We start from the raw sequence: 56,977 nt of genomic DNA, 5'->3' as shown, positions 1-56,977 counted from the left end.
CGTTCGCTGAACGGCCCTTCCGGCAATGGTCCGCGCAATGCGCTGGACACGAGGAACATCAACCCCAGCGCGCCACCCAGCGCGCCCCACGACAAATCCCGGTCGACGAAAAACTTCACGGCCCACATCCACGTATGGCGAAAAACCGCAGTATAGGTCCCCGCGCATATCGACACGCGGACCGCTCCAAGGCAAAAAAAATGCCGCCCACATCGGGCGGCATTTTTTTCAGCGGGCAGTCTGTCAGACGGCGGCAGGCGCCGAAGCGGCGGCTTGCGGTTCGACAGCGGCGGGCGCGGCAGCCGGAGCGGCGGCCTTCTTGGCCACGCGCTTGGCGGCAGGCTTCTTCGCAGCGGGCTTGACGGCCGGCTTCGCAGCGGGCTTCACCGGCTTGGCAGCCTTGGCGGCGGGCTTGGCAGCCGCCTTCTTGGCCGGAGCGGCAGCCTTCGTGGCGGCCTTGGCTTTCTTGGCAGCAGGCTGCTTGTCGCCTGCGGCCACGACAGCCTTGGCTTCCTTCACGGCGGCCTTGACGGCCTTCTCGTAAAGGCTCACGCGCTGAGCGGCATCCTTGCGGGCCTTCTCCGAACGATCCAGCGCCTTCTTGGCGGCCTCGCCCAGACGCACGGCGGCGGCTTCGAGCTTCGCCAGCACGTTCGATCCAGCGGACTTGGCCGGAGCAGCTTTCTTGGCGACCTTGGCGGCCGGCTTCTTGGCTGCCGGTTTGGCAGCAGCCTTAACGGATTGCGTTTTCTTAACCATATCAATCTCTAAAAGTCGAGGCCCAAAGTGTTAATTGCGCCCATGACAAAGTCAACCCTTTGACTGCAAAAAAGCGCCAACGATGGAATTTTCCACTTCGGCACCACGCTGCGTGCCATGACGAAGCGGCCGAAAAAATCATCGGCCGCCTCGAAGCCTTCGTCATCCCGCCGATCCATGCCTGAATGCCGCCCGCGCAACCGCCCACATCGCCACGCCGCACAACGCGGCAAGTCCGCCCACCGCGACGACCGGCTCGATCGGCAGCATCCCGACCGCCGTGCTGCCCAACGCGCCTCCGAGCATCTGCGACGCGCCGAGCATCGCCGCGCCCACGCCCGCCATCGCGCCGGCGTCCTGCAGGCCCAGCGTATAGATGGTCGGCATGATGAAGCCGCCGAAGAAAAGACTCGCGCCCATCGCCGCCACGAACAAGGCCACTTCCCATCCCTGTCCCTGCGCGCCGCGCAGCGCGAAGCCGACCGCCAGCGCAGCCAGCCCGGCGCAGGCCGCGCCGCGCGCGCCCGCCATCAGCACCCGCCGGGGCGGCACGCCGCGATGCGACAGCCGCGCGGTCGACAGCGACCCTGCGAGCACCGCCACCGACGCCAGCGCGAAGGCGATCGCATAGCCGCCGCGGGACACGCCCATGCCGTCGATCAGCACGAAAGGCGAACCGCTGATGAATACGAACATGCCGCAGAACACCAGGCCCAGCGCGCACAACAACGCGAGTGCGCGAGGCAGGGCAAGAAAGCCGCGATAGCCGGGTGTCCCGGCCGCGGCGCCGGACTCGTGTTCCCGCGCCGCCGGCGCGGCAGGCTGCCTGCTCCGCAGCGCCCGCAGCTCGCCGGCCCGCAGCCGTATCGACACGGTGACGGCCAGCAGCACCGCCACACCGGCCAGTACCGCGAACAGGCCTCGCCATCCCGCTGCATGGATGACGAAGGCGCCGATCAGCGGCGCCACGATGGGCGCGACACTCAGCACCGCGGTAATGAAAGATTGGATCGTGGCCCGCTGCTGCGGCTGGGGAAAGACGTCGCGGACCAGCGCGATGCCCGCCACCGAGGCCGCCGACGCGCCGAAACCCTGCACCGCGCGCCAGCCGATCAGCGCCGCCCCGCTCTGCGCGAGCATGCATGCGATGGCCGCCGCCACGTACACCGCCAGCCCCAGCAGGATGACGCCCAGGCGTCCATGGCGGTCGGACAAGGGGCCCCAGATCAACTGGCCGAAACCGAACGTCAGCATGAACGCGCCCAGCGTCGCCTGCATCTGTACCGCGGAAGCGCCCAGCTCCGCGCCGATGGCGGGAAGGCCGGGCAGGCTGATGTCTATGGTCAGGGGCGGCAGGCCGGCCAGCAGCCCGAGCACGACGATGAAACCGACGGGCAGCGCCACCCTGCCCTGCGGGGAAAGCCTTGCACTCTCATTCACGGCGTGGTCTCCGATCCTAACCGCCCAGATAGGCTTCGACCAGGCGGCGGTCGCCCAGCAGTTCCCGGCCGGAACCGGCCAGCGCGATGCCTCCCGTTTCGATGACGTAGCCGCGATGCGCGATCTTGAGGGCCTGCCTCACGTTCTGCTCCACCAGGAAGATGGTCAGACCCTGGCGGTTGATCTCGCGCAGGATGCGGAAGATCTCCTGCACGATGATGGGGGCCAGGCCCATGGACGGTTCGTCCAGCAGCAGCAGCCGCGGCCTGGCCATCAGCGCGCGGCCGATCGCCAGCATCTGCTGCTCGCCGCCCGACAGATTGCCGGCCATGCCGTCCAGGCGTTCCTTCAAACGCGGGAACAGTTCGAAGACGCGGTCCAGGTCGGCGGCCACCCCGCCTTTGTCGCGGCGGGTGTAGGCGCCCAGCTCGAGGTTCTCGCGCACCGTCATCGTCGTCAGGATCGCACGGCCCTCGGCCACCTGCACGATGCCTTTGGAAACGATCTTGTGCGGCGCCAGCCGCGATACGTCCTCGCCGTCGAACACCACCGTGCCGGCGGCCTTGGGCACCAGGCCCGACAAAGCCAGCAGCGTGGTGGATTTGCCCGCGCCGTTGGCGCCGACCAGCGTGGTGATCTGGCCTTCGTGCAGTTCGAGGTCTATGCCCTTGACGGCGGCGATGTGCCCGTAGGAAACCTGCAGGCCCGAGACTTTCAATAGCGGGTTCATGCCTGGACCTCCTCCACGTCGTCCTCGCGGCCCAGATAGGCCTCGATCACCATGGGATTGGTGCGGATCTCCTCGGGCCTGCCCTCGGCGATGATGCGGCCGAAGTTCAGCACCGCGATGCGCTCGCACAGACCCATCACGAAACGCATGTCGTGCTCGATCATGAAAATGGTGTAGCCGCGCGCCTTGATGTTCTCGATCTCGGACATCAGGTCGACTTTCTCGCCGGTGTTCATGCCCGCCACCGGCTCGTCCAGCAGCAGCAGCTTGGGCTCGGTCGCCAGCGCGCGCGCGAGCTCCAGCTTGCGCTGGTCGCCGTACGAAAGATTGTCGGCCGTCTCGTGCGCCTTGTGTTCCAGTTTGACCCACGACAGCAGTTCCAGCGCCCGTTCGCGCGCGCGCCGCTCGGCGGCGCGGTAGCCCGGCGAGGCCAGCAGCAGGCCCACCGCGCCGTAGCCGAGATGGCGGTGCATGCCGACCACGACGTTCTCCAGCAGCGACATCTCCTTGAAGATGCGGATGTTCTGGAACGTGCGCGAAATGCCGCGCCGGGTGATCTGGTGCGGCTTGGCGCCCACCAGGCTGCGGCCGTCGAAGCTCAGCGTGCCGCCGCTCGGCTCGAGCAGGCCGGTGATCAGGTTGAAGACCGTGGTCTTGCCCGCGCCGTTGGGGCCGATCAGGCCGAAGATGGTCCCCTGCGGGACTTCGATGTTGACGTCCTGCAGCACGTGCAGGCCGCCAAAGCTCTTGGAGATGGATTGGAGTTTCAGCATCAGGATCCCCGGCGGGCCGTTTGTCGATTGCCGAGCCAACTGCGCAGCAGGGACGGATCCCAGATTCCCTTGGGCAGGAACAGCACGATCAGCACCAGGATCGCGCCGTTGACGACCGTCCGGAAATCGTTGAAGGAACGCAATGCCTCGGGCAGCAACGTAAGGATCACGGCGCCGGCCACCGGGCCGGCCAGGCTGCCGATGCCGCCCAGGATGGTCATGGTGAGGATTTCCACGCCGCGGTCGAAACCGTATTCGTTGGGCCCGATGAAGAAGGTCAGGTGGGCATTGAGCGCGCCCGCCAGGCCGGCCAGCAGCGCGCCGAGCACGAAGGCCAGCATCTTGGTGTTGTTGACGTCTATGCCCATCAGGCCGGCGGCGGTCTCGTCCTCCTTGATCGCCTCGAAGGCGCGGCCGACCTTGGAGCGGCGCAGCCGGTACAGCACCGCCAGCGCCAGCGCCACCGCCAGCGCGATGTGCCACCACTCGGTAAGCTGGGGAATGCCGTTCAGGCCCAGCGCGCCGCCGGTCCAGGATTCGGTGTTCAGGATGACGACCCGGACCACCTCGCCGAAACCCAGTGTCGCCATGGCCAGATAGACCCCGGACAGCCGCAGCGTGGGCTTGCCGATGATGAAGGCCACCGCCATCGGCGCCGCCATGCCGCCCAGCAGCGCAACCGGGAACGGCAGCTCGAAGGTCATGGTGAGGATGGACGCCGTATAGGCGCCTATGCCCATGAACGCGGCATTGGCCATGGCCAGCATGCCGCACGACAGGGTGAGATAGATCGACAGCGCCAGCAGCGCATTGGTGCCCAGCGTCAGCACCAGGTTGCTGTAGATCGACCAGAAATTATCGAACCATTCCATTTTCGTTCTTCGCCTTTTATGCCTTGCGTTCCAGCACTTTGCCGAACAGACCCTGCGGACGCACCAGCAGAATCAGGAACAGCAGGCCGAAGGCCACTGCATCGCGCATGGTGGAGCCTATGTAGGCCACCGACAGCACTTCGGCGAATCCGAGGAACAGGCCCCCTATCATCGCGCCGCGGATGTCGCCCATGCCGCCCAGGATGATGACCGCGATGCCCTTGTGCAGCATGGGCTGGCCCATGAGCGGAAACACCGCATTGGAATACAGCCCGATCAGCACCCCGGCCACGCCGCCCAGCGCCGCGGCCGCGAACGAGGTCAGCAGGAACAGCCCTTCGACGTTGATGCCCAGCAGCGAGGCCGCCTTGGGCGACTCGGCGATGGCGCGCAGGCCGCGCCCGAGCTGGGTCCGTTTCATGATCAGCATCAGCGCGGCCATCAGCGCGAACGACAGGAAGATGATGACCAGTTCGATCACGGTCATGTGCAGGCCGGCGACCTGGATCGCGTCGTCCGGCACCAGGCCCGCGGGGAAACGCATATTGGCGGCGCCGTAGATGCCCTGGATCGCGCTGTTCAGCGAAATCGCCAGGCCGATGGTGGCGATCATGGGTATCAGATGAGGCGCATTGCGCTTGCGCAGGCGCTTGAGCACGAGCACGTCGATCAGGACGCCGACGATGCCGCTGACGACGGCGGCTGCCGCCAGGCCTGCCCAGAGCGGCAGATCCAGGTGGGTCACCAGTTGCAGCGCCGCGTACGCGCCGACGGTGAATACCGCGCCGTGAGAAAGATTGATGACGCCCAGCACGCCGAAGACCAGCGTGAAGCCGAGCGCGAACAGTGCGTAAACGCAGCCCAGCGAGAGCGCGTTGACGAGTTGTTGTTGGAGCATGGTCCCCCCCTACGCGCTTCGCGCGCCCCCCAGGGGGCGGCGCTGGTGGACCGGCAGAGCCGGATCCACGGCGCCCTGGGTCGGTGCCGCGCAATCGCAGCGCAACCGCTCCAGGCGTGAAGCCATCAGGTTCGTAGATGAAAAACAGGCGTAGGCCCTTTTATTGCAAAGGGCGCGGAATGCTCCGCGCCCCTGCTGTCCGCCGGCTCGGCCGGCGGATCCGGCATCATGCCATCGATTACTTCTCGATGACGTATTTGCCGCCGCGCGTCACCATGACGATGGGGGTCTGCACGGCGTCGTAGCCACCGGGCTTGCCGCCCGCGCCCTTGGCCTGGCGGAATTGGAAGGCCCCGGTGGCGCCGGTGACCTTGATCGCGGGCAGCGCCGCCTGCAGCGCCTTGCGGTCGGCCTGCAGATTGCCGGAGATCTTGATCGTCTTCAGGGCGCCGGCCACGATGTGCATGGCGTCGTAGGCCTGGGCGGCAAACTGGTCGGGCGCGACGTTGTACTTGGCCTTGTAGGCGGCGATGAACTTGCTGTTCTCGGCCGTGTTGTTCTCGATCGACCAGGGGCTGCCGACCCACAGGCCGTCTGCCTTGTCCTTGGCCAGTTCGAAGATCTTGACCGAATTCATGCCGTTGCCGCCGATGAACGGCACGTTCAGGCCGAGCTGGCGGGCCTGGACCATGATGGGGCCGCCTTCGGCGATCAGCGCCGACAGCACCACGGCGTCGGGGTTGCTGGCCTTGATCTTGGTCAACTGGGCCTTGAAGTCGACGTCGCCCTTGGCGAAGGTCTCGGTAGTGGTGACCGGGATCTTGAGGTCTTCCAGGGCCTTCTTGAAGTTGTCGTAGCCGCTCTTGGTGAAGACGTCGTCGTTGCCGTAGAGCACCGCGACCTTCTTGACGCCGTTGTGCTTGGCGGCCACGCGGATGGTCTCGGGCAGCACGTCGGCTTCGGTCACGGAATTGCGGAACACGAAGTTGCCGATGGAGGTGATGCCGTCGGCGGTATTGGACGTGCCGAACACCGGGGTCTGGGCGGCCTGGGCGATCGGATCGGCAGCCTGGGCGGAGTTGGACAGCGTCGGGCCGAAGACCAGCACGACCTTGTCCTGGAAGATCAGTTTCTTGAAGACGTTGATGGCTTCTTCTTTCTTGCCCTGTTCGTCTTCGATGACCAGCTTGATGGTGTTGCCGTTGACGCCGCCGGCGGCGTTCAGTTCTTCGGCCGCCAGTTGGAAACCGTTGCGGATGGCGGCGCCGTATTGGCCCGCACCGCCGGACAGCGCCGCGGCCAGGCCGATCTTGACGTCGGCGGCCTGCGCGAACGCGGTCACGCCCAAGGCGGCCGCAGCCACCAGCGTTTGACTGAAAATGCGGTTCATAATGTGTCCCTGTAGAGGTCGGCTCTGCGCAGCGGCGGCCCTGGCGCGGGACGGCGCCCCGCCGCGTACGCGCGCGACATGGGGCAGTATTCTACCGCTTCGTCCATGCTCCCGCCGATCGTCCAGCAATAGATCGCCCTGCAACAGCTTGCCTGAACGTTTCATCATGAACTCACCCTATCACGCCTCGCCCGACGTCTCCCCCGAATGGAACCTGGCCGACATCGTCGACCAGCTGCGCCAGTCGCGCGAGATCGAGCACAAGATCCGCTATCTCGACCGCGTGCGCGAACTGCCCTCGCGCGAAACCCTGGTCACCGTGCTCGACGGGCTGGCCGCCACGCTGTTCCCGACCCATTACGGCCGCTGCCGGCTGACCAACGACAGCATCGACTATTTCGTCGGCAACACGCTGAACGCCACGCTCAACCTGCTGTTCGAACAAGTGCGCCGCGCGCTGTATTTTTCCGAGGCGCCCGAGACCCACGACAAGCAGAACCTGCAGGCCAAGGCCATCGAGATCACGCGCCGCTTCGCCGCCCGGCTCCCGGCCATCCGCTCCGTGCTGGTCAGCGACCTGCACGCCGCCTACCAGGGCGACCCGGCCGCCACCAGCATCTCTGAGGTGCTGCTGTCCTATCCCGGCATCAAGGCGGTGATCCACTACCGGCTGGCGCACGCCATCCACCAGCTCGGCGCACCGGTATTGGCGCGCCTGATCTCGGACATCGCCCATTCCAGCACCGGCATCGACATCCATCCGGCCGCCCGGATCGGCGCGAGCTTCTTCATCGACCACGGCACCGGCGTGGTGATCGGCGAGACCACCATCATCGGCGAGCGCGTGCGCCTCTACCAGGCGGTGACTCTCGGCGCCAAGAGCTTCCCGGCCGACCCCGACGGCAAGCTGACCAAAGGCATCGCGCGCCACCCCATCGTCGAGGACGACGTGGTGATCTATGCCGGCGCCACCATCCTGGGGCGCATCACGATCGGCCGCGGATCGACGGTGGGCGGCAATGTCTGGCTGACGCAGAGCGTGCCGCCGGACACCAATGTGACCCAGGCCAAGACGCAGGAAGACTGATCTACAGCGTCTCGGGCGCTTCTACCCTGGCGTGGCCGAAGAAGCGTCCGAGTTCTCGCGCCAGGTCGTTCAGCGCGGCCATTTCCTCGGGCAGGATCTTGCGCGCCAGCCCGGCGCTGTTCCAGTCGCCGTAGATCAGCGCCACGGTATCCTTGTCGGTGCGCACCGGCAGCAGCACGAAGGCATGCGCATCGGGCACGGCGTCGCGGAACCAGCGCGGAATGTGCACGCTGAACTTGGGGTCGGCGGCATTCTCGATGAAGATCCCGACCGAGTTCGTGATGGCCAGGTGAAACACGTCCACCGAGAAGATCTCGTTGAAGCGCAACTGCGGCAGCAGTTGCTCGATGCCCCGGCCGAACCCCAGGCGGGCCTCGAAGGTATGGCGGCGCGGATCGCGCACGAACACGATGGTGCGCGAGAACTGCATGCCCGCCAGCATGGCTTCGGAAGCCATGGCCAGCACCGGGCCGAGATGATGCTCGGACGGCAGCGAGCGCAGGTCGCGCATGCCCTCGCGCAGCGTGCGTTCGGCATTGTGCGCCCCGCCCTGCGCCGATTCGGCGTGCAGGTCGTCGATTTCCTGGATGAAGCGCTGGCTGGCCCGCTCGCGCGTGAGGTCTTCCATGATCTGGTACAGCAGCCCCGGACCGATCGCCACCGCGCGCGCATACCGCTGTACGGTCTCGCGCATGCGGGATTCGCGCAGCTCGACGTCGCCGCCGGCGATGGTCATGCTGCGCGACATCTGCACGGAAAAGCTCGCCACCGCCTGCAGCCAGTGCTCGTCCTTGGCGCTGGGCTCCTGCTCGGCCGCCACGCTGGCCGGATCGAAAGGCTCCATCCCGCGGCAGATCACCGCTGGCAGGCCCCAGCGCTCGGCCGCGTCCTCGCCCAATTGCTCGAAGGTGACGCCCAGGACCTCGAAGGCGACCTCCTCCTCGGTGCGGCGGCATTCCAGCGCGCGTTCGCGGATGCGGGTCCACTCCTGCTCGAGATAGAAAATGCACAGCAGCTTGCCGAGCTGGCGCATCAGCGTGCACACCACGGCTTCCTCGCTGACCAGCACCTGGTGCGCCTCGCACACTTTGCGCGCGACACAGCCCGCCAGCATGGCGCGATTGAGCTCCAGCTTGGCGTCCAGGCGCTGCAACTGCAGGTGCGACTGCTGGAAATGGTCCACCAGCTTGAGGCCCAGCACGAGATGGCCCACGGCCTCGATGCCCAGCACCACCAGGGCGCGGGAGACCGTGGTGATATTGCCGCCGAACGCCATGTACATGGCCGAGTTGGCCAGCCGGATGACCCGCTGGGTCAGCGTGAAGTCGGACAGGACGATCTGCACCAGCGCGGTGAAGTCGTAGTCGTCGCCTTTCATTGCCGAGATGGTCACGCGCAGCGACTCCGACAACAGCGGGAAATCGCCGCGTTCGTTGATGCGCGACCAGAGCTTGCGGGTCAGTGCTTGACGTTGTTGGAGTTCCGGCATGGAGTTCTGGTCACGTTTCCGGTTTTCAGCTGGCGGGCTGAAGTTCGCCCGTTTCGAACTTGCGGGCCAGCTCGCTGATGGGCAGAGCCTTGCAGACCAGCCATCCCTGGATGAGCCCGCAACCGCTCGCCCGCAGGCGCTCGAGCTGGGCTTCGGTTTCCACCCCCTCGGCCACGAGTTCGAGGCCTAGTGTACGCGCCAGACCGATCACCGCATCAACGATTGCCTGGTCATTGCGGGAAACCGTTAGGTTGTTGACGAAACGCCGGTCGATCTTCAAGGCGGCCAACGGGAAGCTCTGCAAATAGGCCAGGCTCGAATACCCTGTTCCGAAGTCGTCGACCGCAAAGCGCACCCCCAGCCCGGTCAGCTCTTCCAGCAGCAGCTTGGCGTGGTCCGGATCCTCCATCAGCACGCTTTCGGTGATTTCCAGCACGATGCGCTGCGGCGCCACGCCGGTCAGCTTGAAAGCATCCCGCACCGAGGAGGCGAACCGCGCATCGCGGAACTGCTGGGCCGACACGTTGACCGTGGCGTATTGCAGGTGGATGCCCATGGCGTCCCACTGCATCAACTGCATGCAGGCATTCTTGAGCGCCCAGCCGCCCAGGAAGTTGATCAGCCCGGCCGATTCGGCCAGCGAAATGAAGATTTCCGGCGACACCGGCCCCAGCACGGGATGGTTCCAGCGCATCAGGGCTTCCATGCCCACCACCTTGCGGCTGGTGGCATCGGAGATGGGCTGGTAGTGCAGCGAGAACTCGCCGTTGCGGATGCCATTGTGCAGGTCGGACTCGAGCTTGAGGGAGTCGGACATGCCGCCCGACATCCGGCGCTCGTAGAACACCAGGTTGTAGCCGGGGCTGCGGCCGGCGCAAGCCAGCGCTTCGTCCACGTGGTAGAGCAGCTGGTCCGCGCCGTTGGCCTCGTCGGGAAACAGGACCGCGCCGATGCGCACCGACAGCTGCAGCGTCTGCCCCTCGTGGGAATAAGGCAGCTGGATGGCATCGGAAATGCGCCGCGCGAATTCCTCGACGTAGGCGCGGTCAGGCACCTCGCGCACCAGGATCAGGAAGGCATCGCTATAGCAGCGCGCCACGAACTCCCGGCCGTGGCAGGCGTTCTTCAGGCGCAGCGCGGTTTCGTGCAGGATGCGGTCGCCCGCCTCGTAGCCGAACGCCCGGTTGACCCGGTGGAACTCGTCGATGTCTATCTGCAGCAGGGCCACGCGAAACCCTTCGTCCAGGGCCTCCTGCTTGGCGCGCTCGATCTCGTGGCGCGCCGACGCGAGGTTGGCCAGCCCGGTCAGGACGTCGTGGTACATCGCGTAGGTCAGGCATTGCTCGTTGTCGGCCCAGGCCGACACGTCGTGGCCCACCACCAGCAACTGCCCGGAATCGGCCGGGTGCGGCGCGATGCGCAGCTCGACCAGCCGGGGATAGGTCAGGGTCTTGATCAGGTGCAAGGTGCATTTCTGCACGTCGCCGCTGGTCTGCGCCTGCCTCAGGCAGGCCTCGAGCAAGGGGGCTTCTTCCTGCGGCACCAGGTCGCGCAGCGTGACGATGCGCAGGTATTCCCGGTGGTAGCCGATGAAAGCCAGCCCGGGCGCGGAGATGTGCAGGAACCGCCCCTGCAGGTCGATGCGGGCGAAGAAATCGACGGCGCTTTCGAATGACGAAACGAACTCGGCGGATCTGCGGTCTAGGGTATCAAGTCGCATGGGGGACGGTTCAGAAAGATCCAGCGCCACGCTCGCAGTGCGGCAAAAAACAGCGGGCCCCTTCTCCGGTAATGGTAGCAAGCGGATTAACGGCGCCGCCGCGCCGAAGTTGAGCCGTTGCTTACGCGAAACAGAGGGGGTTTCAGCCCTCTCTTCCGGCGTCCACCGCCTTGGCCAGGGCCTTGACCAGATCCGTCTGGGTGATGATGCCCACCAGCCTGCGGCCCCCGTCGACGATGGGAATGTGGTGGTGGCCGCCGTGGGCGAACAGCGGGATCAGCTCGATCACGTAGCGGTCGGCGCTAGCCACGGTCACCCGGCGGGTCATGATCTGGCCGATCGTGCCCTGCCGGCCGGCCTGCGGGCCGCCCAGCCCGGCCAGGGCCTTGAGCCGGCTCGTCAGTCCCTGCGGCCGGGCCTGGTCGAGCTGGCGCATGAAATCGGCCACGGTGGCGATCCCCGCGAGGTCGCCGTGCCGGTCCACCACCGGCAATGCCTTGATGCGGCGCGCCTGCATGCGCTGCCATGCGTCCTTGAGCGAGGTATCGTGCGACGCCGTCAGCGGCTGGGGCGTCATGATGTCCTGGCAGCGCAGCTCGCCCAGGGTGCGGCGGTAGGCCGACATCTCGGCGAAATGCAGCAGTTCCTGGAGATCGTCGCGGCTGACGTCCAGCACCTGGTTGTAGTGCGCCAGCGCCGCGTCGAGGTCGGCTGCGGTGAAACGCGAATGGGGGACCGCCGGCGCGGCCGCCTGGGTATGGGGATAGCGGCGGCCGGTCAAGGTGTTGTAGACCAGGCCCGCCGTCACCAGCAGCAGCGAATTGACCAGGACCGGAAAGAACGCGAAGTGGAAGCTCGTCGCATGGACCAGCACCGCCGTCAGCGCGGCCGCCCCGCCCGGTGGATGCAGGCAGCGCAGCGCCAGCATCAGGGCGATGGCGCAGGCCACGGCCGCGGCGCCCGCCAGAGCGGGATCGCCTATCCAGCTCGCACAGGCCACGCCGACCAGCGCCGACACGGTGTTGCCGCCTATCACCGGCCAGGGCTGCGCCAGCGGACTCGCCGGCACGGCGAACACCAGCACCGCGCTCGCTCCCAGCGGCGCGACCATCCAGGCCGACGCCAGTCCTCCCCCGGCCGCCCATCGGCTGGACAACGCGGCGAGCACCACGCCCACGGCGGCCCCCGCGATGATGCGGCAACGCTCCTTGCCGTTGATGCGCACCCGGCTCGGGCGGAACGAAAGCAACCACGCGCGGAAGGCGGCCCAGGCGGGGTGGGGATGACGGGGCAAGGGAGAAATGCTGCGGTAGGACATCGGGAATGCGGGGAATTCGGATCTGAACGGCTTGCGATAGTAACGGACCCTCGATGCCCGGACCGCATAACCCCGGCAGCCGAGCGGGCATATGCTTATATCGTTATAGGCCGATATATGATTCCGCCACCGATTCCAAGGACGCATCCATGCCCAGCCTGTTCGACCCCCTTACCGTCGGCGACATCGCCCTGGCCAACCGCATCGTCATGGCGCCGCTGACCCGCAACCGTTCGCCGCGCGCCGTGCCCCTGCCCATCACCGCCACCTATTACGCGCAGCGCGCCAGCGCCGGCCTGCTGATCACCGAAGCCACCGCGATCAGCCAGCAGGGCCAGGGCTACGCCGACGTCCCCGGCCTCTACGAAGAAGAACAACTGGCCGGCTGGCGCCGCGTCACCGACGCCGTCCATGCGGCGGGCGGCCGCATCGTCGTGCAGCTCTGGCACGTCGGCCGCATCTCCCACACTTCTTTGCAGCCGGGAGGCGGCGCGCCGGTCGCCCCCTCGGCCATCCGCGCCCAGGCCAAGACCTACCTGGTCGGCCCGGACGGCGGCGGCTTCGCGCCCACTTCCGAGCCCCGCGCGCTGCGGACCGATGAATTGCCCGGCATCATCGAAGACTATCGCCGCGCTGCGCGCGCGGCCATCGACGCGGGCTTCGACGGCGTCGAGATCCACGCCGCCAACGGCTACCTGATCGACCAGTTCCTGCGTGCGGGCAGCAACCGGCGCGACGACGCCTACGGCGGTTCCATCGAAAACCGCGCGCGGCTGCTCGGGGAAGTGCTCGATGCGGTCACTCGCGAAATCGGCGCCGGCCGCACCGGCATCCGCATTTCCCCGGTCACGCCGGCCAACGACGCTTCCGATCCGCAGCCCCAGCCGCTGTTCGACCATGTGGCGCGCAAGCTGGCCGGCTACGGACTGGCCTATGTGCACGTGATCGAAGGCGCCACCGGCGGCGATCGCGACTTCCGCCAGGGCGATGCGGCGTTCGACTACGCGGCGCTCAAGGCCGCCTATGCTGATGCCGGCGGCAAGGGCGCCTGGATGGTCAACAACGGCTACGACCGTGCCTCGGCCATCGCAGCGGTGGAAAGCGGCGCGGCCGACCTGGTCGCCTTCGGCAAACCGTTCATCGCCAACCCCGACCTGGTGCGCCGCCTGCGCGACGACTCCCCGCTCAACGTGCCCGACAACACCACGTTCTACGGCGGCACCGAAAAGGGCTATACCGACTACCCCGCGCTGGCCTGATCCGCCGCAGGAGCCGGGCCGCCCTCCCTGCCGGCGCGCGCTTCCTTGAGCGCGATGGTCAGGTGGGCGACGCGGCGCTTCAGTTCCGCGTTTTCTTGCCGCAGCGCGCGCACGGTATGGGTCAGTTCGTCCACGTCCGTGCTCTCGGGCGGCAGATCCGCCTGCTCCGGCGCGGCATCGCCGGCCGGCGCAGGCCTGGGCCGCGCCTTGCTCTCGCGCACCTGGCGGGCTGCGCGGCGCAGTTCTTCCTTGCCGCCGGCCACCGCCTGCGATTGCCGCTCGGCGGGCAGCGAAGCCACGGCCGCCGCCGCGCTGATGGAAATGGCGCCGGACTTCACCGCCGCCACTAATTCCGGTGCGGCGGTTTTCTGGATGCGCTCGATCTGCCCGACCGTCGACGCGCTCAGGCGGGCCGCCCGCGCCACGGCCTGGCGCGTGGCAAACGCCGGCTTGCCGGCCGGCTCCTGGCCGGCGGCTTCCCGGACAGCCGGAACGGCATCCGCGACGGCCGCCGGCGCGGCGTTTCCGCCAGCCTGCTTCACCCTGGCCTCCAGGATTTCCTTTTTGCGCAGCGCCAGCACCCCGCGCTGGAAATCCGAGATGCTGCGGCGTCCCAGGTGGTTGTCTATCATCCACAGCCGCACGTCGTCCATCGACTGGAAGACGGTGTTCTGCACCGTGCGGAACGCAATGCCGTGCTTTTTGCAGATGCCGTAGCGGTTGTGCCCGTCCACCAGCACCGCGCCCCACAGCACCAGCGCATCGCGGCAGCCCTCGGCCAGCAGGCTGTGCTCCAGCGCCGCGTATTCGTCTTCGGTCAGCGGGTCGATATAGGCCCGCAGCTCTTCGTTGATTTCTATGTCCATCGGCGTACAGCCCTTGCGATTCGGCGGGCAGTGTAATCGACGCCTGCCCTGGGAAAGGCGCCCGGGCCCGGGCTCGACCGTATACTTGGTTACATTCGATCCATTACCGGAGCGTCCGCCGCGCGGGACGCCTCTCTCCACAGAAGGAAGTATCCGTGTCCCCCGACGCCTCCCGCAGCGGGCAGCCGCGAAGCTCGCCCCAGGCGCGCCACGCCCCCGGCCCCGGACGCATCGCCACTCACTTCATCGTGCTGGCCGCGGGTCTGGGGCGCCGCTTCGGCGGCCCGCGGCACAAGGCGCTGGCGCCGCTGCAACTGGGGCTGGGCACGCTGCCGCGCCTGCTGCGGCAACTGCGAGAGCTGCCGTTCAACGGCCGGATCTGCGTCGTGACCGGCCACCAGGCCGACGCGGTGCAGGCCGCGGTCGCGGCCCACGCGCCGGCTGCGCTGTGCATCCACAATCCCGGCTATGCCTCCAACGGCGTCCTGCAGAGCCTGGCCGTGGCCATGGCGCAGCCTGCCCTGCGCGGCGGCGACGCCTGGGTGCTGTTTGCCGACACCGTCTACGACCCCGCCGTGCTCGCTCGCCTGGCCGAGGTGCCCGACCACGTGGCGGCGCTGGCCGCTTCGCCCATGCGGCCCGATGCGGACCGCCCCGTCGGCGTGCGGCTCGCGCCCGGCCACGGCGGCCCCTGGCCCAGGGTGCTCGACCTGGAGCCGCCCCCCTCGCCCGGCGACTCCACTCCGCCTGCCGGCGGCTCCGCGGCGACGCTGATGATGGCGCCCGCCGTGCGCTGGCCGGCGCGCCTGTGGCCGCTCGTGCAGCGGCACGCCAGTGCGGGCAGGCATGCGCAATGGCAAGTGCTGCGCGCGGCTTTGCATCAGCCGGACGGATTGGAATTGCTGGCATTGCCGATATCGCCGGCCGGCGCGGCCGACGTGGATACGCTGCACGATCTGCACGCAGCCCGGGCCAGCCTGGCGGGCGCGGCGCCGCTGGCCTATTTCCGCGGCAATCTCGACAAGGACGCGCGCACGCTGAGCCAGCCCGACCATGCCCGCGACGGCCGTTTCCTCAAACAATGCGCGACGGCCGAAGCGGCGCGCCACGAATACGACGTGCTGCGGTGGCTGGGCCGGCAGCCGGGCGAACCGCTGGTCCCCGTGCCGCACGCCGTGCATGACAGGCAACTGGTCCTGCAGCATGCGCGCGGCATCCGGCTGTACGACCTGCTGCGGCTGCTGCGGCGTATCGAAGGCCGGCATGCCGGCCAGGCCGCGCTCACGCTGCTGGACCGCGCACGCGGCCGGCTGCGGCGCATCCAGCAGGCGCTGGGCCAATGGCCGGGCGCGGCGGGCCTGCCCGCCTATCCGCTCGATACCCACGTGCGGGAACTGCTGCACGTGCTGTCGCATCTGCTGCAACTGCCGCCGCTGCCCGGCACCGTCCTGGACGAACTGGGGGCGCTGGCGCGGATCTGGGGCGCATTCGACGCGGTGCTGCCGTTCCGCGACGCCACGCCCAAGAACATCCTGGTCGGCATTCCCGAACTGGCTCCGGTGGCAGGCCAGCCCGCGGCCCTCAGGCTGGGGCTGGCCGAACGCTGGCTCGATACTGGCGCCGCGGCCACGGTGCCCATGCTGGACTACGACTTCACCTCCACCTGCCACGCCACGGCGCCGGAAGATGACTGGATCAGCCTGTTGGGCCATGCCGGCAGCGCCGACTTCGCCTCCCAATTGGCCGCCGCGCGCGCGCCTGCGCGCGGCCGGTCCGGCCGGGCGCCGCACTGGCTGGACTGGCTGCGCGGTCCGGAGGCGGCCGGCATGCAGCCTGCCGATCCGGCACGGGCCGCCCGCGCGCTGCTGGTGCGCTACCTGCGCTTCGGCGGGCGCAAGCTCGCCTACCGTTTCCTGAATCCGGCCGGCTACGCCGTGCGCTTCCGCTACGACGATCCCGCGCCGTACTTCGAGGCCCTGCCAGGCCTGCTGCGCGAACTCGACCCGGATTTCGGCCTGCAGTGGCCGGCGCTGGCCGCGACCCTGGAGAACATGGCCCGGGCAGTCGGCCGGCTGCCCGCCTGGCAGGCCGAGGAGACCGCCCATGACAGCCATCTGGCCACGGTCGGACGGGACATCCGGTACTGGCAGGAAAGTCCGCTCGAACATGCCGGGGCCTTGCCGTGAACGGGCCGGTCCGGATCGCCGACACGCCCGCGCTGGACCCGGTCCAGCGCCAGGCGCTGGCCGCCACGCTGCAGCGGCTGTCCGGCGCGCCGGACGACCCTGCTCCGCCCGCCCTCGGCGCGCCGGCGGAGGCCTTGCTGCAGGCGGTGCTGGCCCGCCCCTGGCGGCGCAGCGCGGCCTGCTCGGCCACCGTGGACGATCTGCGGCGCAAACTGGCCGCCGCCTGTGCCGACGGTCAGCCGCTGGTATTCACGCTGCCGTTCGGAGGCTACAAGAGCTGGCGCCTGGCCGGCGCGCCCGACATGGACTGGGCCGAGCTCTTCTGGATCGACTACCTGCGCCATTACGCGGCAAGGCTGGCGGCCCTGCACCCGCCCGGGGTCGAGCTGCATTTCACCTATCTGCATGGCGTGCTGGGATGGGTCAACCAGCTCGAGCTCCGCGATCAGGACCGCTACATCGCCCAGCTTCGCGCCCTGCTGGCGGCACAAAGCAGCCCCCGCGTCCGGCTGCAATGCATAGACCTGGCCGCGCCGGCGGGCGGCCCGCAAGCGGTGCTGGCCGAACTGCGCCGGCGCGAGGCGAGCGCCGCCGAACCCACGGCGCCGCAACTGGCCAGCGCCGCCCGCAACCTGGTGCACCCGGGCGCAGCCCAAGGCCAGCCGCCCTCCGGACCGGCGTGGCAGGCGGCCGTTCGGCAGGCCGCGCGCCGCTGCGCCGCCATGGAGAGCCTGGAATTCCGCCGCCGGTACAACAAATTCGGCCCGCGCATCCAACTGACCCACATCCGTGGGGCAAGCCTGGCCGTGCACCTGGGCAGCTGCCGCAGCGCCATCGTCCAGCCGTGGGTGGCATCGGGCTATCTGACCTGGCGCGGCGGGCAATGGCTCGAATGCCTGGACAGCGGTGCCGGGACACATCCGGCGTGCGCCGACGTCGCGGTCGACCACCGGCTGGCGGCGCTGGCGCCCGGCCTGGGCACGCTGCGCCTGGCGCTGCCCTCGTCCCGGGCGGCGTAGCCATGAATCCGCCGCCATTGCGCGCCATGACGCTCTCCCCGTCCGAGATCGAAGCGCTCCATGCCGTGCAAAAAGAACTGCTGCGAGAACTGGCCCGCGTATGCGGGGCGCTGGGCCTGCGCTACCAGATCGCCGCCGGCACGCTGCTGGGCGCGGTGCGCCACCAGGGCTTCATCCCATGGGATTGCGACATCGACGTCGCCCTGCCGCGCCCCGATTTCGAGCGCCTGCTGCGCGAGGCGCCTGCCCTGCTGGATGCGCGCTGCTTCCTGCAGCACCGCGGCAGCGATCCGGCCTTCCGCAAGCGCATTGCCACGCTGCGCCGCCACGGCAGCGAATTCCGGCAGATCGGGGTCGCCCACCTGCCCATGCACCACGGCATCCACATCGACATTTTTCCGTTCGACGCGGTGCGGGGCGCGGGCTGGCTCGGCCACCTGCACCTGTGGGGAGCCTGGCTGCTGCGGCTGGGCCATCGCGTCGCCAACGACCCCGCGCAAGGCCGGATCGGCCCAGGCCACCCGCGCTGGCGACGCGTGGGCGCCCGCGCCGGCTACCTGCTGGCGCGGCTGACGCCCGCCGGCGCCCGCGGCCGCCTGTACGACGCCTGGCTGGGCACCTGGGGAGCGGCGCCGCCCAGCCACGTCGCCTGCCTGGTATCGCTGCCGCTGCAATGGCGCCGCGCCCGCAGGCTGGCGCGTCCGCTGGAAGAATTCCTGCCCACGCGCCCGCTGCTTTTCGAAGGCCATGCATTCCCGGCGCCGGCCGCCTACGACGCCGTGCTCACGCGCCTCTATGGCGACTACCGCGAGCTGCCGCCTCCCGCCCTGCGGGTGCCGAGGCACATCGTGACGCGCTTCCGGCCTCCCGCCGACACCGCCTCCTGAAGACCGCGGCGACGGCTGCGAACCGGATCAGGCCGAAGCGCCCGATGCCCGGATCACCTCGCTCCACTTGCCGCTCTCCTGCTGTATCTTGCGCGCGTACGCGGCGGCATCGCCCAGCAGCGGCTCGGCGCCTTCGATCCCCAGCTTGGACTGGAACTCCGGCGTCGAAGCGGCCTTCAGTATCTCGGCGCCCAGCTGCGACACCACCGCCTGCGGCACGCCCTTGGGCGCCAGAATGCCGTAGGTCAGCGTGCTCTCGAAACCGGCCAGCGCCGGAACGCCGGATTCGGCCACCGAGGGCACGTCGGGCAGCTGCGCCATGCGCTTGGCGCTGGTGACCGCCAGCGCGCGCAGCTTGCCCGCCTTGACCAGCGCCATCGCCGCCGGGATCACGCTGAAGCTGAACTGCACCTGTCCGCCCGCGACGTCCGCCAGCGCCGGCGCGGTGCCCTTGTAGGGGGCGTGGACGGCGCGCGCGCCCAGCGCATGCAGGAACATCTCGCCGGTCAGGTGGCCGCCGGTGCCCGAACCGCTGGAGGCATAGCTCAGGTCGGAATCCTTGCGCTGCAAGACCTCGACCAATTGCGCCACGTTCTGGATCGGCGACGAGGCCGGCACCACCAGCAGCAGCGCCGACGAGGCGAACATGGCCACCGGCTGCAGGTCGGTGGAAGCGTTGAACTTCAGGTTCTTGTAGAGCGAGGGGTTGATGGCGATGGTGCCGGTGTGGCCCAGCAGGAAAATATTGCTGTCGGCCGCGGCGCGCACCACCTGCTCCGTGCCCACGTTGCCGCCCGCGCCCGGCTTGTTCTCGACGATCACGTCCTTCTTGAACATCTCGTTCAGGCCATGCGCCAGTTGGCGCGCGAACACGTCGTTGCCGCCGCCGGGGGCGAAGGGCACGATGATGCGGGTCACGGCCTTGCGGCCTTGGGCCTGCGCCGGCACGGCCGTCAAGGCCGCCACGCCGGCGGCCGATGCGGCGGCCAGCAGGCTGCGGCGCGTCAGGGAAGGAAAGTCGCGGTTCATGGAGGTGGCTCCCTAATGGTTCGATGTTCGGTTCGACGGTTGTCGCAGAATCGGAGGCCGCAGGCCGCCGCATGGCGTCCGAGTGTAGCGTCCCTGCGCGGAAAGCGACGCCGTGCGGCCGCGCGGGGCTGTCAGAAACCCAGGATGCGCAGAAACCCCAAGGGATCGTGCGTACGGGCGATGGCCAGCATGCAGGCGAAACACAGCAAAGCCATGGCGAACGCAATGGCCCTGCCCCTGCGCGTCGACGCCCGCCGCAGCGCCCACGTGCCGAACCCGACGTAGGCTGCCAGCAGCACGAGCTTGACCTGCAGCCACGTCTGGGCAAAGGGAGCCAGTTGCAAAGCCGCCGCCAACAGCAAGGCGCTCACCAGCAGGGCCGTGTCCACCACCTGGCTGAACCGGCGCACCGGCAAAGCCATGGGCTTGGCGCTGCCCAGCAGCACGCCTAAGCCGCGCGCGGCGAACAGGCTCCCGCTGAGCAACACGAATCCGACGTGGCTCGCCTTGATCGCGGCATAGAAATCGGCCAGCGCCATCGCGCTACCACGACAGGTAGAACATGGCCTTGGCCAACACGACGATGGCCAGCACATGGCAGAACACGCTCAAGTGAAGGCGGTGCGACCGCCGCCCGCCGAGCACGCCGCGCCGGCGCCACCGCATGGCGGTCAGGAAATGGCCGAACACGCTCAGCGCCAGTGCGATCTTGAGCGCCAGCAACAGCCCGAAACTGCTGGCCAGCGGCTGTGCCAGCGCCCCCCGATGCTGCCAGGCCAGCCCGATTCCCGCGCCATAGAGCGCGAGCAGCACCCACGGCATCACGGCGGTGGTGCGGTTGCCGATGGCGCGCTCCACGGCGCGCATGGTTTCGTGCGGCAAATGCCGGCGCACGCCCTCGAGCATGATCACCTCGAAGAACACCGTGCCGACGAAGGCGATGGCCGCCAGCAGGTGGAGGACGAGCAGGAGGCCGTAGTTCATGCGTACTTCCTCGACTTATCCAAGCCGAGCCCCAAAAAGATATATTCTTTATATATCTTACAGGCTAGTTGGGGACAGCGCCCTAGACGCTTGTGCTGTCCAGGTCCATGCCGGTCACACGCTGATATTTGTGGGAAATCTCGGCGAGCTCGCTTTGCGAGACAACATCATCGATCGCTGAAAAAGTACGGCCTCCGGTGAGCTGCTCCACTCGCTCGATAATGTGGTCGGGAGGTTCGCTGCGATTGGTCAGAACGATACGTGTCGTGACCATGCGCCGCTCGTTCTCGTAGCGCTGCAAAGCCTGCTCGACCCCTGCCTCCTTCGCGAGGCAAAGCGCCACCGCTTCCGCATCCACGATAGCCTGGGCCGCGCCATTCCCTCCGCGCGGGTACATGGGATGCGCCGCATCCCCGAGCAGCGTCACCCTTCCGAAGGTCCAGCGCGGCAAAGGGTCGCGGTCGACCATGGGATATTCGAGAATCATCTCCGCGCGCCGCATCATCTCGGGGATATCAAGCCAGTCGAAGCGCCGGTCAGCGTAGTAGTCGATGAAATCCTCCAGCCGCCCTGGCCGACTCCAGTCGGTATGCGTGAGCGCGCCTTTGCGTACTTCCGCCACCCAGTTGATGAGCTGCCGACCATCCGGCAGTTGCTGGATGGGATAGACCGTGAGTTTTCCATGTGCGAGCGAACCGCAGCGCGCCACGGTGGCGCCCGTCAGGAACGGCTCGCCGTAAGTCACTCCGCGCCACATGTGGATGCCGTCGAAAGCCGGCGCTCCCTCCGACGGAAACAGCTGTTTGCGAATCTGGGAATGGATGCCATCGCAAGCGATGACGGCATCCGCATGCTCAACGAAGGTCGCGCCGTCCGCGCTGACGAAGTGCAGCGCGACCGATTGCGGATTCTGCTCGAAATGCGCGAGACGCCGGTCCGTAACCACGTTCTCCTCGCCGAGACGCGACCTCGCGGCGTCGAACAAGACTTCATGGAGCGCGCCGCGATGGATGGAGAAGTGCGGCCACGAGTGGCCGGCATGCCGCCCGCACGGCTCCGAGTAAATGGCCTGGCCATGCCGTGTAAAAAAGGCAAACTCTAGCGGTTCGACCCCGCGCGCCTTCAGTTCGGAAGCCAAGCCCAGCTCTGACAGCCGGCGAATGGCGTGCGGCATCAGATTGATTCCGACGCCGAGCGCCTTGAACAGCGGTGCCGCTTCAAAGACACGCACATGGATACCCATGCGGTGCAGGTACAGCGCGGCCGTCAACCCTCCGATGCCGCCCCCTACGATCGCAACCCTCATTTCTGAACCTCGATGATTGAACTGCATATGAACAACGAAGAGAGACCCACGCGGCGTTATTCGTTTTGGTACAGGTTGCGGGCCTTGACCAGTTCTCTCCAATTAGCGGTATCGGCAGCGATGAGCTCGCCGAACTTCTGTGGCGTGCTCGTCGCGGGGATGACGCCCAGCGTCTCCAGACGGCTGCGCGCCTCCCCCGCGGCCATGACCGCGCGCACATCGGCCGCGATTTTCTCGACCACAGCCGGCGGCGTTCCTGCCGGCGCGAACAAGCCGCTCCACGAGGTCACCGAATAGCCGGGGACGATTTCCGATATCAAGGGAACATCGGGCATCTGCTTGACCCGTTCGGGAGCCGCTACAGCGATCGGCCGAATTTTTCCCGTCTGCATCATCGACGCCGCGCTTCCGGTGTCCGCGAAGGACAACTGCACCTCGCCTGCAGCGAGTGCGACAAGGCCGGGGCCTGCGCCCTTATATGAAATGTTCTCGTAGTCGACCTTGGCAAGCGACTTGAACAACTCCGAGGTCAACTGCGAACTAGTGCCTCCCACGGCCAGGGAAAGCTTGCCGGGCTGTGCGCGCAAGGCCCTCATCAATTGATCGAAGTTGCGCGCCGGATACTCCGAATTCACATACAGCACCATCGGCAGAACAGCGACCTGCGCCACGGGGAGAAAGTCGTTCTGTCCGTACTGCAATTTCCGGTAAATCACTGGATTGATTGCCATGGCGCCATCATGCGCGAACAGCAAGGTATACCCGTCGGCCGGAGCTTTCGCGGCATACGAGGTCCCAATGATAAGGTTGGCCCCGGCCTTGTTCTCGATATAGACGCTCGTTTTCCAGTATTCGGCGAGTTGCTGCCCGATAATGCGCGCGACGGCGTCCAAGCTGCCGCCCGGCGAGGACGGCACGACGATCCGCACAGGCCGCTCGGGATAGTTCGATTGCGCCAGGACCGGCATCGGCCCACAAGCCGCGGCCAAGGCCGACGCCGCGGAGATCTTCAACCATGTGCGCCGCGACGAACCCGCGAACGCCATATTCTCTTTATTCTTCATCACCTGTCTCCATTTTGATTTCTATTACAAACGCACCGCCGTTCAAGGCTCTTCCGAGATCCGGGAGCTAACCCGCTTTTGTTCCTCCTCGATCAAGGCATTGAGAATCCGCTGGCAACGAACAGGCGCCGCGTCAATCTCGAACAACACAGGCCTGACACCGGGATGCAGGCGGATGTTGATCTGTTGCGCCCGGATCATGGGATCATCCTGGTCCTTGAATGCAGTGCGCCGCAACTCGGCGATGCGCGCCTTGAAATCGACCTCGCCGTCTGCGGATCTGGAGGCAAGCGGCCCCTGCTTGGCGGCCGCAGTAAAGTAGAGGGTCGTATCGGCCGTCTGCGGAGTGAGAATGTGGCACCCCAGCTGGCCGGCGAACTGGGCCGGATCCGCCTCTGGCGCGTAAGTTCCGACGTCGTTCAGCAACGCGGACGGTGCGTCCCAGCGAATGCTGTTCCACATATTCACGCGCGCGCCGTCCTGTTTGAAGAGCAGGTCCCGCAACAAAGGGGGCCGGACATCGTTCATGTCGCGGCGCACCTGGACGCTGTTCCCTTCCTGTTTGATATCGATGCGGGCCTGAATCGTTTCCTCGTTGCCCAGCAGGTCTGGATGGAGGAACGACGCATGGCTCAGGTCCATCAAGTTGTCGATGATGTTTCGGTAGTTCGAATCCATGCGAATGGTGTCGCGCGGCCCGACGTCATAGCCGGAGTCTTCATCGAGAAAGGAGAAGTCGGGTATCGCCCCCGGATCCGGCGTCTCGTCGCCCGGCCAGATCCAGAGCAACCGATGCCTCTCCACCAAGGTGTAGCGATGCACCGCGCATGCCCGAGGAATTCGTCCGCTGCCGTGCGGATTCCGGACGCATTGTCCCGACGAATCGAACTCAAGGCCGTGATACCCGCACTGGAGGTTGCCATTCGGCAAAAGTCTGCCCAGACTCAAGGGCGCAAGACGATGGGGACACATATCGTCAAGCGCGGCCGCAACTCCGTACTGGTCCCGATAGAACAACAGCGGCTGCTCCAGAATCATGAGCGGGACCAGCAAGTCCGGCTTCAGCGACTCCGCCCACATAGCTGCGTACCAGCAATTTTTTAAATATGGCATCTCTCGAACAATGATCTTTCTGCTTAGACAAGACCATGTTAACGAGCCCGTTTTCAGAGTGGTTTGAAATGAATTCCAGATCAGTTAACAAAAAGGTAATGCCGAAGCAGGGGCCGCGCTCCGAAGCCTTGCTGATCGAGCGCTTTTTCTCCAGACGGCTCCGGCTCTCGCAGGTGCGCGTGCTCGTCGCGATCGCGAGCGCAGGCCAGTTGAAGCTCGTGGCCGAAGAGATGAACGTCACGCCAGCAGCCGTATCGAAGCAGATCAGCGAAATGGAAGATGCGTTGAAGCATCCCATCCTGCAACGCTCAGGTAACGGCGTCGTGCTGACGGAACTGGGGCACCTGCTTGCCAGGCGCGGCCGCGAACTCCTGGACCAACTCGATCGAACGCGCGTCGAAGTCGAGGCTATGTGCACCGGCCAGGCCGGCCGCATCGGCATCGGCGCAGGCTATTCGCTATCGGCGCTGATCTTTCCGGCGCTCGCCTTCACGCTCAAGCGACAAACCCCCAACGTCACACTCTCGCTCAAGGAAGGAACTTTCTCCTATCTCGCGCCCATGCTTGCCGACTCGACGATCGATCTCGTCGTGGCCCGCTATACGACCCATCGCCTGATTTCGAGCTTTCGCCAGCAGACCATTTTCCAAGACCCGATGGTGGTCGTCTGCAGCGCCCACCATCCGCTCGCGGCAAAATCCGACGTGGGCTGGGCAGACTTGGAAGGGCTACCGTGGATACTTCCAGAAGCAGGTTCGCCGAACCGCGAATACCTGGAGCGCGACCTGGCTCAGCACGGCCTGACCGTGCCGCCTGGCTGCGTCGAATCGCAGACCTGGACGATGAACCTTGAACTTCTCACCATCTACCCGTTCCTAGCCATGCTGCCGCTCACGCTCACCCGAAAATACCGCTTCGTGACCCCCATGCGCGTGCTCCCGGTATCCATGGAAGCAGGCCTGGGGGCGGTCAAGGCCGTATGGCGCGAGGACAGCGACGATGTCCTGGTCGATCTCGCCCTGCAAACGCTGCACCGGAATGCGAGAGATGCCTGGAACGATGTAGGAATCGTCCAGCAAAGCCAGCCAGGCCGCTAGGACCCCGCGGCAGCGGCCAGAATGCCGGTCATGTATTGACCCAGCGGAACCTGCACAGCTTAAGCGGCTGAAGCGAACATCTCGGCCGGGGTTTTCATCTCCAGTGCCTGGTGGCCGCCGGCGGTCATAAAACCGTATCAGTCGCCAATCATGCGGCTGGCATGCTGGATGGTCTCTAAGCGATGGCGATGCACGCATTGATTAATGCCATCGGCTTGCAGTCCCTGGCGGATCGTCTCGATCACTTCCCGTCCTCGCCCCGCAGGGACTGCCGGACACTGCGCTGTATCGCCTGCTGCGGCGGAGCCAGCGGTGGAGCGTCGTCGACGGTATCGGCGACATTCTGCGGGCCGCCCAGCTGGACGCTGCTAGCGACGCCGCCCACAGCGCCCCTGCAATCGAGAAGGAGGCGCAGCCATGATGATGGCGTCAGCCGAAAAAGCCCTGCGCAGGTTCTCGTCGAAGCGAGTTGCCCAACTGACGTCGCCGTGCCCACTCGGATAAGCCTTGATCACCTCGCACCACGACACCGTCACCTGACCGATCGCCCGCAGTTGGTGTGCAGAGCCAGCATGGACTTCCCGCAGTACGCTCGCCAGTTCTCCCGCCCCAAGGGTGGGATGGCCGACCTGGTCGAGCTGTACCTCACAGGCCGGCGCGTGGGCGACGTCCGGGTATTAAAGCGCTCTGACATCTCGGAACAAGGCATTTCCTTCAGGCAACCCAAGACAGGGGCTAAACTGCTGGTCCAAAGCGCTCCCGACTTCAAGGCAGCGCTTGAACGCGCCAGGGCGCTCAATGACAACCTCGTGGGCATGTACCTATTGCGCACCCGACTGGACCCCGCGGCGGCACCCTCCTGCGGAACCGTTCGGGACACGTAGCGCGGCCTGCATCGCGACTGGCGTGGAGGATGCAATGCTGCACGATCTCCGCGCCAAGGCGCTGACGGACGCGCAGCGCGAAGGTAAATACCTCAGGTGCTCGGTGGGCACGCGGACCGCGCGATGACCGAGCGCTACATCCGGCTTCGAGATACCCCTGTCGTACAGGGGCCGGGATCTGGCATTAAACCCCGCAAGGCGGGCTGAGTTTTAGACTGTCTAATATGAGCACCACGGAAACCCGCGCCGATCAACACACCCCCATGATGCAGCAATATCTCAGGCTCAAGGCCGAAGCCGGCCCCATGCTGCTGTTCTATCGCATGGGCGACTTCTACGAGATGTTCTACGACGACGCCGAGAAAGCGTCGCGGCTGCTGAATCTGACCCTGACCACCCGCGGCGCCTCGGGCGGCGTCCCCATTCGCATGGCCGGCGTGCCTCACCATTCCGTCGAGCAATATCTCGGACGGCTGGTCAAGCTGGGCGAATCGGTTGCCATCTGCGAGCAGGTGGGTGATCCGGCGGCCTCCAAAGGGCCGGTCGAGCGCCGCATCGTCCGGATCGTCACCCCAGGCACGCTGACCGACGAAGCACTGCTTCCGGCCAAGGCCGACCGCGCCGTCGCCGCGGTACATCCCGGCAGCGGCAAGTCGCGCGGCAGCGCGGGGCGCATCGGCATTGCCTGGCTCAACCTCGCCAGCGGCGAATTCCGGCTCACCGAATGCGCGCCGGCCCTGTTGGGCAGCGAGCTGCATCGCATCGCGCCTGCCGAAGTAATCCTGGCCGAAGGCCAGCCCTTGCCGGTCGATTTCACCGCGTCGATCAGCCCGGTGCCGATCTGGCATTTCGAATCCAGCGGCGCGCGCCAGCAATTGCTGGGGCACTTCGGCACCGATTCGCTGGCGGGCTTCGACATCGAAGACATGCCCGAGGCGATCTGCGCCGCCGGCGCGCTGCTGCGCTATGTCTCGCACACGCAGTCGCAGGCGCTGGCGCACGTGCAGCAGCTGAGCGCCGACCGCGCCAGCCAGTACGTGCTGCTCGACCCGGTCACGCGCCGCAATCTGGAACTGACCGAGACGCTGCGCGGCGAGGAATCGCCCACCCTGTTCTCGGTGCTGGATCATTGCCAGACCCCGATGGGCAGCCGCCTGCTGCGCCGCTGGCTGCATCATCCGCTGCGCGACAATGCGCCGGCCGCCGCGCGCCTGCGGGCCATCGAGACGCTGCTGGACGGCGGCGATCCGCGCGTGCTGCAAGAGGCGCTGTCGCCGCTGCCCGACGTGGAGCGCATCGCCGCGCGCGTGGCGCTGCGCTCGGTGCGGCCGCGCGAACTGGCCAGCCTGCGCGACGCGCTGGCGCTGCTGCCCGGCCTGCACGGCATGGTGCTCCAGCTCGCAGGCAAAGGCAGCATGCTGCCCGCCGACACGCAGGCACGGCTGCCCGAACTGGCGGCGCACCTGGCGCCCGATCCCGCCGTAGGCGAACTGCTGGCACGCGCGATCGCCGCCGAACCCGCCGTCAATGTGCGCGATGGCGGCGTGCTGGCCGCCGGCTTCGACGCGGAGCTGGACGAACTGCGCATGCTGGAAACCCACAGCGGCGATTTCCTGGTGCAGCTGGAAAAACGCGAACGCGAGCGCACCGGCATCGCCAACCTGCGGGTGGAGTTCAACCGCGTCCATGGCTTTTTCATCGAAGTCACGCGCGGCCAGACCGACAAGGTCCCGGACGACTACCGCCGGCGCCAGACGCTCAAGAACGCCGAGCGCTACATCACGCCGGAACTCAAGACCTGGGAAGACAAGATCCTGTCGGCCCAGGACCGCGCGCTGGCGCGCGAAAAATGGCTGTACGAACAGGTGCTCGACGCCCTCGCCCCGCACGTGCGCGCGCTGACCCGCACCGCCGCCGCGCTGGCCGAGATCGACGTGCTGGCCTCGCTGGCGGTCCATGCCCGCACCAACGACTGGGTCGCGCCCGAACTGGTCGACCATGCCGACCTCCAGATCGAACAAGGCCGCCACCCCGTGGTCGAACGCGTGATCGAACGATTCACGCCCAACGACTGCCGGCTGTCGCAGACGCGGCGCATGCTGCTGATCACCGGTCCCAACATGGGCGGCAAATCGACCTATATGCGCCAGACCGCGCTGATCGTGCTGCTGGCGCGCGTGGGCAGTTTCGTGCCCGCGCGCGGCGCGCGCATCGGCCGCATCGACCGCATCTTCACGCGCATCGGCGCCGCCGACGACCTGGCGGGCGGGCGCTCGACCTTCATGATGGAGATGATCGAGGCCGCCGCGATCCTCGCTTCGAGCACCTCTGACAGCCTGGTTCTGATGGACGAGATCGGCCGCGGCACGTCCACCTACGACGGCCTGGCGCTCGCCTGGGCCATCGCCTTCCAACTGGTCGCGCAGAACCGCGCGCTGACGCTGTTCGCCACCCATTACTTCGAACTGACCCGGCTGCCGTCGCTGCGGCAGGAAGTGGCCAACGTCCACCTCGCGGCGGCCGAATCCCACAAGGGCATCGTGTTCCTGCACGAAGTGCGCGAAGGCCCGGCCAGCCGCAGCTACGGGATCCAGGTGGCGCAGCGCGCGGGCGTTCCGGCGGCCGTCGTGCGCATGGCGCGGCGCGAGCTGGAACGGCTGGAGACCCAGGGCACGCCGGCGCCCCAGATGGCCTTGTTCGCGCCGCCGCAGGACGAAACGGCGCAAGCCGATGCGCTGGAGCAGTCGCGGCACGAGTCGGCGGACGCGGTGCGCGACGCGCTGGACGGCCTCGATCCCGACCAGCTCAGTCCGCGCGAAGCGCTCGATGCGCTCTATCGCCTCAAGAGCCTGGCGCAGCCGCTATGACGAACCGGCCGCCGCGCCTTCTTGCCCTGCTCGCCTGCGTGATCGGCCTGGCCGCCGCGCTGGCAGGCCTGGGGGCGGGGGCGGCGACCAACCAGGAATCCCCTCACGCGGCTCGCCACGGATTCGCCTTCGCGCTGATGGGCGACCAGCCTTCCCGCCCGGGCGACGAAACCGTGCTGAACCAGATGCTGGCGCAATTCGGCCTGGCAGCCGACCTGGCCATCCATACCGGCAACTTCAAGGGCAAGGGCGAACGCTGCGACGACGCGGTCTATAGCCATCGGCGCAAGCTGCTGGACGCCAGCCCCATTCCCCTGGTGCTGACTCCGGGCGAGAACGACTGGGCCAATTGCGACCTGACCGCGGCGGGGCAGTTCGGCCCGATCGAACGGCTGGCGCGCCTGCGCGACCTGTTCTTCGAGCCCGACGATTCGCTCGGCATGCTCAAGCTCAGCCTGCAGCGCCAGAGCGAAACCGTGCGCTTTCGCGGTTATCCGGAAAACGCGCGGTGGGAATACGGCGGCATCCTGTTCGTCACCGTGAACGTACCGGGCAACCACAACAACTACCGCAACGGCGCCGGCCGCAACGGCGAGTACGAGGAACGCATCCAGGCCGACGCCGCCTGGCTGCGCCAGGCCTTCGCCATGGCCACGCGGCTCAAGACACGGGGGATCGTCGTGGCATTCTCCGCCGACCCCCGCTTCAGCGGACGCCGCGACAGCGTCGGCACAGGCACCGACCCCTACGCCGCGCTGAAAACCGACCTGGCCCGCCTGGCCGCCCGGTACACCGGCCAGGTGCTGATCGTCCACGGCAGCAATGCCCGCAACGCGCCCCACCGGCCCGAGCAACCCGTGCGGATCAACGGCAAACCGCTCGCCAACGTCACGCGCGTCACCACCTACGGCGCTGCGCGCCCGGGCTCATGGATCAAGGTCAGCGTCGAACCCCGCGACCGCAACGTGTTCAAGATCGACACGATGGACACCATCTTGGAGCCGCCGCAGATACCGCTCCCTGCGCGCTGAGGGGAGCCCGCCCTCAGTGCAGGGTGCCGGGGCCGCGGCGCGATTCGATCATGGCGTCGAGGACGTCGTCGCTGTCGTCCTCTTCGTCGGCGTAGCCTTGCTCGATTTCCTCGGGGTCGGCAGCGCGCACCGCCAGGACCTTGATCCGCACGCGCAGCGCCATGCCGGCGTAGGGGTGGTTGGCATCCAGCACCACTTTGTCTTCGGCCAGATCGGTGACCGAGAAGATCAAGGCATTGTCGCCGTCTTCGTCCTCGCCATCGGCCTCGTCCGCGTCTTCGTCGTCGGGCACGCCTTCGAACTGCATGCCGATTTCGATGGGCTCGGGAAAGCGCGAACGCGGCTCGACCCTGAGCAGTTCGGGATCGTAGTCGCCGAAGGCGTCTTCGGGCTCGAGATGGAAGACCTGCTCGAAACCGGCCGCCTGGCCCTCGATGCCGTCGTCCAGGCGCGGCAACAGGCTGTCCAGGCCGCGGTGCAGGAAGCTGACCGGGCCGCCGCTGTCGTCGAGCGCTTCCCCATCCGTGCTCATGATCCAGAACTCGACCGTGACGACGGTGTCGGCGCTGACGGCCAGGGCCGGATCGCTATTGGAAGCGGTCATAATCTTGTTTTCCCGTATACGTTTGCTGTCCTGGCATTTTACAGGCTGGCCCCGCAACCGCCCCCCGGCACGATCCCGAATCATGAATCCCGATACACCTACCTCGCTGCTCGGCGGGCTGACGCCCTCCCAATTCATGCAGCGCCACTGGCAACGCAAGCCGCTGCTGATCCGCCGCGCCTTCGAAGGCTTCCGGCCGCCGCTGTCGATTGCCGAGGTCAAGCGCCTGGCCCGCCGCGACGACGTCGAATCCCGCCTGGTATGGCGCGAACAGGGCCAGTGGCAGATGGAGCAGGGCCCCTTCGCGCGGCTGCCGCCCGCGCGCGACCCGGAATGGAGCCTGCTGGTGCAGGGGGTGAATCTGCACGCCGATGCCGCGGCCGACCTGATGGCGCAGTTCCGTTTCATTCCCGACGCGCGCCTGGACGACGTCATGATCAGCATCGCCACCGATCGCGGCGGCGTGGGTCCGCACTTCGACAGCTACGACGTTTTCCTGCTGCAGGGCGCGGGCCGCCGGCGCTGGCGCATCGGCAAACAGAAAAACCTGGACCTGGATCCGGATGCCCCGCTGAAAATCCTGCGCACCTTCGAACCCACCGAGGAATTCGTGCTGGAGCCCGGCGACATGCTGTACCTGCCGCCCGCCTACGCGCACGACGGCATCGCCGAAGGCGAATGCATGACCATCTCCATCGGTTTCCGCTCGCCTTCCCTGCTGGAACTGGCGCGCGGCATGCTCGAATCCGCATCGGACGAACTCGGCCAACAGGCGCCGGCCGCCTTGCGCGGCCACTACCGCGATGCCGGCCAGCCCGCGGCGCGCCATCCCGCCGAGCTGCCCGCCTCGCTGATCGACAGCGCGCTTGCCGCCGTCGCGGCCGTGCGGCATGATCGCGCGGCCGCGGCCCGCTATCTGGGCTGCTGGCTGACGGAACCCAAGCCCGAGGTCGTGTTCGAACCTGCCGATCCCGCCACCCTGCCCTGGCTGGCCGAAGGCGGGCCGCAAACCGGCAGCCTGTGCCTGGACCGCCGCACGCAGATGATCTACCGCGATCGCCTGCTCTTCATCAACGGCGAACTGGCGCCCGTTCCCGCCAGCGCCAGCCTGCGGCGGCTGGCCGACTCGCGCCGCCTGGCCTGCGGGCCGGGCGCGCGCTTGAGCATCGACGAAAAGTCGCTGCTCGACGAGTGGCTGGAGGCGGGCTGGATACACTGGCGGCCGCTCGCCTGACGCGCCCGCAACGCCGCGACCAACCCCTGCCACGCATGGACATCGACGACATCATCAAGGCGCTATCGCACCCGGTACGGCGCGACATCCTGCACTGGCTCAAGGAGCCCGCCCGATACTTCGCGGACCAGGAACACTCCCTGGAGGCGGGCGTATGCGCGGGCATGTTCGAGCGCTGCGGGCTATCGCAATCCACCGTCTCGGCCCACCTGTCCACCCTGCAGCGCGCCGGTCTGGTCACCACGCGCCGGGTCGGGCAGTGGATTTTCTATCAGCGCAACGAAGCCACCATCGCCGCCTTCCTCGCCCGCCTGAACCAGGATCTATAGCGGCATGCTCCCTGGCTGTCCGGCCCATCCGTTGTTTAAAACCCACCGGCCTGAAACCGTTTCGAACACTCCTGACCGAACGGAAACACAACAGATACACAAATTGCTTACGTAAGACTTACTTTCAGGCTCAACAATGGAAAATACCTAGAGACCTGATAGAATTTCCTCATGCTCGAATGACGGCCGACATTAGCTAGCCCTTGTTTGGGTAATACGGGAATAGCGCTATTTCTGGTTTGCGTTGACGACTAAACAACCTTTAAAGGATTCACGATGAAAAAGACTCTGCTCCTGGCTTCGATGCTGGCTATCGCCCTGTCGGCTTGCGGCAAGAAGGACGAAACCGCTCCCGCGCCGATCGAGCCGACCCCGCCCGCGTCCACCGCTCCTGCCGAGCCCGCGCCCCTGACCCCGACCCCGGCTGATCCCGCCGCTCCGGCTCCCAGCGCTTCCGAGCCCGCCGCTCCGGCCGAAGCCGCTCCTTCCGCTCCCGCCCAGCAGTAAGCCCAGCCAGGCCCTCGCCCGCAGCGAATCCCCGCTGGCAGGGCCTGCGCGCCAGCCGCACCGCACGTGCGGCGGCGCATGAAAAAGCCCCTTTGAAAAGGGGCTTTTGCTTTGGGCTGGAGTATGCCGGCCGCCTACAGCGACATCCAATCGAATCCATCGTCCTGCGAAGCGACGCCGATGTCGCCAGGCGCGCAGCCCAGCACTGCAGCCAGCGCCAATTGCGCCAGTTGCGGCGCATTGTTCTTCTTGCTCAGATGCGCGGCATGCAAGGCTTTCAGCCGCGACCGGTCGACTGCCTGCAGCACCGCGGCGGCCGCCGCATTCGACAAGTGGCCGAAGCGCCCGGCTATGCGCGACTTCAATGAATGGGGATACTCGCTGCGCGCCAGCATGTCGGGGCAATGGTTGCACTCCAGCACCAGCGCATCGCACCCGGACAGCATCCTGTGCACGTGCGGCGTGCCCTCGCCCAGGTCGGTCAGCACGCCCAGGCGACGGCTGCCGTCGCCCAACACGTACTGCACAGGCTCGCGGGCGTCGTGCGGGACGGGGAAAGGCTCGACCAGCAAACCGCCGATGCCGAATGCCGTATGGCTGTCGCACCGCACTTCCGTCATGCCCACCGGAATGCGCGCAGCCATCGCGGTGCGCGTACCCGTGGTCAGGTGGACGGGAATGCCGTGGCGGCGCGCCAGCTTGAACACGCCGCCGATGTGGTCGCCATGCTCATGGGTCACCAGGATGGCGTTCAAGGACGCGGGCTCCACCCCCCGCGCCAGCAATCGCCGCTCGACCTCGCGCAGGCCGAACCCGCAATCGATCATCACGCGGGTGAGCGTTACGCCCTCCCTGGCTTCGACAACCAGCGCATTGCCCTCGCTGCCGCTCCCCAGGCTGGTATAGCGCATCAACCAACCCCGCCCGGCACGCCACCGGCCTCGCACGAATCTCTATGCGAAGCCGACAGCGCTGCGAACCCGAACACCTCTTGCAGACCCAGGAAGCGGTGGATCCGGCTCTGCCGGTCCACCCGCTTCGCCCCCTGGGGGGCGCGCGTAAGCGCGTAGGGGGGGGTCATTACTTCAACTGATTGGACAGCACGTTCAGGATGCGCCGGCCGGTGGCGGTAGTGTCGGGCGCGCCCTGCTGGTTCAGCACCGTGACCTGCGTCACGTCGTTGGACGTCACCAGCCTGATGCGGTATTGCGGCCGGTTCTCGGGCTTGTCGCTGCTGCCGAACAGGCGGCCGAAGAAGCCGGGCTTGCCGCTGTCGGCGCTGGCGGCATCCGTATCCACGTAGCGCACGTAGTAGGTGCCTTCGGCGCGGTTGCGATCTTCCACGGTGAAGCCGCCGCGGTCCAGCGCCAGGCCGACGCGGCGCCATGCGCGGTCGAAGGGCTCGGCGATCCGCAGCGCGCCGCTGTCGCCCGAGCCGGTCACCAGTTGGGGCGCGCCGCCAGGCGCGGCGGCCGGCTGCGCAGCGGCGACGGCGGCCTTGGCGCGGTCGAAATCGGCGCCCAGGCGCACCATCAGTCGGCTCAGCATCTCGGCCTCGAGGCCGGGATTGTTCGGCCGCGAAGTCCAGGTCGTCTGGCTCTTATCCGAACCGACCAGCACCTCCTCGGCGCCGCGATGGCTGATGTAGATCTCGGTATTGTTGCCGGTGCGCTCGAGGCGGGTGCGGAACATGTCGCGCTCGCCGGTGGACCACAGCGAATCGAACACCTTGCCGATGGTATTGCGCAGGAAATCCTGCGGGATCTTGGCGCGGTTCTCGGCCCAGTCCGTTTCCATCACGCCGACCTGCGGCATGTCTTCGCGCAGCAGGAAGCCGAGGTCCTGCCAGAACTCGCGCACCACCGGATACAGCTGCTCGGGCGAGCGGTCGATCACGACGAGCCAGCGCTGGTCGCCGTCGCGCTCGACCTTCATGTCGGACCGCTCGGGCAGCACATTGCTCGCGGCGGCCGGCTTGGTCTCGGTCTGGGCGGTGGAATAGCTGGAGAACGTCGCGCTGGAAGGCGCCGGAGGCGTGGAGCCCGGCGAAGCCTGGGCCGGCACCTGGAAGCGGTTGTCCGTGGGCAACTGGGTCAGGTCGGGCGGCACCTCGAGCCTGGCGGACGTCGGCTTGGCGCCCGAACTCTTGTAGTCGATGGATTCTTCCTTGCCGAGCAGCTGGTTCACGCTGCTGCATCCCGCGAACAGCGCGGACAAGGAAACCAGCACCGCCACGCGGGGCAAAAGCTTACGAACTGCATTCATTGATGGACAACTCCTGAATCACCGCCGGGCAATCGTTGCGAAAGGCGGGTCATGTCTGGGCGGGACACGAACGTGGGGGTCAGACCTCGATGCCGGCCATCTTGAGCGCCTCGCGCACCGCGGCATGGTGCTGGGCGCTCAATTCGACCATCGGCAGGCGCTGGCCCAGGGCCATGCGGCCCATCTGGGCCAGCGCCCACTTGACGGGAATGGGGTTGGGCTCGAGGAAGAGATTGCGGTTCAGCAGCGCGATCTGCCGGTTCAGGCGCGCCGTCTCCGGGGCGTTGCCGGCCTGCGCCACCGCGCACAATTCGTGCATCAGGCGCGGCGCCACGTTGGCGGTAACGGAAATGTTGCCGCGCGCGCCCAGCAGGATCAGCGCCGCCGCGGTGGGATCGTCGCCGCTGTAGACGGCGAAATGCTCGGGCACCTGGCTCAGCAGCAAAGCCCCGCGGCCGATGTCGCCCGTGGCGTCCTTGATGCCGACGATGCCGGGCACCTGCGCCAGCCGCAGCGTGGTCTCGTGCGCGAGATCGCAGCCGGTGCGGCCAGGCACGTTGTAGACGATCATCGGCAGGTCGACCGCCTCGGCGATGGTCTTGAAATGCCGGTAGAGGCCTTCCTGCGTGGGACGGTTGTAGTAAGGCACCACCGACAGGCTGGCGTCGGCGCCGACCTTCTTGGCCGCCTCGGTCAGTTCGATGCCTTCGGAGGTGGAGTTGGCGCCCGTCCCGGCGATGACCGGCGCGCGGCCCGCCACGTGCTGGACGGCGAAACGGATCAGTTCGACGTGCTCATCGACCGAGACAGTGGGCGACTCGCCCGTGGTGCCCACGACCACGAAGCCGTCGGTGCCCTCGGCCAGGTGCCAGTCGAGCAGCGTCCGGAAAGCCTCGAAATCGAGCGACCCGTCCGGCTGCATCGGAGTGACGATTGCGACGATGCTGCCTGCAATAGGAGTGCGAGATGTGGTTGCCATACGATGCTAGGGTGGCCCGGAACGGGACGAAAAGGAAATCGTACAAGTTTACCGGATAAGCGCGCTCCTGCCCGCAAGCGGCGGCACGCGGATCCGGCGGCGGGCGCTACAGGAACAGCCTGACGATGGCGTCGCCCAGCATCAGCAGCGGCTGCACCAGGAAACCCAGCACGCCGGTCATCAGCAACACCAGCAGGATGACCATGCCGTAGGGCTCGATCTTCGAGTATTTCCAGGCGAGTTCGTGCGGCAGCAGGCTGAAAACGATGCGTCCTCCATCGAGCGGCGGAATGGGCAAAAGGTTCAATGCCATCAGCATCAGGTTGACCTGGACGCCCGCCACGGCCATGGCGACGAAGAAGGTTTCGTTCATGCCGGACTGAACCATCAGCTTGAGGCCGATTGCCCAGATCACGGCCATCACGAGATTGATGGCCGGCCCCGCCGCGGCGACCCACAGCATGTCCTGCTTGGGCCGGCGCAGGCGTCCGAAATCGACGGGAACGGGCTTGGCCCAGCCGAACAGCATGCCGGCCCCGCCCAGCAGCTTGCTCGTCAGCAGGATCGCCGCCGGCACCAGCAGGGTGCCGACGGGGTCGATGTGCTTGACGGGATTGAGCGTGACCCGCCCGGCCTGGGTCGCGGTGTCGTCGCCGAACATCCTGGCCACGTAGCCGTGGGCGGCCTCGTGCAGCGTAATGGCGAAAATCAACGGGATCGCGTAGACCGCGATAGTCTGAATGATGGAATCCATCGCGGCATTGTACCGGCAGCGTCCCGCGCTTCCGGCCCGGCCGCGCGGGATTTTCGGCGCCGGGTCCGCCGCCTATTCTCTATTCCGCCAGGCCGAGCTGCGCGGGGTCGCCGCGGCCGCGCCGCAGCACCTGCGGTTCGGCGCCGGTCATGTCGAGCACCGTGGTCGGTTCGCGCGAGCAGGCCCCGCCATCCACGACCGCCGCCAACTGGTGTTCGTAGCGTTCGCGGATCTCGGCGGCGTCGTTCAGCGGATCCTCCTCGCCGGCGGGAATGAAGGTGCTGGACAGCAGCGGCTCGCCCATTTCCTCGAGCAGCGCCAGGGCGATGGGATGGTCGGGCACCCGTATCCCTATGGTCTTGCGCGAGGGATGGGAGACGCGGCGCGGCACCTCGCGCGTGGCCTCCAGGATGAAGGTCCACGGGCCGGGCGTGGCCGCCTTGAGCAGGCGGTACTGCTTGTTGTCCACGTGGGCGAACTGGCCGATTTCCGCCAGGTCGCGGCACAGCACCGTCAAGTGGTGGCGCTCATCGACGCCGCGCACCCGCCGCAGCGCCTCGACGGTGTGCTTGTCGTCCAGTTGCGCCACCAGGGCGTAGCTGGAGTCGGTCGGGATGGCGACCAGGCCGCCGCTGCGCACCAGCTGCGCGGCCTGCTTGATCAGCCGCAGCTGGGGGTTCTGGGGATGTACCGAAAAAAACTGAGCCATGTCTGTCCTCTTCGTATCGTTCGATGCGCCGGCCGGCCGCGTTCAGTCCGCGGCCAGCGCGCGCAGTTCGTCCAGCAGCTTGGCCAGCGCCGCGTCGCGGGCGGCCTGGTCGGCGTACGCCGGTCCGCTGGCCGCCTTGCCGCCGTCGAGGTAGAGCGCATAGGTATCGCCCTCGGCCTTGAGCGCCTGGCCCGGATCGGCCAGGCCGCGCAGGCGCTTGACCGCGGCGCCGGCGCCCTGCGCGTCGGCGTGGGCGACCGACAGCAGCAGGTCTTGTCCGTCGGCGGCCAGGAAGCGGAAGCGGAATGCGCCCGCCTCGTCGCGGAAGCTGACGAAGCGGGCCTGTTTGCCGGCCTTTTTCTTCGCGGCCGGCGCGGCGGCGCTGCGTGCCGCGCTCAAGCCCACCGCCGCCCGCAATTCGGCCATGAACGGCGTGGCCAGCGCGCGGGCCTTGCGCGCGCCCTCCTGCAGGATGTCTTCGATCTCGGCGGGCCTGGCCATCAGCGCGTCATAGCGTTCGCGCATGGGCGCGATCTCGCTTTCCAGGCGCTCGTACAGCGCCTGCTTGGCATCGCCCCAGCCCATGCCGGCTTCGAGCTGCCCGCGGAAGGCAGCCGATTCGGATTCGGAGGCGAAGGCGCGATAGATGGTGAAGAGCTGCGAGTTGTCGGCGTCTTTCGGTTCGCCCGGCAGCCGGGAGTCGGTGACGATGCGGCCGATCGCCTCCCGCAGCTGCTTGCTGGAGCCTTCGAAAAGCGGAATGGTGTTGTTGTAGCTCTTGGACATCTTGCGGCCGTCCAGGCCCGGCAGGGTGGCCACCGCGTCGTCGATCTGCTCGCGCGGCAGCACGAACACCTCGCGGCCGCCGCCGTAGATGTGGCTGAAGCGCTGCGCGATGTCGCGCGCCATTTCGAGATGCTGGATCTGGTCGCGGCCCACCGGGACGCGGTGCGCGTTGAACATCAGGATGTCCGCCGCCATCAGTATCGGATAGCAGAACAGGCCCATGTTGATGCCGGCATCCGGGTCTTCGCTGTCGGCGACGTTCTGGTCTACCGAGGCTTTGTAGGCATGCGCGCGGTTCATCAGCCCCTTGGGGGTGACGCAGGTCAGCAGCCAGCACAGTTCGGGGATCTCGGGCAGGTCGGACTGGCGGTAGAAGGTGACGCGCTGCGGGTCCAGGCCCGCGGCCAGCCAGGTGGCCGAGATCTGCAGGCGCGAGCTCTGCAGGCGAAGCGGATCCTCGCACTTGATCAGCGCGTGGTAGTCGGCCATGAAGAAGAAGGCATCGTTGTCCGGATCGCGGCTCGCTTCGATGGCGGGCCGGATGGCGCCGACGTAGTTGCCCAGGTGGGGCGTGCCGGTGGTCGTGATGCCGGTGAGGATGCGGGTTCTCATGTTTCTGGACGCTGCGGGCATGCGGAACGTAAGGTCAGAGCGCAGTGTAACTCCCGAGGCACGGCGCCGTCCGGCTTGGCGGATAATGGGAGATTGCCATTTTCGAACCGAGCGCGTCCATGCCTGCCCTGATGTTCACTCTGACCGGCGAATTCATTCCGCTGTGCGATCTGCTCAAGCTGACGGCGCTGGCCGATTCGGGCGGCGCGGGAAAAGCGCTGGTGGCCGGGGGGCTGGTGAAGGTGGACGGGAAGGTCGAACTGCGCAAGACGTGCAAGATACGGGCGGGACAGGTGGTCGAGTTGGCGGGACAGCAGATCAAGGTGAAGTAAAAGCTTCGCCGACAGCGATCATCCCGGGAGCGTCTCGAACCTCCTCCAGGAAACCGCGGATCTGGCTCCGCCAGTCCGCCAGTTTCGCCCCCTGGGGGGCGCGCGTCAGCGCGTAGGGGGGGGCCCTATCAATGCGCCTGTTCCCAGGTATATCCCGACCCGACTTCGGCCACCAGCGGCACCTTCAATTCCGCCACGCCGCACATCAGCGCGGGCAGCCGCGTGGCGACGATCTCGCTTTCTTCGCGCGGGACTTCCAGTACCAGTTCGTCGTGCACCTGCATGACCAGGCGCGCGCCGAGCTTGTCGGCTTCGAGCCAGTCCTGGACCTGCACCATGGCCATTTTGATGAGGTCGGCGGCGGTGCCCTGCATGGGAGCGTTGATGGCCGCGCGTTCGGCGGCCTGGCGGCGCGGGCCGCTGCCGCCGCGGATTTCGGGCAGCCACAGGCGGCGGCCGAAGACGGTTTCGACGTAGCCGCGTTCGCGGGCCTGTTCGCGGGTGTCGTCCATGTAGCGGGCCACGCCGGGGTAGCGCGCGAAGTAGCGGTCGATGTAGTGCTTGGCCGCGTCGCGCGTGATGCCCAGGTTGCTGGCCAGGCCGAAGGCGCTCATGCCGTAGATCAGGCCGAAGTTGATGACCTTGGCGTAGCGGCGCTGTTCGCCGTTGACTTCGTCGGGAGTCACACCGAAGATTTCCGCGGCGGTGGCGCGGTGGATGTCTTCGCCGCGCGCGAAGGCGGACAGCAGGTTTTCGTCGCCGGAGATGTGCGCCATGATGCGCAATTCGATCTGGGAATAGTCGGCCGAGACGATCAGGTTGCCGGTGTCGGCCACGAAGGCTTCGCGCACGCGCCGGCCTTCGGGGGTGCGCACCGGGATGTTCTGCAGGTTGGGATCGCTGGAAGCCAGCCGTCCCGTCACGACCGCGGCCTGGGCGTAGCGCGTGTGCACGCGGCCGGTGCCCGGATTGATCATCTTGGGCAGTTTGTCGGTGTAGGTGGACTTGAGCTTGGCCAGGCCCCGGTAGCTGAGCAGGGCCTGCGGCAGCGGGTAGTCCTCGGCCAGCTTGGTCAGCACGTCTTCGTCGGTGGAAGGCGCGCCGCTCGCGGTCTTCTTGACCACGGGCAGTTGCAGCTTGCCGAACAGGATTTCGCCCAGTTGCTTGGGCGAGTTCAGGTTGAACGGCTGGCCGGCCAGTTCGTAGGCGCGCTGTTCGAGCACCAGCAGTTCCTGGCCGATGGCATGGCTCTGGCGCCCGAGCTCCTCCGGATCGATGCGCACGCCATTGCGCTCGACCGCCACCAGTACGCGCGAAACCGGCATTTCGATGGCGTAGATGCGCGCCAGCCCGGCGTCGGCCTCGATGCGCGGATACAGCACGGCGTGCAGTTGCAGGGTGTAGTCCACGTCTTCGCTGGCGTACTGGGTCGCGACGTCGAGCGCGACCTCGTCGAAGCAGATCTGTTTCACGCCTTTGCCGCAGACGTCCTCGAACGACAGGCCCTTGCGGCCCAGCCAGCGCTGCGCCAGCTCGTCCAGGGATACGCCGCGATGCGATTCCAATACGTAGGCCTGCAGCATGGTGTCGTGCGCCGTGCCGCGCAGAGCGATCCCGGCGTTGGCCAGCACGTGGGTGTCGTATTTGGCGTTGTGCAGCAGCTTGGGCGCGTCGGCGTTCTCGAGCCAGGGCTTCAGGCGCGCCAGGACTTCGTCCTTGGGCAGCTGCCCGACGGCGTCGGGATGGCGGTGCGCCAGCGGGATGTAGCAGGCGCGCCCCGGCTCCACCGCCAGCGACAGGCCGACCAGCCGGGCCTGCATTTCGGAGAGCGAATCGGTTTCGGTGTCCAGCGCCACCAGCGGCGCGGCCTGCACCGCCTGCAGCCAGCGCTCGAAGGTTTCCCAGTCTGCGACCATGTCGTATTGCACGTTCTCCGGCGCCGGCGGGGCGTCGGCCTGCACCCGCGAATCGCCTTCGGGAATGCGGCCCTCGTCGCCGGTCAGTTCGCGCAGCCAGCTGCGGAAACCGTAGCGCTCGTACATGGCCTCGAGCTTCTCGCGCTCCACCGGCCGCATGGTCAGGGCTTCCAGGCCGGAGATGTGCGCAGCCAGGTCGCAATCGGTGCGTATGGTGATCAGTTCGCGCGTGAGGGGAAAGTTCGGGATCGCATTGCGCAGGTTGGCGCCGGCCACGCCCTTGACCGCCTCGGCCTGGGCCACGAGCGCTTGCAGCGAGCCGTACTGGTTGAGCCATTTGGCAGCGGTCTTGGGGCCGACTTTCTCGACGCCGGGCACGTTGTCCACGGTGTCGCCGATCAGCATCAGGTAGTCGATGATGCCCTCTGGCGGCACGCCGAATTTCTGCTGCACGCCGGCGGCGTCCAGCGTTTCCGAGGTCATGGTGTTGACCAGCGTGACGTGGTCGTTGACCAGTTGCGCCATGTCCTTGTCGCCGGTGGACACGATGCTGCGCACGCCTTCGGCGGCCGCGCGCGCAGTCAGCGTGCCGATCACGTCGTCGGCCTCGATGCCCTCGATGGCGAACACCGGCCAGCCCTGGGCGCGGATGGCCTCCAGGATGGGACCGACCTGGCGCGACAGGTCTTCGGGCATGCTGGCGCGGGTCGCCTTGTATTCGGGGTAGAGGTCGTCGCGGAAAGTCTTGCCGGGCGCATCGAAGATGCAAGCCAGGTAGTCTGCCTTATGATCGTTCAATGCGCGCCGCAGCATGTTCAGCACGCCGTACAGCGCACCGGTCGGTTCCCCTTGCGCATTGCGCAGGTCGGGCAGCGCGTGATAGGCGCGATAGAGATAGCTGGAACCGTCGACCAACAGCAACGTCTTGATCATGATCAAACACAGAGAAATCGAAATAGGCAGAGAAGAGCCGCACAGCGCAACCGATGCGCTGACGCGCAAGACCGGCCGCGTACCCGGCCTGCGGGACGTGGTGAACGCCGAGCTCGCCACCGCCGCCAAGGCGCGCGAGTCATGGCATGTCCTGGGGATTATGTCAGAGTTCTTCGAGGCTTCCGAGCGGCTGGCCCAGATCCGGCCGGCCGTCAGCATCTTCGGCAGCGCCCGGATACCGGAAACGGATCCTCGCTACGAACTGGCCGAAACCATCGCGCGCAAACTTTCGGAGGCGGGCTTTTCGGTCATTTCCGGCGGCGGCCCCGGCATCATGGAGGCCGCCAACAAAGGCGCCTACGACGGCCCCAGCCCCAGCGTCGGGCTGAACATCGAGCTGCCGCACGAGCAGACCAGCAACGCCTACCAGAACATCAGCCTGTTCTTTCGCCACTTCTTCCCGCGCAAAGTGGCTTTCGTGAAGTTCGCGCTGGCCTACGTGGTGCTGCCCGGCGGCTTCGGCACCTTGGACGAACTGTTCGAGGCGCTGACGCTGGTGCAGACCAACAAGAGCCGGCGCATGCCCATCATCCTGGTCGGCTCGGACTACTGGAGCGGCCTGCTCGAGTGGATCCGCGCCCAGCCGCTGGCCCACGGGCTGATCTCGCCGGCCGACCCCGACCTGGTGCGACTGCTCGACGACCCCGACGCCGTCGTCAATGCGATCTTCGATTTCTACCAGCACGAAGGCTTCACCCAGTCCGCGGACGAACGCGAACGCTTGCTGAATCTTTGAACGCGCGCCGCCCGCGGCGCAGCCGCGGCGCGGCCTGCCGCGTAAAACCGGGACGTTGACGCTAGAATGCGGTAAATCGTCGTCGTTTCCCGCCTCATTCCCCCTGCTCACCCATGGCCGTCTTCACCCCCGTCACCGAAACGGACGCCCAGGCACTGCTCGCGCACTACGCATTGGGCGAGTTGCGCGCCCTGCGCGGCATCCCTTCCGGCATCGAAAATACCAATTACTTCCTCACGACCAGCCAGGGCGAGTACGTGCTGACGCTGTTCGAGCGCCTCACGCGCGAGCAGCTGCCGTTCTACATCGACCTGATGACGCACCTGGCGGAACACGGCATTCCCGTTCCCCACCCCCAGGCCGCCCACGACGGGCGCCGGCTGGCGGAACTGCACGGCAAGCCGTGCACCATCGCCACGCGGCTGCCGGGCAAGTGCGAAATGGCGCCCGAGCCCGTCCACTGCGAGCAGGTCGGCAGGACGCTCGCCCGCCTGCACCTGGCCGGCCAGGATTTCCCGCTGCGCCAGCCCAATCTGCTGGGCCTGCCCTGGTGGCAGCAGACCGCGCCCGTGGTCTCGCCCTACCTCGCAAGCGATACCGCCGCCATGCTGGCCGACGAGGTCGCCTTCCAGACCGTCTTCGCCCGGACCGATACCTACCGCGCCTTGCCGCAAGGACCGGCCCACTGCGACCTGTTCCGCGACAATGTGCTGTTCGCCGGCACGCGCCAGGCGCCCGAACTCGGCGGTTTCATCGACTTCTATTTCGCCGGCTGCGATCACTGGCTGTTCGACCTTGCCGTATGCGTCAACGATTGGTGCATCGACCACGCGCAAGGCGTCATCCGGCCGGAGCTGGCCGGCGCCCTGCTGGCGGCCTACGCCCAGGTCCGGCCGCTGAACGACGCCGAACGCGAGGCCTGGAGTGCCATGCTGCGCGCGGCGGCCCTGCGGTTCTGGCTGTCGCGGCTGCGCGACTTCCATCTGCCCAGGCCTGCCCAGACGCTGACGCCGCACGACCCGACCCACTTCGAACGCATCCTGCGCCTACGGCGCGGCCATGCGCCCATCGCGCTGCCCTGAGCCATGACAGACTTTCGCTTTCCCGCCGCACCCGCCCGTGCGTTTCTCCGCCATTGCCAGGAGGGCCGCTGATGCAAGCCGCCTCTCTGCCGGCCAAGGCCGGCTGGCAATGGGCGCGCGAGGGCCTCGCCCTGTTCCGCATGCAGCCCATGGCCATGTTCACCTGGGCGCTGACGGTGGGCTTCATGGTGGTGATCGCCAGCATACTCAATCCCATCGGCCCCATCCTGTTCGTCGCCGGCATGCCGTCGATCACCGTCATGAGCCTGGAGGCCTGCCGCGCCATCGAGCAGGGCAAGACCGTGCTGCCGCTGCGCCTGTTCCTGGCGCTCAAGCCGCCCGGACTGTTCAAGAAACTGCTGGCCATGGGCGCGATCTACGTCGCGGCGGTGCTGCTGGCGGGGCTGGTGTCGTTCCTGCCCTTCGCCGACAGCCTGCGCGATGCGCTCCAGGGCATGGCCGACAACGACGTCACGCCGCTTCTGACCGCGCTGCGCATGCCCCTGATCGTGTTCGGCGTCCTGTACGTCATCATCGCCGGCCTGTTCTGGCATGCGCCGGCGCTGGTCGCCTGGCACAAGCTCGGTCTGCGCAAGGCCTTGTTCTTCTCGGGCATCGCCTGCTGGCGCAACAAGGGCGCGTTCCTGGTGTACGGCCTGACCTGGCTGGCGGTGGTGCTGGCCCTGGAAGCCGGCACCGGCCTATTGGAAGCCGTCGGGGTATCGGACACCATCGCCGACCTGATCCAGATGCCGTTCAATTTCGCCGCGGCGGCGGTGCTCTATTGCAGCTTCTATCCGACCTACACCCGCGTATTCGGCCAGCCGCCCGCATCGGCATTCGGGACGTGACGCAGGCCGGGGCGCACCGCCCTGCCCCGCTTCAGCGCACGCCAGCGGTTTCCCGCGGCACGTTGCCGATGGCCTTGTTGATCGCCACGTAGCGCGTGCCCAGGCGTCCTTCGCTGGCGGCCAGGTCACGGCGCGCCTGCAGGAAGCTCCGCCGGCTGTCGAGCACTGCCATGAAATCGACCGCTCCGCCCTCGTAGCGCGCCCGGGCCAGCGCATAAGCGTCGCCGGCGTTCTGCACACGCGCATGAAGCTGTTGCGCCTGCTGCGTTTCCGCGGCATAGGCACTGAGGGCATCGTCGATTTCCTGCCATGCCTTGAGTACCGTCTGCTGGTAATTCACGGCCGCTTCCTGCTGTTCCAGCTCGCGCAATCTCACGACGCTCTTGCGGCGGCCATGGTCGAACAGCGGAAGATCGAGGCTCGGCCCGATCGACCATGTGCGGCTGCCCCAATCGGCAAACTCTCCGCCGAGATAGGATTCGTAGCCGAAATGCGCGCCCAGGCGGATGCTCGGATACAGTTCCGCCCGCGCCACGCCGATGCCGGCGGTGGCGCGGTGCAGGCGGGCTTCGGCGGCGCGGATGTCGGGCCGGCGCAGGGCGACTTCCGAAGGCAGTCCCAGTGCCAGGTCGGGCAACACTGCCGCTGTTTCGCCGGCCTCGGCCGTCAGCATGTCGCGCAACGCACCCGGCCGTTCGCCCAGCAACACCCCGAGCCGGTTGGCGCCGGCGCCTTCCTCGGCGAGCAACCCGGGCAGGCGTGCCTTGATCGCAGCCAGCTCGGCGCGCTGCCGCTCCAGCTCGAAGTGATCGATGACGCCGCCTCGCACGCGCGCCGCCAGAATTTGCGTGCGCTCCTCCAGGGCGGCGATGTCCTCTCTGGCCAGCCGGATCTGGCGCTGGGCGGTGCGCAGTTCGAAGTAGTTGCGCGCCACATCGCTGGCCAGGCTCAGCCGCGCCAGCTCGAGCAGAGCCGCCTGGCTGCGCGCCTCGGCATCGGCGGCCTCGACGGAGCGACGCACGCGCCCCCAGAGGTCGAGTTCCCACGACGCATCGAAGCCGGCCTGGTAGAGCGTGAACGGCTGGCTCAACGCCTTGGCCAAGGTTTCGCGGTTGCCGCCTATGGCGTCGATCATGCGGGTGCCGGCTCCGTATTCGCTCTGGCGCTGGCGATGGACGCCGCCGCTCGCATCGATCTGCGGTCCGCGCTGCGCGGCGACCGTGCTGCGCTGCACGCGCGCCTGCGCAAAGCGCAGCGCGGCGGTCTGGAGATCGGGGCTGGCTTCGAGGGCTTGCCGCTGGAGCCGGTTCAGCACCGGATCGCCGAAGGCCTCCCACCACTGCGGCCGAAGCGCTGCTCCCGCATCGATCGGCGCGCGCAACGTGTCATCGGCGCCGCGCCAGCTCGTCCAGTCGTCCGGCGCCTCCGGTTCGGGTTTGGCGAAATCCGGCCCCGCGGCGCATCCGGCCAGCGCCAGGAACAGCGCGCAGGATGCCAGGCCGGCGCGCAAACGGGGAGGATGGGGACGACGCAAGTCGGACATGGCGATACCCACGGTCAGGTCATACGGTTGCGGAACAGCCAGGCCGCCAACGGCAGCGTCACGGCGGCCAGCACCAGCAGGGGAATGAATTCGAGCCCGACCTCGGCCAGGCCGGCGCCTTCCAGATAAATGCCGCGCACGATGCTCATGCCGAAACGCAGCGGATTGGCATAGGTGGCGATCTGGAGCGCCTCGGGCATGTTGCGCACCGGCGTGAGCAGGCCGGACAGCAGCATCAGCGGCATGATGAGCAGGAAGGTGTAGAGCATGGCCTGCTGCAGGCTCGTCGACAGCGCCGAGATCGACAACCCCAGGCCCACCACCGCGATGTTGAAGGTGACCAGCCCCAGATAGAGCAGCCCCACCGAGCCATTCATCGGGATCTCGAACCAGAACCGGATGATCAGGAAGATGATGGTGGATTGCAGCAGGCCCACGGCGATCGCCGGCATCGCTTTGCCGATCAGGATCTGCATGGGGGTCAGCGGCGTCACCAGCAATTGGTCGAAGGTGCCCTGCTCGCGCTCGCGGGCGACCGACAGCGCGGACAGCAGCAAGGTCTGCAGCATGCTCAACGCGGCGATCAGGCCCGGCATCAGGTTCCAGCGCGACTCCAGGTTCGGGTTGTACCAGGCGCGCCGTTCGATCGCGATGCCGCGCGCATCACCCCCCAGCGAGGCGTTGTAGCCGGCCACGATGGCGCCGACGTAGCTGGCGGCGGCCCCGGCAGTCGAGGAATTGCGGCCATCCACGATGACCTGCAGCGGCGCGCGCTGGCCGGCCGCGAGCCGGTTCTGGAAGTCTGACGGAATGACGATCACCATCAGCGCCTTCCCGGCATCGACCTGGCCGGCGACCTGTTCCGGCGAGCGCAGCGTGGCCTCGCGCACGAACATGCCGCTGCCATCGAGCCGCGCCAGCAGCTCGACCGATGCCGCGCTGCGGCTCTGGTCCAGCACCGCATAAGGCACGTGCTTGAGGTCGTAGGTGGCACCGTAGCCGAACAGCAGCGCCTGCATCAGCGCCGGCCCGAACAGGATGGCGCGGCTGGAGGGTTCCTTGACGATCGCCAGCAGTTCCTTGAGGATGAGCGAACCGATCTGCGCAAGAGAAGCAATCAGGGAAGCCATCGGCATCAGTCCAGTTTCTTGCGCAGCGTACGCCGCGTCGCCCAGGCCAGTGCCACGGCATATCCGGTGAGGATGGACGTACTGCGCAGAATGGCCGGCCAATCGTCGCCCGCCAGAAACAAGGTCTTGACCAAGCCCATGAAATGGGTGGCGGGCAGCAGATTGCTGACTACCTGGATCGCCAGCGGGACGTTGCGCAGGTCGAAGACGAAGCCCGACAGCATCATCGCCGGCAGGAAGCTGGTCAGCAGCGCGACCTGGCTGGCCTGGAACTGATTTCGCGTAACGCCGGAAATGAACAGCCCCAGCAACAGCGAGACCGTCAGGTACAGCATCGACGTCAGGCCGATGACCAGCAGCGAACCGCGCATCGGCACCTCGAAGAGGAACTTCGCCGCCAGCAGACACAGCGCCAGGTCGATGGCGCCGATCACGAGATACGGCGCCAGCTTGGCCAGCACCAGTTCGGTCGGCCGCACCGGCGTCACGAACAGCGGCTCGAACGTGCCGCGCTCCCATTCGCGGGCGATCAGCAGCGAGGTGAGAAAGGCCCCGATCAGCGTCAGCACGAGCACGACCAGCCCGGGCACCAGATACCAGGTGCTGCTGCCCGCCTCGTTGAACCACATGCGCTGCACCACCTCCACGCCACCCGCGCCAGGCGGCTTGTTGCCGGCGCGATCGGCCTGCCGTTGCATCCAGGTGCCGATGGCGCCGCCGACATACCCTTCCAGCGTTTGCGCGGTCGTGGTGTTGGCGCCATTGAGCACGAGCTGGACGCGTGCATCGCCCGCCGCCAGGCGGCGCGAGAAATCAGGAGGAATGCGGACGATGCCATCGACCTCGCCCGCGCGCATGCGGGCCTCGGCATCGGCCATGCTGCGCGTCCAGACCGGCGACAGGTAGGAAGACCCCGACAATCCGTCGACAACCTGCCGCGCGATGGGCGAAACATCCTCCATGACCACGGCGACCGGCGCGTGCTTCACGTCGAACGACAGGCCATAGCCGAACAGCAGGATCAGCGCGGCGGGCAGCAGCAGGCCCACGGCCATATTGCTCTTGTCGCGCAGCATCTGCCGCACCTCCTTGCGCAGCAGGGCAATGAAGCGCCTGACGAAGCCGTTCCTGTTCATACGGCTCCCCCGGCACCTCGAGAAGCCTGGGCGCGGCCCTGTTCGACGATGGCGATGAAGGCGCTGTCCATGTCGGCGGCGCCATCGCCGCCGGCCTGCTCGCGCACCTCCCGAGGCGTGCCGAGCGCCAGCATCCTCCCGGCGTCCTGGATGGCGATGCGGTCGCAGTACTCCGCCTCTTCCATGAAATGGGTGGTGATGACGACGGTCACGCCACCTTGCGCAAGTCCGGTGATGGTGCGCCAGAAGGCGCGGCGCGCCAGCGGGTCGATACCGCTCGTCGGCTCGTCGAGGAACAGGATTTCCGGCTCGTGCAGCAGGCCGGCCGCCATGGCCAGGCGCTGCTTGTAGCCGCCGGGCAGCAATCCGCTGACGGCCTTGGGTTCCAGACCGAAGCGGTCGATCATCGCGGCCACGCGCTCGCGCCGCGCCTGGCCGCGCAGGCCGTAGGCGCCGCCGAAGAACTCCAGGTTCTCCCTCACTGTGAGGTTGCCGTACAGCGCGAACTTCTGCGAGACGTAGCCGATGCGGCCGCGCGCCCGCGCGCGTGCCGTGCGCAAGTTCAGGCCCGCCACTTCCAGGTGGCCGCTGGTGGCCGGCAGCAGCCCGCACAGCATGCGGAAGGTGGTGGTCTTGCCCGCGCCGTTGGGGCCCAGCAGGCCGAAGATCTCGCCGCGGGCCACTTCGAAGGAGGTGCTGGCGACCGCGGTGAAGTCGCCGAACTTGCGCACCAGGCCGCGCACCACGATCACCGGTCCGTCGTCCTTGGCCCTTGCAGCGGCCTGCGGGGCGGTGGTTTCCGGCTGCGGCGCCGATCCGGCATCTTCCTGGTGCCGGCGCAGCATCATCATGAAAGCGTCTTCCAGCTCCTGCGGCCGCGCCCGGCGCTCGGCGCCACCGAGCAGTTCGCCGAGCGCCCGTTCGTCCGCATCAGGCTGGCGGATGAAGCGCACCGCGCCGCCCTTGGGCACGGCATCGACGATCAGCGCCCCGGCGTCGATCAGGCGTGCCTGCAAGTCGCGGGCGGGGACGTCCGGCGTCGGCACCGCGGTGAAAGTCAACCCACGGGCGCGGCCGGCAAGCGCGGCCGGAGCCCCCTCGGCCAGCAGGCGGCCCTCGTGCATCACGAATACCTGCGCGCAGCGCTCGGCCTCATCCATGTACGCGGTGCTGACGATCACGCTCAGGTTCTCGTCATCGACCAGTTGCCGCACGATCTGCCACAGGTCGCGGCGCGACAGCGGATCGACGCCGACGCTAGGCTCGTCGAGCAACAGCAGATCGGGCGAGCGCACCAGCGTACAAGCCAGTCCCAGCTTCTGCTTCATGCCGCCGGACAGCTTGCCGGCCAGGCGGTCCGTGAAACGCGCCATGTCGGTCATTTCCAGCATGCGCGCAAAACGTTCGCGCCGCGCCTCACGCGGCACGCCATGCAGGTCGGCATACAGGTCCAGGTTCTCCTGCACGCTCAGGTCTTCATACAGGCCGAAGCGCTGCGGCATGTAGCTGATGCGGTCCTGCACCGCCTGCGGATCCCGAGCGGCGTCGATGCCCAGCACCAGCAGTGTTCCGGCGTCCGGCTCGAGCAAGCCGGCCACCATGCGCAGCAGCGTGGTCTTGCCCGCGCCGTCCGGGCCGACCAGCGCGGTCAGTTCGCCCGGCCGCACGCGCAAGGACACCTCGTTGACCGCATGCAGCGGTCCACCGCCCGGCGCCTCGAAGGTCTTGCGCAGGTTGTCGGCGACTACCGTAGCGCGGACATCGTTCATGGCGCGGCGTCCGCCTCCATGCGGACGGTTGCCGGCTGCCCCAGCCGCAGTACGTCCTGCGGGTCCTCGACCAGCACCCGCACTTCGTAGACCAGGCTGGTGCGCAATTCCTCGGTCTGGACCGACTTGGGCGTGAACTCGGCCACCGACGAGATGTAGCCGACCTTGCCGGCGATGGGCTGGCCGGGATGGCTGTCGGTCGCGACACGCGCCGCCATGCCGGGCTTGACCTTGCCAAGCTCGGTTTCCCCGACGTAGATGCGCACCCACTTGGGCTGGATCAACGCCAGCGCAAACACCGGACGCTGCGGCGTGGCCATGTCGCCCGGCTCGAGCAGGCGCGAACGCACGACCGCATCGGCGGGCGCCCGGAGTTCGCCTTGGGATATCTGATGCCGCAACAAGGTCAGTTGCGCTTGCGAAACCTTGAGCTGGGCGTCGGCGCCGGCGATATCCTCCTTGCGCGCCCCCGCTTCCGTCAGCCGCAGGGCTTCGCGCTGCTCCGCGACCTGCGCCTGGGCGATTTGCACGGCGCTCCTGGCGCGGTCCATGTCCTGCGCGCTGACGCCGCGGCCCTGCGTATTGGCGGCAATGCCCTGCAGACGCGCCAGGTCCTGTTCGACGCGGACGGCATCGGACTGCGCGGCAACCAGCCGGCTGCGCGCCTGGGCGATCTCCTGCGGGCGCGAACCATTGCGCAGGCGCAGCAGCGCCTGCTGCTGCACGCCGATTTGCGCCTGCGCCTGCTCGGCCTGCAGCGCCAGCGTCTGTGTATCCAGCACACCGAGAAGCGCGCCCGCCTCGACGCGGTCGCCTTCCTCTGCGCGCAGCTCCTTGACCCGGCCGCTGCCGTCGAAAGCCAAGGACACCTGCCGGATGTCCACGTTGCCGTAGAAAACCAGCGCGCCGCCGTCATCACGATGGCTGAAGCGCCACCCGCCCCAGACGGCAAGAGTCAGGGCAGCAATGGCCACGAGAAGAATGAGAGGCTTCTTCATGCTTGGAATTCCATGGTGTCAAAGGCGATTCGGATGGCGATCTCACATTAAATTTAAATTGAATTTAATATCAAGATCAAGCAGAATCGAAGCATTCAGCCCATTCGCAGGAACCTCGGATCGATGAGGAACACCTCCCGCAGCCCTCGCACGGATGGCGAGGCAACCCGTACACGCATCCTCGAAGCCGCCGGTGAACTCTTCGCCGCCCAGGGGTTCGCCGAAACCACCAGCAAAGCCATCGCCGCGCAAGCCGGCGTAGACCTGGCCTCGATCAATTACCACTTCGGCAGCCGCAGCGGGCTCTATCAGGCCGTCCTGACCGAAGCGCACCGCCGCTTGGTGGACGTCGCGGACCTGCAGCGGCTGGCTCGAAGCCCGGCGCCGGCGGCAGACAAGCTCAGCGCGCTGATCGACCGCATGGTCCGGAATGCATTGAGCGGACCGGAGAAGTGGCACATCAGCGTACTGACGGCCGAACTCCTCGCGCCTTCCTCGCACATCCAGGCCCTGTTCCAGTCGGAAATCCCGCTCAAGGCCTCGCTCGTCGCGGCCATCCTGAGCGAAATCACCGGCATCCCCGAAGATGAGCCCGCCCTCCAGCGCTGCCTGCTCAGCGTCATTGCGCCCTGCTTGCTGCTGCAGATCGGCAGGCGCGGCATTCCCGGCCCCGTGCAGACAATGCTGCAGATGCCGGGCGCGGTGCTGGTGGAGCATCTGAGCCGATTCGCCATGGCAGGACTGGAGGCGGTCAGCCGCGACTATGCCGGTTCAATATCTCGTCGTCGAGAGCCGGGGGGGCACGACGCTTCTTGAAGCCGCAGCCGGCGCCTCCTCACCACTGGTAGCGCATCAGCGCCCGGCCCGCTACCGCCTGCGTGCGATGGCCGAATTCTCCGTAGAGGCTCACGCCCACCGACAGGCGATTCGCCAGCCGCAGTTCCACGCCTGCCGAAACCAGGGCGAGGTCGGAAGTGGGCGCGAGCGCCGAACTGGTGAAATTGCCAGCGCCGAGCGCGTTGAAGGACGTATGCAGGTCGGGATTGTCTGAATGGTTGTGCGCCCATGCCGCCGAGGTCCTGACGGCGAGCGACTTGCCGCCTTCCAGCGCGAAGTTCTTATCGAACGCCAGTCCCAGCTCGGTGCGCACGTAATTGGCCGAACGCCGCTGGTACGCGAGCGTCAGATCGGCCGCCGCGCCGGAGCCTCCTGTTTCGGCATAGCCCGGCGTGGTCACGCGCTGCAATTGCAGGGCCGCATACGGCGTCACCGCGAACGACTCGCCCTCGAACCGGTAGCCGGCCTCCACCCGGCTCCCCACGCTGTGCGCATGGAAATCGGTCGCGTAGGTGGACTGGATCGCCGGCAGCGACCGGTCCGTGGTCATGCGATGCAGGGAATAGGACACGGCGGCCGCCGCGTAGGCCGCTCCCGCGCGTTGCAAGGCATAGGCGCCGACCTGCAGCGCGTTGTTGCGCCCGTTGAAGTGGTCGCCCACGTCGAAGTGCGCCACGCCGCTGCCCAGCGCAACCCCCACGGTGGTGTCGGGCGACACCTTGCTGTCATGGCCGATGACCAATCCCAGACTGCGTGAGGACAGGTTGCCGTTGCTGCGGGCGTCATCCATGCCCATCCGGGTGCTGTCGCCATAGATCTGCGCCCAGGTATTGTCGCGGCCGTCCTGCCAGGCTTCTCCGCCAGGCTGCCGTGAACCCGGCGGCACCGCGGCGCGGCTGGGGCGCACGTCGGTGGCACGCTGGAGCAGTACGCGGTTGAACGCCGTGCCCATCTGTTCTCCCACCATGGCGACCGACGATGCCGCCGCGCCGCTGACATTCCAGTAAGCCTGGCTCAGTTCCGTCACCGTCGGGATCTGCACCAGCCCCGCGACCAGCGGCTGGAAATGTTGCAGGCCCTGGCTCTGCGCCCGCGCGATCAGCGCGCCGATCTGCTGGCTGTCCGCGCCTAGGCCGAGCGGGCTGAAGTCTGCGGTGGAAGAGAGCGAAACGTCGTTCCCGCTGCGGTGCAGGGCAAAGCTCAGGATGGCCGTATTGCCTATCGACAGGCCCGAGGCGTCGACGCCGTCGGCCGCATGCAGGAACGAGCCGAGCGGCGTGGTCCCGGGCGCGATCAAGCCGCCGTTGACCAGCGTGGGCCGCAAGCTGCCCAGCAGCTTCGCCGACCCGCTGACCTCGAAGGCATCGATGCGGGCGTTGGCATGATCGACGCGCAAGTCCATGACCCCCGAGGCCGACTGCTCGAGCGAGCCGGTGATCCGCGTCACCGATCCGGCGGCGTTGCCGTTGGCCAGCACGCCGTCGTTGCGCAGCAAGCCGGTATCGCCCAGGTCCAGTGTCGACCCGGCGACCAGCGTGCCCGTGCCGAGGTTGTGCACGAGATTGCTGCCATCTTTCGCCAGGTGGATGTTGCCCTGGAGCGCGCCGCTGTTGTTGACCGTGGTGTCGCCGGAGATCGTGCGCACGGCCGCGCCGTCCGCGCCGTCGATGCTGCCCACGGAACCGCTGTTGTTGAGTTCGTTGGTCGGCCCTTCGAACTCCAGCGCGCTGCCGCCCGTGCCGCCCACGACCGTGGCCCCGGAAGCAATGTTCACGATGGGGTCGGTCGAAGACCAGGTCTTGATGCCGACCGCACCCTGTCCCGTTGCCACGACATTGACGCCCGACGCCACATTGACCTTGACCAGCCCGCTGCTGCCGCTCGTGCCGCCTTGCATCACGGTGGTCGTCCCATTGGTCACCAGCCCGCCGCCGCCCCGCACCGACTGGGCGACCACGCCATGGGCGCCGGCGCCTGTCGTGGCGATGGAGGCGTTGACGTTGACCGTCACGGCGCTGGCGTTGCCGGAGCCGGCCTTGAACGTCGGGGCGACTGCGCCGCCGGTGGAGATCACCGCGCCTCCACCGCCACCCACGCTTTGCGCGAGGATGCCGAAGGCGTTGACTCCCGAGGTCGAGATGGCGGCATTGCTGTTGACCAGCACTGCGCCGGCGTTCGAGCCGCTGGGCGCGCCGCCCAGCGTGGCGCTACCGGATGCGTAGGCCAGGCCGCCGCCACCCGCCACGCTCTGGGCCACGATGCCGATCGAGCCCGCGCCGGACGTGGTGATGGCCGCGCCGTTGGTCACTGCCGCGCTGTTGTTAGACGTCGATCCCGTATAGCTGCTGGAGTTGGTGACGCCGCCCAACACCACGTTGGTGGCATCGACCAGGCTGAGCCCGCCGCCACCGCCGATGTCCTGCGCGACGATGCCCGGCGACATCGCGCCGCTGGTGGCGATGCTGCCGCCCGTCAGATTGACCGCGACGGGGTTGGTGTAGTTGCTCCCGCCCTTGGTCGACCCCAACCGAACCGTGCCGCTGAACAGGCTGTTGTCGCTGGAAGCCGCCAGGGCCAGGCCGCCGCCTCCGGTGATGCTCTGCGCCAGCAGACCGGCCGATTGCAGGCCCGTGGTGCGGATGATCGCGCTGCCCGATACGTTGACCGTGCCGCTCATGCCGCTGCCGCCGACCTGGCCAAGCTGGCCGGTCACGGTGCCGTTGACGGCGGAACCGCCCGGCGCGCCGTAGAAGCTGGCGATACCGCCGCCGCCGCCGATCGACTGGGCGACGACCGCAGCGGAATTCGCGCCCGCCGTGCTGACCGCCGTTGCCGCGCCGCCGCTGCCCAGGCCTATCTTCACGGCATTGGCGACGCCCGAGCCGGCATCAGCGCCGAGCGTGAACGAAACGTTCATCTTGCCGCCCGCCGCCAGATTGCTGGCGCTGTAATAGCCGCCGCCGGCGCCGATGGATTGCGCCACCACGCCCGGAGCATTCGGGCCGGCCGTGCCGATGGCGTGCTCGTAGGCGGTGACCGAGACCGCCGCGCCGTAGTCGTTGCTCATGCCCGAGCCGCCCAGGTTCGCCGCATAGCTGGCGTTGCCGGCATTGTTGTAAGCTGCCACGACGGTGCCGCCGCCACCGCCGACCGACTGCGCCAATACTCCCGCGGAGCCGGCGCCCGCTGTACTGATGCCGGCGTTCTGCACCGTCGTCACGGTGCCCGAATAGCCGACGCCATTCTTGAAATCGGCCGATACGGCGTTGCCGCTGGCCAGCACCGCGCCGCCTCCGCCGCCTATGCTCTGCGCCAGCAGGCCGATCGACGCATCGCCCCAGGTCGCGATGCTGCCGCCGATGGCGCTGTTGCTGGCGCAATTGCCGCCGACGATGCTGTTGCAGACATTCACTGCCGCGCCATTGGAACCGCTGGGCGCCCCGCCCAGGGTCGCCGAACCTCCGCTCGTGGCCAGGCCGCCGCTGGCGATACTCTGCGCGACCAGGCCCGCCGACGCCCCGCCCACGGTCGTGACGACCGCGTTGCTCGAAAGATTGACCACGCCGCTGGCGTCGTCGGCCGTCCCGCCCAGCACGACGTTGCTCGCGCGCACCGCGCTGACCCCGCCGCCGCCGCCCACGCTCTGCGCAACGATGCCGGACGAGAACAAGCCGTAGGTCGTAACGCTGCCCGAAGCCGTGACATAGGCAGCGCCGCCGGCGCCGCCCGAACCGCCCTTGCTGCCCAGCGTCATCGTGCCGCTGAAGATGGCCGCGTTGCCGGTCGACGCCGTGGCCAGCCCGCCTCCGCCGCCTATGCTTTGCGCCAGCAGGCCGATCGATTGCATGCCGGTGGTCGTGACCGCCACGTTGCTGGTCAGGTTCACCGTCCCGCCATTGCCGCCGCTGCCGCCCGTGCCGCCCAGCGCGCCGCCTATGCTGGGCGTGTACGCGCCGGTCGCGCTACTGGTGGTGGCCGCCATGCCGGCGGTCCCGCCGCCACCGCCCACCGATTGCGCAACCACCGCCGGCGCATTGGCACCGCCGGTCACGATCTCGGCGCCGCTGCCGCCCAAGGCCACGGTAACGCTGCCGCCATTGCCGCCGCTGCCGCCCGTGCCGCCCAGCGCGAGGCTGGCCGACACCTTGTTGCCGCCGGTGGCGCCCGCGCTGGCGCCGCCGCCCTCGCCCCCACCGCCGCCTATCGATTGCGCCAGCACGGCGGCGGACATGTCGCCCAGCGTCTGCACCGTCACATTGGTGTTGACTGCCACCGCACCGCCCGAGCCTCCGCCGCCGGTCTTGCCGCCCAGGCTGGCGCCGAACGACGAGCCTCCGTCCGCGCCGCCCGCATTGGCGCTGGCGATGCTGCTGGACGAACCGCCCGAGCCGCCGCCACCTCCGATCGACTGGGCAAGGATGCCGGTCGAATGCACGCCGGCCGTCAGGATCGCCGCCCCCGTCATGGCCGACGTGCAGGCGCCGCCGGAGACCTGGCCGCAGACGTTGACCGCGCCGCCGGAGCTGCCGGAACCGGCGGCGCCGCCCAGCCCCAGGCTGACGGCATTCGCTCCGCCCGATTGCGCGGTGGACGTGGACGCGCCGCCACGGCCCCCTCCGCCTCCGACCGATTGCGCCAGGATGCCGGCCGCGTCGTCGCCGCTGGTGATGATCGCCGCCGTATACGCGCGGGTCTTGCCGCCGCTGGTGACGGTAACGGCCGAGCCCTGGGTGTTGCTGCCCGTCACGGACACCGCCCCGCCCGCCCCGCCGCCCTTGCCCGATCCGCCCAGCGACAGGCTCAGCGG

The 56,977-nt window shown here is 67.6% G+C and carries 48 protein-coding genes and 1 pseudogene (1 of these 49 cut by a window edge); 17 read left to right on the top strand and 32 right to left on the bottom strand.

The genetic code is table 11. From position 1 onward, the window contains the following. The 8 genes from PIGHUM_RS14130 to PIGHUM_RS14095 all read right to left on the bottom strand — a co-directional run. On the bottom strand, positions 1-119 hold the 5' end (the start) of the coding sequence (locus PIGHUM_RS14130) for a hypothetical protein (protein ID WP_124080209.1). 244 nt of this gene lie to the left of the window's left edge; only the first 119 of its 363 coding nucleotides appear in the window; its start codon is at positions 117-119; its stop codon lies off the left edge, out of view. Between the two features lie 124 nt (positions 120-243). After that, the gene (locus PIGHUM_RS23905) at positions 244-759 is read right to left on the bottom strand and encodes a histone (RefSeq protein ID WP_160142267.1); all 516 of its coding nucleotides are present in this window, start codon (positions 757-759) and stop codon (positions 244-246) included. A 162-nt stretch (positions 760-921) separates the two neighbouring features. Continuing rightward, positions 922-2,199: a Bcr/CflA family efflux MFS transporter gene (locus PIGHUM_RS14120; protein ID WP_160142266.1), complete on the bottom strand. Its 1,278-nt coding sequence runs from the start codon at positions 2,197-2,199 to the stop codon at positions 922-924. Positions 2,200-2,215: 16 nt separating this feature from the next. Beyond that, complete coding sequence (locus tag PIGHUM_RS14115) at positions 2,216-2,929, bottom strand: ABC transporter ATP-binding protein (protein WP_124080206.1); 714 nt, start codon at positions 2,927-2,929, stop codon at positions 2,216-2,218. After that, positions 2,926-3,702 carry an ABC transporter ATP-binding protein gene (locus PIGHUM_RS14110; RefSeq protein ID WP_124080205.1) on the bottom strand — a complete coding sequence of 259 codons (777 nt, stop codon included), beginning with the start codon at positions 3,700-3,702 and terminating at the stop codon, positions 2,926-2,928. The genes PIGHUM_RS14115 and PIGHUM_RS14110 overlap by 4 nt, the downstream gene beginning before the upstream one ends. Next, positions 3,702-4,574 carry a branched-chain amino acid ABC transporter permease gene (locus tag PIGHUM_RS14105; protein ID WP_124080204.1) on the bottom strand — a complete coding sequence of 291 codons (873 nt, stop codon included), beginning with the start codon at positions 4,572-4,574 and terminating at the stop codon, positions 3,702-3,704. The genes PIGHUM_RS14110 and PIGHUM_RS14105 overlap by 1 nt, the downstream gene beginning before the upstream one ends. A gap of 16 nt (positions 4,575-4,590) precedes the next feature. After that, a complete protein-coding gene (locus PIGHUM_RS14100; RefSeq protein WP_124080203.1) occupies positions 4,591-5,472 on the bottom strand; it encodes a branched-chain amino acid ABC transporter permease in 882 nt (293 codons plus the stop codon). A gap of 238 nt (positions 5,473-5,710) precedes the next feature. After that, positions 5,711-6,862 (bottom strand): ABC transporter substrate-binding protein, encoded by a 1,152-nt coding sequence (locus PIGHUM_RS14095; protein ID WP_124080202.1) that lies wholly within the window; start codon positions 6,860-6,862, stop codon positions 5,711-5,713. A 166-nt stretch (positions 6,863-7,028) separates the two neighbouring features. Between PIGHUM_RS14095 and epsC the strand changes: the two genes are divergently transcribed. Further along, positions 7,029-7,949 carry a serine O-acetyltransferase EpsC gene (epsC, locus tag PIGHUM_RS14090; RefSeq protein WP_124080201.1) on the top strand — a complete coding sequence of 307 codons (921 nt, stop codon included), beginning with the start codon at positions 7,029-7,031 and terminating at the stop codon, positions 7,947-7,949. Between the two features lies 1 nt (position 7,950). Here epsC and PIGHUM_RS14085 read toward each other — a convergent pair whose 3' ends face one another. The 3 genes and pseudogenes from PIGHUM_RS14085 to PIGHUM_RS14075 all read right to left on the bottom strand — a co-directional run bounded on the left by PIGHUM_RS14085 (position 7,951) and on the right by PIGHUM_RS14075 (position 12,476). Further along, positions 7,951-9,438 carry an HDOD domain-containing protein gene (locus tag PIGHUM_RS14085; RefSeq protein ID WP_124080200.1) on the bottom strand — a complete coding sequence of 496 codons (1,488 nt, stop codon included), beginning with the start codon at positions 9,436-9,438 and terminating at the stop codon, positions 7,951-7,953. Positions 9,439-9,463: 25 nt separating this feature from the next. Further along, positions 9,464-11,098: pseudogene (locus PIGHUM_RS14080) on the bottom strand (putative bifunctional diguanylate cyclase/phosphodiesterase); the annotation flags it as partial. Positions 11,099-11,300: 202 nt separating this feature from the next. Beyond that, positions 11,301-12,476 carry an HPP family protein gene (locus PIGHUM_RS14075; protein WP_124080198.1) on the bottom strand — a complete coding sequence of 392 codons (1,176 nt, stop codon included), beginning with the start codon at positions 12,474-12,476 and terminating at the stop codon, positions 11,301-11,303. A 149-nt stretch (positions 12,477-12,625) separates the two neighbouring features. Here PIGHUM_RS14075 and PIGHUM_RS14070 point away from each other — a divergent pair, with 149 nt between their 5' ends. Continuing rightward, a complete protein-coding gene (locus PIGHUM_RS14070) occupies positions 12,626-13,735 on the top strand; it encodes an alkene reductase (protein ID WP_124080197.1) in 1,110 nt (369 codons plus the stop codon). Here PIGHUM_RS14070 and PIGHUM_RS14065 read toward each other — a convergent pair. Continuing rightward, positions 13,717-14,601, bottom strand: a complete 885-nt coding sequence (locus PIGHUM_RS14065) for a hypothetical protein (protein WP_124080196.1) — start codon at positions 14,599-14,601, stop codon at positions 13,717-13,719. The genes PIGHUM_RS14070 and PIGHUM_RS14065 overlap by 19 nt on opposite strands. A 155-nt stretch (positions 14,602-14,756) precedes the next feature. Here PIGHUM_RS14065 and PIGHUM_RS14060 point away from each other — a divergent pair, with 155 nt between their 5' ends. Genes PIGHUM_RS14060 through PIGHUM_RS14055 form a run of 3 tightly spaced genes read left to right on the top strand, consistent with a single transcriptional unit; the run spans position 14,757 to position 18,693 of the window. Continuing rightward, the gene (locus PIGHUM_RS14060; protein ID WP_124080195.1) at positions 14,757-16,787 is read left to right on the top strand and encodes an NTP transferase domain-containing protein; all 2,031 of its coding nucleotides are present in this window, start codon (positions 14,757-14,759) and stop codon (positions 16,785-16,787) included. Beyond that, on the top strand, positions 16,784-17,806 hold the full coding sequence (locus PIGHUM_RS23900) for a hypothetical protein (protein ID WP_160142265.1): 1,023 nt from the start codon (positions 16,784-16,786) through the stop codon (positions 17,804-17,806). The genes PIGHUM_RS14060 and PIGHUM_RS23900 overlap by 4 nt, the downstream gene beginning before the upstream one ends. Positions 17,807-17,808: 2 nt before the next feature. Then, the gene (locus PIGHUM_RS14055; RefSeq protein WP_160142264.1) at positions 17,809-18,693 is read left to right on the top strand and encodes a LicD family protein; all 885 of its coding nucleotides are present in this window, start codon (positions 17,809-17,811) and stop codon (positions 18,691-18,693) included. A gap of 27 nt (positions 18,694-18,720) precedes the next feature. On the opposite strand, the gene PIGHUM_RS14050 is transcribed toward PIGHUM_RS14055, so the two are convergent. The 6 genes from PIGHUM_RS14050 to PIGHUM_RS14025 form a co-directional block, all read right to left on the bottom strand. Further along, positions 18,721-19,722, bottom strand: coding sequence for a Bug family tripartite tricarboxylate transporter substrate binding protein (locus PIGHUM_RS14050; protein WP_124080193.1), 1,002 nt, complete (start codon positions 19,720-19,722; stop codon positions 18,721-18,723). A 131-nt stretch (positions 19,723-19,853) separates the two neighbouring features. Further along, on the bottom strand, positions 19,854-20,261 hold the full coding sequence (locus PIGHUM_RS14045; protein WP_124080192.1) for a SirB2 family protein: 408 nt from the start codon (positions 20,259-20,261) through the stop codon (positions 19,854-19,856). A gap of 4 nt (positions 20,262-20,265) precedes the next feature. Next, positions 20,266-20,706, bottom strand: coding sequence for a CopD family copper resistance protein (locus tag PIGHUM_RS14040; protein WP_124080191.1), 441 nt, complete (start codon positions 20,704-20,706; stop codon positions 20,266-20,268). Positions 20,707-20,788: 82 nt separating this feature from the next. Continuing rightward, a complete protein-coding gene (locus PIGHUM_RS14035) occupies positions 20,789-22,012 on the bottom strand; it encodes a flavin-dependent oxidoreductase (protein ID WP_124080190.1) in 1,224 nt (407 codons plus the stop codon). Positions 22,013-22,068: 56 nt separating this feature from the next. Further along, positions 22,069-23,076, bottom strand: a complete 1,008-nt coding sequence (locus tag PIGHUM_RS14030) for a Bug family tripartite tricarboxylate transporter substrate binding protein (RefSeq protein WP_124080189.1) — start codon at positions 23,074-23,076, stop codon at positions 22,069-22,071. A 42-nt stretch (positions 23,077-23,118) separates the two neighbouring features. Further along, positions 23,119-24,156, bottom strand: coding sequence for an aromatic ring-hydroxylating oxygenase subunit alpha (locus PIGHUM_RS14025; RefSeq protein WP_281279082.1), 1,038 nt, complete (start codon positions 24,154-24,156; stop codon positions 23,119-23,121). Between the two features lie 68 nt (positions 24,157-24,224). Here PIGHUM_RS14025 and PIGHUM_RS14020 point away from each other — a divergent pair, with 68 nt between their 5' ends. The 4 genes from PIGHUM_RS14020 to PIGHUM_RS14005 all read left to right on the top strand — a co-directional run bounded on the left by PIGHUM_RS14020 (position 24,225) and on the right by PIGHUM_RS14005 (position 30,068). Further along, positions 24,225-25,286 (top strand): LysR family transcriptional regulator, encoded by a 1,062-nt coding sequence (locus PIGHUM_RS14020; protein ID WP_124080187.1) that lies wholly within the window; start codon positions 24,225-24,227, stop codon positions 25,284-25,286. Between the two features lie 572 nt (positions 25,287-25,858). After that, positions 25,859-26,170, top strand: coding sequence for a site-specific integrase (locus PIGHUM_RS14015; protein ID WP_124080186.1), 312 nt, complete (start codon positions 25,859-25,861; stop codon positions 26,168-26,170). A 224-nt stretch (positions 26,171-26,394) separates the two neighbouring features. After that, entirely contained in the window at positions 26,395-29,037 is a 2,643-nt protein-coding gene (gene mutS, locus PIGHUM_RS14010) for a DNA mismatch repair protein MutS (RefSeq protein ID WP_425466727.1), read from the top strand. Next, a complete protein-coding gene (locus PIGHUM_RS14005; protein ID WP_124080185.1) occupies positions 29,034-30,068 on the top strand; it encodes a hypothetical protein in 1,035 nt (344 codons plus the stop codon). The genes mutS and PIGHUM_RS14005 overlap by 4 nt, the downstream gene beginning before the upstream one ends. Positions 30,069-30,081: 13 nt before the next feature. On the opposite strand, the gene PIGHUM_RS14000 is transcribed toward PIGHUM_RS14005, so the two are convergent. Next, positions 30,082-30,645, bottom strand: coding sequence for an FKBP-type peptidyl-prolyl cis-trans isomerase (locus PIGHUM_RS14000; RefSeq protein ID WP_425466730.1), 564 nt, complete (start codon positions 30,643-30,645; stop codon positions 30,082-30,084). A 109-nt stretch (positions 30,646-30,754) separates the two neighbouring features. On the opposite strand from PIGHUM_RS14000, the gene PIGHUM_RS13995 reads away from it, so the two are divergent. The 3 genes from PIGHUM_RS13995 to PIGHUM_RS13985 all read left to right on the top strand — a co-directional run bounded on the left by PIGHUM_RS13995 (position 30,755) and on the right by PIGHUM_RS13985 (position 32,742). Beyond that, positions 30,755-31,906, top strand: coding sequence for a cupin domain-containing protein (locus PIGHUM_RS13995; RefSeq protein ID WP_124080184.1), 1,152 nt, complete (start codon positions 30,755-30,757; stop codon positions 31,904-31,906). 35 nt (positions 31,907-31,941) lie between these two features. Continuing rightward, a complete protein-coding gene (locus tag PIGHUM_RS13990) occupies positions 31,942-32,235 on the top strand; it encodes an ArsR/SmtB family transcription factor (protein WP_124080183.1) in 294 nt (97 codons plus the stop codon). Between the two features lie 276 nt (positions 32,236-32,511). Beyond that, positions 32,512-32,742: a flagellar basal body L-ring protein FlgH gene (locus PIGHUM_RS13985; RefSeq protein WP_124080182.1), complete on the top strand. Its 231-nt coding sequence runs from the start codon at positions 32,512-32,514 to the stop codon at positions 32,740-32,742. Positions 32,743-32,876: 134 nt separating this feature from the next. Here PIGHUM_RS13985 and PIGHUM_RS13980 read toward each other — a convergent pair whose 3' ends face one another. The 6 genes from PIGHUM_RS13980 to PIGHUM_RS13955 form a co-directional block, all read right to left on the bottom strand. Next, positions 32,877-33,653, bottom strand: coding sequence for an MBL fold metallo-hydrolase (locus PIGHUM_RS13980; RefSeq protein WP_124080181.1), 777 nt, complete (start codon positions 33,651-33,653; stop codon positions 32,877-32,879). Between the two features lie 169 nt (positions 33,654-33,822). Next, positions 33,823-35,007 carry an outer membrane protein assembly factor BamC gene (gene bamC / locus PIGHUM_RS13975; RefSeq protein WP_124080180.1) on the bottom strand — a complete coding sequence of 395 codons (1,185 nt, stop codon included), beginning with the start codon at positions 35,005-35,007 and terminating at the stop codon, positions 33,823-33,825. Between the two features lie 79 nt (positions 35,008-35,086). Then, entirely contained in the window at positions 35,087-35,986 is a 900-nt protein-coding gene (gene dapA, locus PIGHUM_RS13970) for a 4-hydroxy-tetrahydrodipicolinate synthase (protein ID WP_124080179.1), read from the bottom strand. Between the two features lie 106 nt (positions 35,987-36,092). After that, complete coding sequence (locus tag PIGHUM_RS13965) at positions 36,093-36,740, bottom strand: site-2 protease family protein (protein WP_124080178.1); 648 nt, start codon at positions 36,738-36,740, stop codon at positions 36,093-36,095. A gap of 79 nt (positions 36,741-36,819) precedes the next feature. Further along, on the bottom strand, positions 36,820-37,449 hold the full coding sequence (locus tag PIGHUM_RS13960) for an L-threonylcarbamoyladenylate synthase (protein ID WP_124080177.1): 630 nt from the start codon (positions 37,447-37,449) through the stop codon (positions 36,820-36,822). Positions 37,450-37,491: 42 nt separating this feature from the next. Next, positions 37,492-38,847, bottom strand: coding sequence for a tryptophan--tRNA ligase (locus tag PIGHUM_RS13955; RefSeq protein WP_124080176.1), 1,356 nt, complete (start codon positions 38,845-38,847; stop codon positions 37,492-37,494). A gap of 119 nt (positions 38,848-38,966) precedes the next feature. On the opposite strand from PIGHUM_RS13955, the gene PIGHUM_RS13950 reads away from it, so the two are divergent. After that, positions 38,967-39,179, top strand: a complete 213-nt coding sequence (locus PIGHUM_RS13950) for an RNA-binding S4 domain-containing protein (protein WP_124080175.1) — start codon at positions 38,967-38,969, stop codon at positions 39,177-39,179. A 128-nt stretch (positions 39,180-39,307) separates the two neighbouring features. Here the strand turns inward: PIGHUM_RS13950 and polA are convergent, their stop codons facing one another. Next, entirely contained in the window at positions 39,308-42,028 is a 2,721-nt protein-coding gene (gene polA / locus PIGHUM_RS13945; RefSeq protein ID WP_124080174.1) for a DNA polymerase I, read from the bottom strand. A gap of 58 nt (positions 42,029-42,086) precedes the next feature. Here polA and PIGHUM_RS13940 point away from each other — a divergent pair, with 58 nt between their 5' ends. The 3 genes from PIGHUM_RS13940 (at position 42,087) to PIGHUM_RS13930 (ending at position 44,757) form a co-directional block, all read left to right on the top strand. Further along, positions 42,087-42,824, top strand: a complete 738-nt coding sequence (locus PIGHUM_RS13940; RefSeq protein ID WP_425466729.1) for an LOG family protein — start codon at positions 42,087-42,089, stop codon at positions 42,822-42,824. 113 nt (positions 42,825-42,937) lie between these two features. Further along, positions 42,938-43,906, top strand: a complete 969-nt coding sequence (locus PIGHUM_RS13935; RefSeq protein ID WP_124080172.1) for a homoserine kinase — start codon at positions 42,938-42,940, stop codon at positions 43,904-43,906. A gap of 71 nt (positions 43,907-43,977) precedes the next feature. Beyond that, positions 43,978-44,757 (top strand): BPSS1780 family membrane protein, encoded by a 780-nt coding sequence (locus tag PIGHUM_RS13930; RefSeq protein ID WP_124080171.1) that lies wholly within the window; start codon positions 43,978-43,980, stop codon positions 44,755-44,757. A gap of 31 nt (positions 44,758-44,788) precedes the next feature. Here the strand turns inward: PIGHUM_RS13930 and PIGHUM_RS13925 are convergent, their stop codons facing one another. The 5 genes from PIGHUM_RS13925 to PIGHUM_RS13905 are packed head-to-tail and all read right to left on the bottom strand — an operon-like array spanning position 44,789 to position 51,333. After that, a complete protein-coding gene (locus tag PIGHUM_RS13925) occupies positions 44,789-46,300 on the bottom strand; it encodes an efflux transporter outer membrane subunit (protein ID WP_124080170.1) in 1,512 nt (503 codons plus the stop codon). A gap of 14 nt (positions 46,301-46,314) precedes the next feature. Further along, on the bottom strand, positions 46,315-47,430 hold the full coding sequence (locus PIGHUM_RS13920) for an ABC transporter permease (RefSeq protein ID WP_124080169.1): 1,116 nt from the start codon (positions 47,428-47,430) through the stop codon (positions 46,315-46,317). Positions 47,431-47,435: 5 nt separating this feature from the next. After that, positions 47,436-48,566, bottom strand: coding sequence for an ABC transporter permease (locus tag PIGHUM_RS13915; RefSeq protein WP_124080168.1), 1,131 nt, complete (start codon positions 48,564-48,566; stop codon positions 47,436-47,438). Further along, positions 48,563-50,335: an ATP-binding cassette domain-containing protein gene (locus PIGHUM_RS13910; protein WP_124080167.1), complete on the bottom strand. Its 1,773-nt coding sequence runs from the start codon at positions 50,333-50,335 to the stop codon at positions 48,563-48,565. Before PIGHUM_RS13910 ends, PIGHUM_RS13915 begins: the two co-directional genes overlap by 4 nt. After that, on the bottom strand, positions 50,332-51,333 hold the full coding sequence (locus PIGHUM_RS13905) for an HlyD family secretion protein (RefSeq protein ID WP_124080166.1): 1,002 nt from the start codon (positions 51,331-51,333) through the stop codon (positions 50,332-50,334). Before PIGHUM_RS13905 ends, PIGHUM_RS13910 begins: the two co-directional genes overlap by 4 nt. 123 nt (positions 51,334-51,456) lie before the next feature. Here PIGHUM_RS13905 and PIGHUM_RS13900 point away from each other — a divergent pair, with 123 nt between their 5' ends. Then, positions 51,457-52,149, top strand: coding sequence for a TetR/AcrR family transcriptional regulator (locus PIGHUM_RS13900; protein WP_124080165.1), 693 nt, complete (start codon positions 51,457-51,459; stop codon positions 52,147-52,149). A 19-nt stretch (positions 52,150-52,168) separates the two neighbouring features. On the opposite strand, the gene PIGHUM_RS13895 is transcribed toward PIGHUM_RS13900, so the two are convergent. Continuing rightward, positions 52,169-56,977 (bottom strand): autotransporter domain-containing protein (locus PIGHUM_RS13895; RefSeq protein ID WP_148087257.1); only part of this gene is annotated, 4,809 nt, incomplete at its 5' end.

This window comes from Pigmentiphaga humi (genome assembly GCF_900606115.1).
GTDB lineage: Bacteria > Pseudomonadota > Gammaproteobacteria > Burkholderiales > Burkholderiaceae_B > Pigmentiphaga > Pigmentiphaga humi.
This window is presented reverse-complemented; position numbering and strand designations above follow the sequence as displayed.

Excerpts from the sequence above, each read along its gene's own strand:
- PIGHUM_RS23905 (WP_160142267.1), bottom strand. The coding sequence starts at position 759 with ATGGTTAAGAAAACGCAATCCGTTAAGGCTGCTGCCAAACCGGCAGCC.
- PIGHUM_RS14115 (WP_124080206.1), bottom strand. The coding sequence starts at position 2,929 with ATGAACCCGCTATTGAAAGTCTCGGGCCTGCAGGTTTCCTACGGGCAC.
- PIGHUM_RS14110 (WP_124080205.1), bottom strand. The coding sequence starts at position 3,702 with ATGCTGAAACTCCAATCCATCTCCAAGAGCTTTGGCGGCCTGCACGTG.
- PIGHUM_RS14105 (WP_124080204.1), bottom strand. The coding sequence starts at position 4,574 with ATGGAATGGTTCGATAATTTCTGGTCGATCTACAGCAACCTGGTGCTG.
- PIGHUM_RS14100 (WP_124080203.1), bottom strand. The coding sequence starts at position 5,472 with ATGCTCCAACAACAACTCGTCAACGCGCTCTCGCTGGGCTGCGTTTAC.
- PIGHUM_RS14095 (WP_124080202.1), bottom strand. The coding sequence starts at position 6,862 with ATGAACCGCATTTTCAGTCAAACGCTGGTGGCTGCGGCCGCCTTGGGC.
- epsC (WP_124080201.1), top strand. The coding sequence starts at position 7,029 with ATGAACTCACCCTATCACGCCTCGCCCGACGTCTCCCCCGAATGGAAC.
- PIGHUM_RS14085 (WP_124080200.1), bottom strand. The coding sequence starts at position 9,438 with ATGCCGGAACTCCAACAACGTCAAGCACTGACCCGCAAGCTCTGGTCG.
- PIGHUM_RS14075 (WP_124080198.1), bottom strand. The coding sequence starts at position 12,476 with ATGTCCTACCGCAGCATTTCTCCCTTGCCCCGTCATCCCCACCCCGCC.
- PIGHUM_RS14070 (WP_124080197.1), top strand. The coding sequence starts at position 12,626 with ATGCCCAGCCTGTTCGACCCCCTTACCGTCGGCGACATCGCCCTGGCC.
- PIGHUM_RS14065 (WP_124080196.1), bottom strand. The coding sequence starts at position 14,601 with ATGGACATAGAAATCAACGAAGAGCTGCGGGCCTATATCGACCCGCTG.
- PIGHUM_RS14055 (WP_160142264.1), top strand. The coding sequence starts at position 17,809 with ATGAATCCGCCGCCATTGCGCGCCATGACGCTCTCCCCGTCCGAGATC.
- PIGHUM_RS14050 (WP_124080193.1), bottom strand. The coding sequence starts at position 19,722 with ATGAACCGCGACTTTCCTTCCCTGACGCGCCGCAGCCTGCTGGCCGCC.
- PIGHUM_RS14045 (WP_124080192.1), bottom strand. The coding sequence starts at position 20,261 with ATGGCGCTGGCCGATTTCTATGCCGCGATCAAGGCGAGCCACGTCGGA.
- PIGHUM_RS14040 (WP_124080191.1), bottom strand. The coding sequence starts at position 20,706 with ATGAACTACGGCCTCCTGCTCGTCCTCCACCTGCTGGCGGCCATCGCC.
- PIGHUM_RS14035 (WP_124080190.1), bottom strand. The coding sequence starts at position 22,012 with ATGAGGGTTGCGATCGTAGGGGGCGGCATCGGAGGGTTGACGGCCGCG.
- PIGHUM_RS14030 (WP_124080189.1), bottom strand. The coding sequence starts at position 23,076 with ATGAAGAATAAAGAGAATATGGCGTTCGCGGGTTCGTCGCGGCGCACA.
- PIGHUM_RS14025 (WP_281279082.1), bottom strand. The coding sequence starts at position 24,156 with ATGTGGGCGGAGTCGCTGAAGCCGGACTTGCTGGTCCCGCTCATGATT.
- PIGHUM_RS14020 (WP_124080187.1), top strand. The coding sequence starts at position 24,225 with ATGTTAACGAGCCCGTTTTCAGAGTGGTTTGAAATGAATTCCAGATCA.
- PIGHUM_RS14015 (WP_124080186.1), top strand. The coding sequence starts at position 25,859 with ATGGACTTCCCGCAGTACGCTCGCCAGTTCTCCCGCCCCAAGGGTGGG.
- mutS (WP_425466727.1), top strand. The coding sequence starts at position 26,395 with ATGAGCACCACGGAAACCCGCGCCGATCAACACACCCCCATGATGCAG.
- PIGHUM_RS14005 (WP_124080185.1), top strand. The coding sequence starts at position 29,034 with ATGACGAACCGGCCGCCGCGCCTTCTTGCCCTGCTCGCCTGCGTGATC.
- PIGHUM_RS13995 (WP_124080184.1), top strand. The coding sequence starts at position 30,755 with ATGAATCCCGATACACCTACCTCGCTGCTCGGCGGGCTGACGCCCTCC.
- PIGHUM_RS13990 (WP_124080183.1), top strand. The coding sequence starts at position 31,942 with ATGGACATCGACGACATCATCAAGGCGCTATCGCACCCGGTACGGCGC.
- PIGHUM_RS13985 (WP_124080182.1), top strand. The coding sequence starts at position 32,512 with ATGAAAAAGACTCTGCTCCTGGCTTCGATGCTGGCTATCGCCCTGTCG.
- PIGHUM_RS13980 (WP_124080181.1), bottom strand. The coding sequence starts at position 33,653 with ATGCGCTATACCAGCCTGGGGAGCGGCAGCGAGGGCAATGCGCTGGTT.
- bamC (WP_124080180.1), bottom strand. The coding sequence starts at position 35,007 with ATGAATGCAGTTCGTAAGCTTTTGCCCCGCGTGGCGGTGCTGGTTTCC.
- dapA (WP_124080179.1), bottom strand. The coding sequence starts at position 35,986 with ATGGCAACCACATCTCGCACTCCTATTGCAGGCAGCATCGTCGCAATC.
- PIGHUM_RS13965 (WP_124080178.1), bottom strand. The coding sequence starts at position 36,740 with ATGGATTCCATCATTCAGACTATCGCGGTCTACGCGATCCCGTTGATT.
- PIGHUM_RS13960 (WP_124080177.1), bottom strand. The coding sequence starts at position 37,449 with ATGGCTCAGTTTTTTTCGGTACATCCCCAGAACCCCCAGCTGCGGCTG.
- PIGHUM_RS13955 (WP_124080176.1), bottom strand. The coding sequence starts at position 38,847 with ATGAGAACCCGCATCCTCACCGGCATCACGACCACCGGCACGCCCCAC.
- PIGHUM_RS13950 (WP_124080175.1), top strand. The coding sequence starts at position 38,967 with ATGCCTGCCCTGATGTTCACTCTGACCGGCGAATTCATTCCGCTGTGC.
- polA (WP_124080174.1), bottom strand. The coding sequence starts at position 42,028 with ATGATCAAGACGTTGCTGTTGGTCGACGGTTCCAGCTATCTCTATCGC.
- PIGHUM_RS13935 (WP_124080172.1), top strand. The coding sequence starts at position 42,938 with ATGGCCGTCTTCACCCCCGTCACCGAAACGGACGCCCAGGCACTGCTC.
- PIGHUM_RS13930 (WP_124080171.1), top strand. The coding sequence starts at position 43,978 with ATGCAAGCCGCCTCTCTGCCGGCCAAGGCCGGCTGGCAATGGGCGCGC.
- PIGHUM_RS13925 (WP_124080170.1), bottom strand. The coding sequence starts at position 46,300 with ATGTCCGACTTGCGTCGTCCCCATCCTCCCCGTTTGCGCGCCGGCCTG.
- PIGHUM_RS13920 (WP_124080169.1), bottom strand. The coding sequence starts at position 47,430 with ATGGCTTCCCTGATTGCTTCTCTTGCGCAGATCGGTTCGCTCATCCTC.
- PIGHUM_RS13915 (WP_124080168.1), bottom strand. The coding sequence starts at position 48,566 with ATGAACAGGAACGGCTTCGTCAGGCGCTTCATTGCCCTGCTGCGCAAG.
- PIGHUM_RS13910 (WP_124080167.1), bottom strand. The coding sequence starts at position 50,335 with ATGAACGATGTCCGCGCTACGGTAGTCGCCGACAACCTGCGCAAGACC.
- PIGHUM_RS13905 (WP_124080166.1), bottom strand. The coding sequence starts at position 51,333 with ATGAAGAAGCCTCTCATTCTTCTCGTGGCCATTGCTGCCCTGACTCTT.
- PIGHUM_RS13900 (WP_124080165.1), top strand. The coding sequence starts at position 51,457 with ATGAGGAACACCTCCCGCAGCCCTCGCACGGATGGCGAGGCAACCCGT.